This is a genomic window from Shewanella sp. 30m-14 (assembly GCF_052977125.1).
Genome location: NZ_JBRILW010000015.1, coordinates 1 through 57671, shown reverse-complemented (window position 1 = coordinate 57671; position 57671 = coordinate 1). Strand labels below are relative to the sequence as shown.

Here is a 57671-nt window from a genome sequence, read left to right as displayed (position 1 = left end):
GAGATGTTGCGGCTTAAGGTAAAGCGCCAATGTCTCGAAACCGAATTAAACAAGGATTGAGGTGAATCATGTCATTTAACATTGCACTGAGCGGTATTTCGTCAGCCCAAAAAGATCTAAATACAACGGCAAACAATATTGCAAACGTTAACACCACTGGCTTTAAGGAATCTCGCGCAGAATTTGCCGATGTTTACGCGAACTCTATTTTTTCCAACAGTAAAACTGCAGTGGGTGGTGGTGTCACAACGAGTCAAGTTGCTCAGCAATTCCATCAGGGCAGTATGGCATTCACTAATAACTCGCTTGATATGGCGATTAACGGCGGTGGCTTCTTTGTGACCTCATCTGAAGCGGGATCACAAGATCATTCATTTACCCGTGCAGGCGCTTTCAAGTTTGACTCTAATAACTATATCGTTGACTCAGCAGGTAACTTCTTACAGACCTTCCCTGTAGATAAAGATGGTAACTCGACGTCGGTGAGTTTAACCACCACTAAACCGGTACAGATCCCTGATACCGCAGGTAGTCCGGTTAAGACTGATAACGTCGGCATTCAGATGAACCTAAATGCGGGCGAGGCGACACTCGATCCAGCAGCGTTCGATCCAGACGACCCAGATACATTTAATAACTCAACCTCAGTGACCATGTATGATTCACTGGGTGAGCCACACATTTTAACCTCATACTTTGTACGTCCTCCTAATGCCGCTCACACCGGTGAGAGTAACTGGGTAGCGTTTTATGCAGTCGACGGCAAACCTGTCGATTTAGATCCTGCCGCGGGTGAGTATAAGACTGATACCAACGGTGACGGTACGGCTGATGGCACTGCTAATGCTGAAAACGCAGGGGGTTGGAAAGGCGCGGCTATTTCATTTAACGATACTGGCGCATATACCGGCAGCAACCCAGCAGTTATTAAAACAGAAGCCTTAGGTGTTGGTGGTGCAGATGTATTAGGCGCTGGCGCTGATGGTAGCCAGACCTTAACGCTAAACTTTAATAACCCAACTCAGTATGCATCGCCATTTGAGGTGACAGAGTTAACTCAAGATGGTACTACGGTAGGGCGTTTAACTAACGTTGAAGTAGGCGCTGACGGCCTAATTAACGCCAGTTACAGCAATGGTTCAACAGTACCACTTGCACGTGTTGCCTTAGTGAGCTTTGCTAACGAGCAAGGGCTAACGCAAGCGGGTAATACCTCTTGGAAGGCGAGTTTAGACTCAGGCCCGGCACTTGCCGGAGAGGCAAACAGTGGTACTTTTGGTAGTGTTCGTTCATCGGCACTTGAACAGTCAAACGTAGACTTGACGACCGAACTCGTTGATTTGATCTCTGCTCAGCGTAACTTCCAGGCCAACTCAAGAACGCTTGAAGTGAACAACACGCTACAACAGACAGTTCTGCAAATCCGCTAAGCTTTAAAAAGCTAAGAAGGTGCTCGCAGGCTCACTGCGAGGTCCCTTCTTGGCTTTAGGACCGAGGAAAAGCACAAGAGCCGAACGCTTCGCTCACGGAAGACGGAACGTTCGCAGGCTCACTCACAGAATGGTATAAGCTAAGAAGTTACTAGGGCGTTCGCAGGCTCACTTCGAGGACGCTTCGCTTCTAGGTCATAGGAAAAGCGCAAGAAAAGTCAAAAGCTTGCATTGGTTTTATTTATGCAATTGCTTTGATCTTTATGCTTTCCTAGAACCTAGAACCTAGAACCTAGAACCTTCTTTTTTCGTAGGTCGGCATTTATGCCGTCAGTTTAATCTTTTAAGCTTTTCCGTAAGCGAAGCGTTCCGTAGTGACCTTCAATTCAATCAAACAGTCACGTGCCGTCATGCCGCAGGCCGTTCGTCTTTGCATGCCTGTCTCAGCTTTTCTCATCTTAGCTTTAACCTAGAAGGAGTGTAGCGACGCTCTCGCAGTGGCATTCAATTAAAGTCAATAGTCACGTCCTAGCAGCGTAGCGTCCTTCTTTGTATATCTTGGCACGATGTTTGCTATTAATTTCGTTAGACGGAAGTTTGACGGAGTGTAAAGTGGACAAATTGCTCTATGTCGCGATGAGCGGCGCAAAACAGAATATGAATTCGTTGGCGGTCAGTGCCAACAATTTAGCAAACGCAAATACAGATGGCTTTAAAGCCTCTCTTGCTCAAGCTCGCTCTATGCAGGCTTTTGGCGAAGGTCTACCTACGCGCGTGTTCTCGATGACAGAAAGTCCGTCAGCTAATTTTTCTAGCGGTCCAATAAAAACCACTGGGCGTGATTTAGACATTGCCGTCAAAGGTGATGGCTGGATTGCTGTGCAAGCTGAAAATGGCGGTGAAGCGTATACCCGTTCAGGCAGCTTGCGTTTCGATAACTCTGGTGTGCTGCGTAATGATAGAGGCACGGCAGTGATGGGCGACAATGGCCCGATTGTATTGCCGCTACCCATTGAAAAGGTCGAAATCTCCCAAGATGGCATTGTATCTGTTCGTCCGTCGGGTGCCACAGCCGAGGTGATTGAAGAGGTTGCTCGCATCAAGTTGGTCAACCCGGGTAATCAAAATTTAATGCGCGGTGAAGACGGCTTGTTCCGTTTAATGTCGGGTGAGAATGCGCAGGCCGATCCAAGCGTCGGTCTGCTAAGCGGCGCAGTGGAAGGCAGTAACGTTAATGCCGTCCATGAGATGGTATCTATGATTGACCTACAGCGTCAGTTTGAGATGCAAGTGAAAATGATGAAAACAGCAGAAGAGAACGATCGCGCGTCCTCTTCCTTAATGCGCATAAGCTAGGAGAGACACTATGCATCCCGCTTTATGGATAAGTAAGACTGGTTTAGACGCTCAACAAACCGATATTTCAGTTATTTCTAATAACGTGGCTAACGCCAGTACCGTCGGGTTTAAAAAGAGCCGTGCTGTATTTGAAGACTTGCTGTACCAAAACGTCAGTCAAGCTGGCGGCATTAGCGCATCGAATACTAAATTGCCCAATGGTTTGAGTATTGGCGCCGGTACTAAAGTGGTCGCAACTCAAGAGATGTTTACTCAGGGCAACATGTTGACCACTGATAACTCGCTCGACTTGATGATTGAAGGCCCAGGTTTTTTTGAAGTGCAGATGCCAGATGGCACCGCAGCTTATACCCGCAATGGTCAGTTTAGTTTAGATGAAACAGGCCAAATCGTAACGCCGGGTTCAGGTTATGTGATCCAGCCTGCTATCACCATTCCAGAAGGCGCCACTAGCATTACCGTCTCGGCAGAAGGCGAAGTCTCTGTTAAGACGCCAGGTAATGCCGAAAACCAAGTGGTAGGTCAATTAGCCATATCCGATTTTATTAATCCGTCGGGACTCGACCCAATGGGACAAAACCTGTACGTAGAAACTGGGGCAAGTGGCACACCTATTCAAGGTACGGCTTCACTCGATGGTATGGGCGCAATCCGTCAGGGGGCGCTTGAAACCTCAAACGTGAACGTGACCGAAGAGCTGGTAAACCTGATTGAAAGTCAGCGTATTTATGAGATGAACTCAAAGGTGATCTCTGCGGTTGACCAGATGTTGTCTTACGTTAACCAGAATCTTTAAGATATTTTAAGAGGCTTTGACTATGAAGCGTTTGTGGGCTGTTTTCTTTATGGCGGCTTTATCGGCTTGTAATTCGACCAATGGCAAGCCAATTGCTGATGATCCTTATTACGCGCCAGTTTATCCTGAAGCGCCGCCAACCAAAATCGCTGCAACCGGCTCTATGTATCAAGATAGTCAGGCATCGAGCCTTTACTCTGATATTAAAGCGTTAAAAGTGGGTGACATCATTACCGTGTTATTGATGGAGCAGACTCAGGCTAAAAAGAGCGCCAATAACGAGATCTCTAAAGGCACAGATCTGTCGCTTGACCCCATTTATGCTGGCGGCGGCAATGTGACCATTGGCGGCAATCCCATCGATTTACGCTACAAAGACAGCATGAATACCAAGCGCGAATCTGACGCAGACCAAAGCAACAGCTTATCTGGCAGTATTTCAGCTAACGTGATGCAGGTGCTTAATAACGGTAACCTGGTTATTCGTGGTGAAAAGTGGATAAGCATCAATAACGGTGACGAGTTTGTTCGCATTACCGGTATTGTTCGCGCGCAAGATATTCGACCTGACAATACGATTGACTCACAACGCGTGGCTAATGCTCGTATTCAGTACAGCGGAACGGGTACGTTCGCCGAAGTACAAAAAGTGGGGTGGTTAGCCTCGTTCTTTATGGGCAGCTGGTGGCCGTTTTAGGCTCTATATTGGCGCCTATTGCTAAGGATTTAGGATGATGAAATTAAAATTAGCATTGCTATGTGTCATGTTGGTATTGACGGCTCCCGTTCATGCCCAGCGTATCAAAGACATTGCAAACGTACAGGGTGTGCGTAGTAACCAGTTAATCGGCTACGGTTTAGTGGTGGGTTTACCGGGTACGGGGGAAAAGACCCGTTATACCGAGCAAACCTTTAAAACCATGTTGAAGAATTTTGGCATTAACTTGCCTGATAACTTTAGACCCAAGATTAAAAACATCGCGGTTGTTGCCGTCAGTGCTGACATGCCGCCGTTTATCAAGCCGGGTCAAACCCTAGATGTTACGGTTTCAAGTTTAGGTGAGGCAAAGAGTTTACGTGGTGGCATGTTACTGCAAACCTTCTTAAGAGGGGTTGACGGTAATGTGTATGCCATTGCTCAAGGCAGCATGGTTGTCAGTGGTTTTAGCGCCGAAGGGATGGATGGCTCTAAAGTTGTTCAAAACACACCAACAGTTGGACGTATACCCAATGGCGCGATTATTGAGCGTACTGTAGCAACGCCATTTTCTACCGGCGATCATTTAACCTTTAACTTGCGCCGTGCGGACTTCTCAACTGCAAAACGTTTAGCCGATGCGATTAACGATCTGTTAGGCCCTGGCATGGCAAGGCCACTTGACGCAGCATCAGTGCAAGTCAGTGCACCACGAGATGTATCACAGCGGGTATCTTTTTTGGCAACGCTTGAGAATATTGAAGTTGAGCCCGCCGCAGAATCAGCCAAGGTGATTGTTAACTCTCGCACCGGTACGATTGTCGTGGGTCAAAACGTCAAATTATTGCCAGCGGCGGTGACTCATGGTGGTTTAACAGTGACGATTGCTGAAGCAACTCAGGTTTCACAGCCAAATCCCTTTGGAAATGGACAAACGGTTGTCACCACCGACAGTACCGTTGATGTGGCTGAAGAAGACAGCCGCATGTTTATGTTTAATCCGGGAACCACGCTAGATGAGCTCGTTAGAGCGGTTAATTTAGTGGGAGCAGCTCCGTCAGATGTGCTTGCGATACTCGAAGCGTTAAAGATGGCAGGCGCTTTGCATGGTGAATTGATAATAATCTAAATATTGTCAGTTTTATTGGAATGGTGTCATGGAAAAGCTGTCGAACGCATCGCAATTTCTGGATCTTGGAGGCCTAGACTCATTAAGATCTAGAGCCCAAAAAGATGAAACCAGTGCGTTAAAGGAAGTCGCCCAGCAATTTGAAGGGATCTTCGTGCAAATGCTGATGCAAAGCATGCGTGATGCTAATGCTGTGTTTGAATCCGATAGCCCAATGAACAGCCAATACACCAAGTTTTATGAGCAGATGCACGATCAGCAAATGTCGCTCAATCTTTCTGGTGAGGGCATGCTCGGCTTAGCCGATTTAATGGTGCAGCAACTGGATCCCGCTAATAGCCCTATGACACCTGCATCTGTATTGCGTGGTGATATCAATGGTGGCTCTAAAGCGGCAGCGCTGACAATGGATAAGCCCGACATGTTACAAATGCCAAACTCTCGGGTTTCGGGGCTTGATAGTTCGGTGACTCAAATGTCACCGTTTGCAGTAATGACTCCCGCTTCATTAAGCCAAACTATGCAGAGCTCTAGTTTACAGAGCTCTAATTTAAAAAGCCCAACCATACACAGTCAAGCAACGCCAGCACCACACGCATTAACCAGTAGCGCCCAGACTCAAACATTAGATTCAGTATTGAGTGGCAAAGTGTTGCCGTCAGCGGCAGTCAATAGTGATAAGTCTCAAGCCAACTTTACCAGCCAAGATGAATTTGTTGCCCGTTTATATCCCCATGCACAAAAAGCCGCTGAGGCATTGGGCACTACGCCAGAAGTATTGATTGCTCAGTCAGCGCTAGAAACAGGTTGGGGGCAGAAAATGGTTAAAGGTCATCAAGGGCAGCAAAGCAATAATCTGTTTAACATTAAGGCTGACAACCGCTGGCAAGGCGATAAAGCCTCCGTTAGTACTCTGGAGTACGAGCAGGGCATCGCCGTTAAGCAGCAGGCGAATTTTAGGGTGTATGACGATATAGGCCAAAGCTTTAATGATTTTGTGTCGTTTGTATCTAATGGCGAGCGCTATCAAGACGCCATGAAACAAGCGGCAAACCCACAAGCGTTTATTCGTTCTTTACAAGACGCTGGGTACGCCACCGATCCTAAATATGCCGACAAGGTTATTCAGGTGATGAAAACCATTACTCGAGACTTTAACGATGTCTTGCAAGGGGTTAAGCAATGAAGAAAAGACTTGTTCAATCTCTTGAAGTCGGGAGCCAGTACTCATGTCTTTAGATTTAATGAATATTGCTCGTACAGGTGTACTGGCTTCGCAGTCGCAACTGGCTATTACCAGTAATAACATCGCCAATGCCAATACTGCAGGCTACAACCGTCAGGTAGTGTCACAGTCGACACTGGATTCACAGCGTGTGGGCAATGATTTTTATGGCGCAGGCACTTATGTGTCAGACGTTAAGCGTGTCTACAACGATTATGCGGCGCGCGAGCTTCGCATTGGCTCTACTGCGGTCAGTGAATCACAAACCACCTTTAGCAAGATGAGTGAGCTTGACCAACTGTTTTCGCAAATAGGCAAAGCGGTACCGCAAGGGCTAAATGATTTCTTCGCGAGCATGAATGCCTTGGCCGATATCCCTGGTGATATGGGTCTGCGTGGTTCGTTGTTAACCAGTGCTAATCAGTTAGCTAATAGTGTTAATCAGATGCAAGGTCATCTTGATGGGCAAATGACCCAAACCAACGACCAGATCTCTGCCGTGACCGACCGGATCAATGAGATCAGTAATGAACTGGGCAGTATCAACCGTGAGCTGATGAAGTCTCAAGGTCAAGATATGCAGTTATTAGACAAGCAAGATGCGTTGATCCTTGAGCTCAGTGAGTATGCCTCTGTCAACGTAGTACCACTAGAGTCTGGAGCCAAGAGCATTATGCTCGGCGGTTCGATGATGTTGGTCTCGGGAGAAATGTCGATGCAAATGGGAACCGCCCAAGGCGACCCTTACCCAAATGAGCTGCAAATTACGGCGCAATCGGGTAGCAAGAGCATGATTATTGATGCGAGCAAACTCGGTGGTCAGTTAGGCGCCCTAGTTAATTATCGCGATGAAACATTAATTCCATCGCAAATGGAGCTGGGTCAATTTGCTTTAGGAGTGAGCGATGCGTTTAACCAAGCCCAGGCTCAAGGGTTTGACTTAAATGGCCAAGTGGGTGGCAATATCTTTACTGATATTAACGACCCATCTATGCAACTCGGTCGCGTTGGCGCACTTTCAAGCAATACCGGTAATGCAAATTTAAGCGTTAATATTGATGATGTTGGCAGCCTAAGCGGCAGTAGCTATGAGCTTAAGTTCACCGCACCTTCAAGCTATGAATTAAAAGATGCCGCCAGCGGCAATATTACGCCGCTCACACTCAATGGCACCAAGCTTGAGGGCGCGAACGGCTTTAGTATCAATATCGATGTAGGGGCATTGGCTTCGGGGGACACCTTTGAGATCCGCCCAACATCGAGTGCTGCAGTGTCCTTATCGGTTGAAATGACCGATCCCAAAGGTATTGCCGCCGCAGGTTCAAAGATTACCGCCGATGCGGCCAATACCGGCAACAGTCAAGTGAGCGTGATCAGCATTGATGATAGAAGTGCGGCAAACTTTCCTGTAACGGGCTCTGAATTAACATTTGAAATTGACCCATCAGCCGTACCACCAAGCTTTGAAGTGTTTGATGTTAATGGTACATCACTTGGCGCGGCAGCGGCGTATACGCCACCGACAATCAGTGCTCATGGTTTTACTTTTGAGATTGATTCTACCGCATCGAGTACCGAGAAGTTTAGCTTTGATTTGTCATTTGCCGAAGGTGACAACAGCAATATGGTCAACATGGCTAAGCTCAGCGAGGCCAAGTTGATGAATGGTGGTAAAACCACGCTAACCGATGTGTTTGAGAACACAACCTTAGATGTAGGTAGTAAAACCAAGTCAGCTGAAATGTCTATGGGCTCATCTGAAGCGATTTATAACCAGGCTTACACTCGAATCCAAAGTGTATCAGGGGTAAACCTTGATGAAGAAGCGGCCAATCTCATGCGTTTTCAGCAGTCGTATCAAGCATCGGCACGGATCATGACCACCGCCAATGAGATATTTAACACACTATTTAGCTCATTGCGCTAGCACTGAACGCTTAAATATTTGAGACAGGATTAGGAAATCAGATTATGCGAATTTCAACTGCGCAAATGTTTCATCAAAACATAAATAGTGTGACCCAAAAGCAGTCGCAAACAAGCCAAATCATCGAGCAGTTATCGACAGGGAAGCGAGTGAACACTGCTGGTGACGATCCCGTGGCTTCTGTGGGGATCGGAAATCTAAATCAACAAAATGCAGTGGTCGATCAGTTTCTGAAAAATATTGATTACGCTAAAAACCGCTTGTCAGTGTCAGAGAGCAAGCTTGGCAGTGCAGCAACAATTACCAGTAGTGTAAGAGAGCAAGTCCTTAGGGCGGTGAACGGCACCTTGACCGATTCCGATCGGCAAACTGTTGCCGATGAGATACGCGGCAGCTTAGAAGAACTCATGTCAATTGCTAATAGCAAAGACGAGTCAGGTAATTACCTGTTCAGTGGATTTAATACTGATAGTCAACCTTTTGAGTTTGATGCCAGTGGTAGTGTGGTTTATCACGGTGATAGTGGGGTGCGTGACAGTATTGTTGCGTCTGGCGCGACGATTGGGGCCAATATTCCTGGTGATACTGCTTTTATGAATGCAGCGAATGGGTTAGGCGACTACAGCGTCAATTATTTGGCCACGCAAACTGGTGAGTTTAGTGTTGAAAGCGCAAAAGTGACAGATCCCGCAACCCATGTGCCAGATACCTATACATTCAACATGGTGGGGAATGATTTAGAAGTCAGAGATTCGACAAATGCCGTTGTAACCACGGTTACCGCATTTGACCCCAACACACCAGTATCGTTTAACGGCATCGAAGTTAAACTTGATGGTAAGCCGGCGCCAGGGGACTCATTTACCATGGAACACGCACCAGAGGTGAGTTTGCTCGATACCATCAATAGCGCAATTGCACTGATTGAAGATCCAAATAAAGTGAATACACCTGCAGGGCAATCAGAGTTGGCACAAATGTTGAATAATATCGACAGTGGTATGAATCAATTAGATGTTGCACGAGGCGTAGCGGGTAATAGCTTAAAAAGCTTAGACAGTTATGCAGCAACCCATGAAGAAGAGAAAATTGTAAATAACTCGGCTTTATCGATGTTAGAAGATTTAGATTACGCCGAGGCGATAACGCAACTAGAGCAGCAACAGCAGGCTTTGAATGCGGCATCAAGTGTATTTACTAAGGTTGGCACTGTATCACTGTTTGATTATATCTAACCGTGTATGCCAGCTGGATAATAAGAATTCAAATTAACCGAAATTAGCCAAGCCTAAAGTCTTGGCGGTAACTTTAGATAAGGGAAATCATAATGGCTATTACCGTTAATACCAACGTTACATCTATGAAAGCGCAGAAGAACCTTAATACTTCAAGCCAAGGGCTTTCTACATCAATGGAGCGTTTATCAAGTGGTCTTCGCATTAACAGTGCTAAAGATGATGCTGCTGGTTTAGCGATTTCTAACCGCTTGAACTCGCAGGTTCGTGGTCTTGAAGTCGGCATGCGTAACGCTAACGATGCAATTTCTATTGCACAAATTTCCGAAGGCGCGATGCAAGAGCAGACAAACATGCTGCAGCGTATGCGTGACTTGGCAATTCAATCTGAGAACGGTGCAAACAGTGCCGATGACTTAACAGCCATCAAAGAAGAGATGGATCAGCTAGTAACTGAAATTACAGCCATTGGTGACAGTACCGCTTTTGGTAATACAAAGCTGCTTGCGGGTGAGTTCTCTGCGGGTAAGAAGTTCCAAGTTGGTCACCAAGATGGTGAAGACGTAACGGTAACGGTTAAGACAACTAACGCGACAACGCTTTCTGTCGCGGCACTTAACGTGACAACATCTGCAGGCCGTGACGTGGCAATTGGCCAACTTGACGCGGCAATCAAAAACATTGATACCCAACGTGCGGAACTTGGTGCGGTGCAAAACCGTCTTTCACACAATATTAGTAACAGTGCTAATACTCAGGCTAACGTAGCCGACGCTAAGAGCCGAATTGTTGACGTTGACTTTGCCAAAGAAACTGCAGAGATGACTAAAAACCAAGTACTACAGCAAACGGGCAGTGCTATGCTTGCTCAAGCGAATCAGTTACCACAAGTGGCATTATCATTACTGGGCTAATTTAACGTCGGTTATGCTTAACCCTAATTAACTGGGTAATTGCGCATTAAAGATCCATATTGACTGTTTGCACAGTGAATATGGATTTTCTTTTTGTAGCTAAAAGTCGACGCTTGTATCGTTCTTACTTTGCTGTATTTATTGGTTTTTTTAAATTAAATTATTTTTTTCAAAAAAAGCACTAAAGAATAAAAAATCACTGCCGTTAAAGTTACTGTAACCCAATAGACCCGCCTGGCGTAAATAGACAGGCAAGTTTTAAAGCCAGGTATTAAAGAGGAAACAGATTATGGCTATTACAGTAAATACAAACGTGACTTCAATGAAAGCACAAAAGAACTTGAATGCTTCTAGCCAAGGTTTGGCAACTTCAATGGAGCGTCTTTCAAGTGGTCTACGCATTAACGGTGCGAAGGACGATGCAGCGGGTCTAGCTATTTCTAACCGTCTAGATTCACAGGTACGTGGTCTAGAAGTGGGCATGCGTAACGCAAACGATGCTATCTCGATTGCGCAAATCTCTGAAGGTGCAATGCAGGAGCAAACAAACATGCTTCAGCGTATGCGTGACCTAGCAATCCAATCTGAAAACGGTGCAAACAGTGCTGACGATTTAACAGCGATTAAAGCTGAAATGGATGAGCTTGCAACAGAGATTACCTCAATTGGTGATACAACTGCATTTGGTAACACTAAGTTAATGGATGGCGGTTTCTCTACCGGTAAGAAGTTCCAAGTTGGTCACCAAGATGGTGAAGATGTCACGATTACCGTTAAAAAGACCGATGCGACAACACTTTCGGTTGGAACATTAGATGTAACAACTTCAGCGGGTCGTGATGCTGCCATTGGTAAGCTTGATGCGGCAATCAAGAACATCGATGGTCAACGTGCTGAATTGGGTGCGGTTCAAAACCGTTTATCACACAACATCAGTAACAGTGCCAATACTCAAGCTAACGTTGCAGATGCTAAGAGCCGTATTGTTGATGTGGATTTTGCCAAAGAAACTGCTGCGATGACTAAGAACCAGGTGCTACAGCAAACAGGTTCTGCGATGCTCGCACAAGCAAACCAGTTACCACAAGTTGCACTATCTCTTCTTTAATAGGGGCTCTCAATAAGAGAGCAGAACGTTAAAGTAGTAGCCTAAAAGGGAGATTCGTAATGAGTCTCCCTTTGTTGTTTACATTTCAAGGCGTTTAGTACGTCGTTAAATACAGTCTTATGGAGGTGAAGTATGACAATGGATGTAAGTTTCGCTAGTTCCACAAACCCTACAGCTGTAAAATTGGATACGAATAATAGCACTGCAGCTACAGGTTCAGAGCCGTTGCTAAGCTCTGCTTTGAAAAGCAAAGCTGAAGGCGCAATCAGTGGCATATCCTCAACGGAAGAGGCCAAAGAGCAAACGCTAGCGCTTCATGATGTTGCAAATGAGCTTACCGATATGATGTCGTTGATGCGAAAAGGTTTAGCCTTTAAAGTTGATGAACACTCAGGTCAGAATATTGTTAGTGTTATGGATGTAGACTCTGGGGATGTTATTCGCCAGATCCCAAATGAAGAAGCACTTGAGTTAGCGCAAAAGCTAGCAGAAGTGGCTGGATTCTTGCTTAAGACTGAAGCGTAACAGACGCGTCAACAATCAAATTATTTTGTCTAGGGGGCAAAAATGGCATTAACAGCAACCGGTATTGGCTCCGGCTTAGATATCAACACCATTGTTGGGGTGTTAGTTGATGCCGAAAAAGTACCCAAAGAAGCAATTTTTGATAAAACTGAAAAAACGATTGAAGCTAAGGTTTCGGCGATCGGAACACTTAAGAGTCAGTTGTCCACCTTCCAAGATGCTCTTGAAAAGCTGTCAGATCCCGCATCACTAAATATACGCAAAGTGTCTACGGGTGACAGTAGTTACTTCAGCGCTGTTGCTGACAAGAATGCTCAATCTGGTAGTTATCAAATTCAAGTAGAGCAATTAGCGACTTTCCATAAAGTTGCAGGTACTAACGTTGCAGATGCAAGCGCCGCTTTAGGTCAGGGTAAGTTAGATCTTTCTGTTAATGGTAAGGCTTTCTCTATTGAGGTTGAAGCGGGTGACTCGTTAGAGGCTATCGCAAAAAAAGTCAATGATTCTGCTGATAACTCTGGTGTTACGGCAACCATCATTAAGAGTGATGGTGGTAGTCGTTTGGTATTTAGCTCAGATGAGTCAGGTACTGACAACCAAGTGACAGTGAGTGCGACTGATACTGTTGGAACCGGCTTGAACGATATGTTCGGTGCAGGTAATTTGACCGAGTTGCAAGCTGCACAAAATGCGATAGTACACATCGATGGTCAAAAAGTGACCTCGCAAAGCAATGATGTTGAAAATGCGATTGCTGGAGTCACACTCTCTTTGACCGATGCCGATGTCGCTAAGACATCAACATTAAAGATTGAGCAGGATAATGAGGCTGTTAAGGATAACGTTAAAGGTTTTGTTGACGCTTATAACACCTTAATTGACTCAATAAACAAATTATCGAGTTATGACGTAGAAAAAGAAGAAGCGGCGGCGCTACAAGGCGATTCAATGATCCGCTCGATTGAGTCGCAGCTGCGTAATATGATCAGTAACAGGGTCGATGTCGACGGTGAAACCATTGCGCTTTACGATATTGGTATTGAAACCGACCGATATGGCAATATGTCGATTGATGATGCAAAGCTTGATAAAGCCCTTGCTGAAGATATGGGGTCTATCGAGGGCTTATTTGCCACCCCTGATACGGGGATCGCGACCAGCTTAGATAAGGTGGTTGACGGTTACGTTAAATCTGGTGGTTTAATCGATAGTCGAAATAATGCGTTAACGAGCGATAAACAACGTTTAGACGATCAGCGTGAGGCCTTTACTCGTAAGATGGATCTGCTTGAGGCTCGTCTATTTAAGCAGTTTAACGCGATGGACCTGATTGTTGGACAGTTAAACCAGCAGAGTGCGGGTTTGGCTGACAGGTTGAATTCATTACCTGGTGTTGTTAGCCAATAATTATTTAACTTTAGTTAGCTTAGGAGTTTAGTTTGCAGTCATTATCCGAGTTAAATGAAGCGTTGGAAAAAGTGCTTGCCACACTTAATCAAGTGCCTGCTGAAGACAACTCCACCGATGAGTTGGTATCATATTTGCAGGAGTTGGTTGGGAAGCGTCAACTTTTACTCACTAGTATATTTGCTAACGCAACTGATGCAGATGAATCTGAATTGAGAAAGCAATTATTGATAACTCAATCTTTTGAAGCGCAAGCTAAAGTGATTCTGGAGCATAGACAATCACTGCTGTATGCGGGACGTAAAAGTAAACGACAGCTAAATGTTTACAAAGCTATAGATGCTAATAGGTAGGTTTTAATGAGAAGTTCTCTTCAATCATATCGTAAGGTTTCGCTAGAGAGCGAAATAGCAGTGGCGTCACCACATCGCATTATTCAGATGATGTTTGACGGTGCGCTGCAACGTATTGCGCAGAGTCGTTATGCGATTGAACACAATGATCTTGCTAACAAAGGTATATTCATTGGCAAGGCCATCGGTATTATTACAGGCTTACATAATAGCTTGAACATGGACGCGGGTGGGGATGTCGCAAAAAATCTTAATGAGTTATATGATTTTATGTTACGCCGCATTTCAGAAGCAAACCTCAATAATGATGTTAAAGCACTCGATGACGTCAGTGGTATCATTAGAACGATTAAAGAAGGGTGGGATGCTATTCCGGCTGATAAACACCATATAGATTCCCATGCTAATGCAATGTAAGTGTTAGAGATGATAGGGAGGTAATTACGCCTCCTTTTTGTCACCTGTCAATAATATGTCTAACTACTGATTATAAAGTAGAGTTTTTAACCTAAAACTTAGTCTGTTCCTCATAAAATCCATCAGGGGCTTGCTAATAACGGGCTGATAATACACTATTCTATTCGGTAGATATTTGAGAATGAATTTTAGATAACTACCGGCCAGATAATGGCTTGTAAAAATTGGCTTGAGAAAAGCAACGAACACTAATAATTAATGCGCTGAAATATTTAAGCCTAACGGCCTTCGGAATGATGCAAACAGATCAACGAATTCTACTTATCGGTAACCAGTCTGAGCGAATTAATCGCTTGTCGTGTGTATTTGAGTTTTTAGGTGAGCAAGTCGAGCTGATCGATTTTGATAAACTTGAAATGCATACTAAGCAAACGCGTTTTCGTGCGATTGTTTTACCGTCTGAAAATCAATCGAAAGAACTGACTCAGTCTTTGGCTAGTGCGCTTCCATGGCAGCCTATTTTATTGCTCGGTGAAAGAGGCGACGTGAAAGCGTCGAATATTCTTGGAAGCATCGAGGAGCCATTAAACTATCCGCAATTAACTGAATTACTTCATTTCTGTCAGGTCTATGGACAAGTTAAACGTCCAGAGATCCCAACAAGTGCCAATCAGACTAAATTATTTAGAAGTTTGGTCGGTCGCAGTGAAGGCATTGCTAATGTCCGTCACCTTATTAACCAGGTTGCAAGCTCTGAAGCTACAGTTCTAGTTCTTGGGCAATCGGGTACGGGTAAAGAGGTTGTAGCCCGTAATATTCATTATATCTCCGATCGCCGTGATGGCCCGTTTATTCCGGTCAACTGTGGTGCTATCCCTGCCGAGTTATTAGAAAGTGAACTTTTTGGTCACGAAAAAGGCTCATTTACAGGCGCGATTAGTGCCCGTAAAGGCCGTTTCGAACTGGCTGAAAAAGGCACGTTATTTCTAGACGAGATTGGTGATATGCCCCTGCAGATGCAGGTAAAACTGCTACGCGTTTTGCAAGAACGGATGTTTGAACGTGTTGGTGGCAGTAAGTCTATCTCTGCTGATGTTCGCGTTGTCGCTGCCACTCATAGAAACTTAGAAACTATGATTGAAGAGGGCGGATTTAGAGAAGATCTGTATTACAGATTGAATGTTTTCCCTATTGAAATGCCAGCTTTGTGTGAGCGCAAAGAAGATATCCCACTATTACTGCAAGAGTTGGTGAGTCGCGTTTATAACGAAGGCCGTGGTCGAGTTCGTTTTACTCAACGAGCTATTGAGTCATTGAAAGAGCACTCATGGTCTGGCAACGTACGTGAACTTTCTAATCTGGTTGAGCGGTTAACCATTCTCTATCCGGGTGGATTAGTCGATGTAAATGACTTACCGATTAAGTATCGTCATATTGATGTGCCAGAGTATTGCGTAGAGATCAGTGAAGAGCAGCTTGAGCGCGATGCCTTAGCGTCAATTTTTAATGATGAAGAGCCAATCGACATTCCAGAAACCCGTTTTCCAAGTGAATTACCCCCGGAAGGTGTTAATCTGAAAGATCTTTTGGCTGAGCTTGAAATTGATATGATCAGGCAAGCGCTAGATCAGCAAGACAACGTGGTTGCCCGCGCAGCAGAAATGCTCGGTATTCGTCGTACTACGCTAGTTGAGAAAATGCGTAAATACGGTATGGGTAAAGATTGATAAAAGCCGGTTCAAGCTAAGACGAACGCTTCGCTCACGGAAGACGGAACGTTCGCAGGCTCACTTCGAGGACGGACTTCGTCCTGCTAGAGCGCTTCGCTTCTAGGAAAAATACAAGCAAAGACTGTTTAAGCTGAGATGATTCAAGCTAAGATGGTTTGAATCAAAGTGAACTTTCGATATTTACCTACTTTCTTGAATAAGCCAGAAGATGAGTCTTCTGGCTTTTTTATGGCTCATCGCGGTTTTTCGGCTTTGTATATCAATTATTGCCGTCGTTTTAATCTTTTCCGTAAGCGAAGCGTTCCGTAGTGGCATTCAATTTAATCAAGCTGCCACGTGCTGTGAGGCCTGAGGCTGTTCGTCTCTGCATGCCCGTCTCAGCTTTAACCTAGAACCTAGAACCTAGAAGTCACGCTCTCGCAGTGGCATTCAATTAAAGTCAATAGTCACGTCCTCGCAGCGCAGCGTCCTTCTTAGCTTTAAACAACTGGCACACTTCCTGCTTCACCCCATTCAAATGCAGTTTTTTTGACGGGGCCACCATGTCCGCTATTCCAAAACCACAAATCGATACAGCTAATGCGACTGATGCCGTTGGCAAAGCACATGTTGTTGATGTCAATGCTGTAAAGCGTCCACAGCTGGTTGATGTGCAGCAGGCCGCGAATATGTCAAATCGCTTGGATCATATTCTGCAGGCGATGCCTTCAGGCGTGGTGATTATAAATGGCGATGGTATGGTCACCGATGCAAATCCCGTCGCGATAGAACTGCTCGGTAGCCCGCTTGAAGGTTTACGTTGGCTACAAATAATAAATCGCGCTTTTTCACCCCAAGATGATGATGGCCATGAGGTTTCTTTACGAAACGGTCGTAGAGTTAAGCTTGCTATTACTCCGCTAACACCAGAGCCTGGGCAGTTAATTGTGTTAACGGATCTAACTGAAACGCGATTGCTGCAAAAAAACCTGTCCCATCTACAACGGTTATCAGCGTTAGGTAAAATGGTGGCAACTCTTGCTCACCAAGTCAGAACGCCGTTAAGTGCAGCACTGCTGTATGCCTCTAATCTTGCAAGCACCAAGATATCTGATGATGCTAGAAAGCGCTTTCAAGGTAAGCTTGTCGATAGACTTAATGAGTTAGAGCATCAGGTCAACGATATGCTGTTAATGGCAAAAGGACGTCAGCAAGAACTTGATAATATTATTGTTATTGAAGAAGTGGTTGATAACGTGTTGAGTAATTGCCAGCCAATCGCAGAGCAAAAGGCTTGTAAGTTGGTTTTTAATAATGAATCAAAGCAAAAAATTAGAGCCAATGATGCCGCTTTGTGTTCAGCAATCAATAATCTAGTGATGAACAGTATCGAAGCGGGCGCAAACCAAATCACGTTACATGCATTTGATACTAATACGGCTCTACACCTTGATGTCATCGACAATGGCAAGGGGCTGGATGCGGCTATGCAACAAAAGGTATTAGAACCTTTTTTTACTACCAAATCTCAAGGTACAGGTTTAGGTTTAGCCGTGGTGCAGTCGGTAGTGAGTAACCATGGTGGAAAGATGCAGTTTAGTTGCCACCCGGGCAATGGCTGCACAGCTTCATTGAAGTTTCCATTGCTGACAACCATCAAAAATGAGCAAGTACTAGGAGAGAGCCAGCATGTCTGAAGGTAAGTTGTTACTGGTAGAAGATGACGCATCACTGCGCGAAGCGTTACTCGATACCTTGATGCTAGCTCATTATGATTGCGTCGATGTTGGCAGTGCCGAAGAAGCCATTTTGACCTTAAAAAGCCAACGCTTTGATATGGTTATTAGTGACGTGCAGATGGAAGGCGTCGGTGGGATAGGTCTGCTTAATTACTTACAGCAGCACCATCCTAAAGTTCCAGTATTGTTAATGACGGCTTATGCAACTATCGATAATGCTGTTAATGCAATGAAGTTGGGTGCGGTGGATTATTTATCAAAGCCGTTTTCTGCCGAAGTATTAGTTAATCAAGTTTCTCGCTATATGCCGGCAAAGGCTGCTGAAGGCACACCGATTGTGGCTGATGAAAAGAGCTTGGCGTTATTGGCTCTGGCGCAGCGCGTAGCGGCCTCTGATGCATCTGTGATGATTATGGGACCAAGTGGCTGTGGTAAAGAGGTGTTGGCTCGATATATTCATCAAAATAGTCAACGCGCCGAGCAGCCATTCGTGGCGATTAACTGCGCAGCAATCCCTGAAAATATGCTCGAGGCTACCCTGTTCGGCTACGAGAAAGGAGCGTTTACTGGCGCCTATCAAGCGTGTCCAGGTAAGTTTGAGCAAGCACAAGGTGGCACCTTATTACTCGATGAGATCTCTGAGATGGAGGTGGGGCTGCAGGCAAAACTGTTGCGTGTACTACAAGAGCGCGAAGTTGAACGTTTAGGCGGGCGTAAAACGATAAAGCTTGATGTTCGGGTGCTTGCTACTTCTAATCGTGATTTAAAAGCCATGGCAACATCGGGCGAGTTTAGAGAAGATCTGTATTATCGTATCAACGTATTCCCGCTGACCTGGCCTTCACTTAATCAACGTCCAGCCGATATTTTGCCCTTGGCAAGGCATCTACTGCAACGTCATGCATTGATTGCTAATTACAGTGAGTTACCCGAATTAAGCGAATGCGCATCACGACGTTTATTGACTCATCGCTGGCCTGGCAATGTGCGAGAGCTTGATAACGTAATTCAAAGAGCCTTGATTCTATGCACTGCAAAAGAAATAACGGCAGCAGACATTATTATCGATTCAGTAGAATTAGATTTTAACCCTGAAAGCACACCTTTAGTTGTTAATAAACCCGCAGAGCTTGAAGGTTTAGGTGATGAGCTTAAAGCACAAGAACATGTGATTATTTTAGAAACCTTGACTCAATGTAATGGCAGTCGAAAGTTAGTTGCTGAAAAACTTGGCATCAGTGCCAGAACGCTGCGCTATAAGATGGCAAAAATGCGCGACTCAGGAATTCAAATACCTGCTTAAAAGCTAAGACGAACGCTTCGCTCACGGAAGACGGAACGTTCGCAGGATCTCTCACAGAACGCTGCGCTGACGGTACAAGCTGAGAAGGTACAAGCTGAGATGAGAGCACATAAAATAATTTTTTGTAGGTTGGGCTTCAGCCCATCAATCAAGGAGGCACACACAAGGTTTGTCGGGATAAATCCCGACCTACGTTAAAAAAGGGCTAGGAAGAGACGGTACAAGCTTTTCCGGCTTTTTCGTCTCAGCTCTATTCGGCTCTAAATCGTTTATGCTTTAATCGGCTTTTCCGTAAGCGAAGCGTTCCGTAGTGACATTCAATTAAATCAAACAGTCACGTGCCGTTAGGCCGCAGGCCGTTCGTCTATTGTTTTCCCGTCTCTGTTTTTAACGTCTTGGCTTTTTCTCGTTCCCTAGAAGTCACGAAGTGGCGCTCTCGAAGTGACGCAGTCACGTCCTCGCAGCGTAGCGTCCTTCTTGGCACTTCCCCTTCTTTTTACAAACTGGCAAGCTATTTGCTTTATCTCGCTATATCAACATTTTCGTCAAGAAAACGACATGGGAGCTAAGTATGCAAATTGGTGCGAATTCATTACTGCAAGAGATGCAGTCACTTAATGGTCAAATTGGTACTTCAAGCATTCAAACGGGCATTGCGCGCCAGGTTCAAAATACTTCAGGTAGTGATTTTGGTCAGCTGCTGTCGCAAGCTGTTGGAAATGTAAGCGAACTTCAATCAAATGCTGCTAATCTCGCCACTCGGCTCGATATGGGAGATACCACCGTCACTTTATCTGATACCGTGATCGCTAGAGAAAAATCAAGCGTTGCTTTTGAAGCAACCGTGCAAGTGCGCAATAAGCTCGTAGAAGCTTATAAAGAAATTATGAGTATGCCTGTTTAGGCCGTTATTACGTAGAAACAGGGTGCAATAGTGAGTACAGAAATGGTCGTAGGTACAGGTTCTGGTTTAGCAACCAACCCGCAAACATCAGGTGTTCAAGAAGAACATAAGCCTGGCTTAATGGGGTCCTTAGGTGGCGTCGATATGTTACGCCAAGTGACGATGATTTTGGCGCTTGCTATCTGTCTAGCCTTAGCTGTTTTTGTGATGATCTGGGCTCAAGAACCCGAATATCGCCCCCTAGGGCAGATGAGTACCGCTGAAATGGTGCAGGTACTTGATGTTTTAGACAAAAATCAGGTGAAATATGAGATCCAGGGTGACGTGGTTAAAGTGCCCGAGGATAAGTATCAAGATGTAAAGATGATCTTAAGTCGTGAAGGCTTAGATAGTGCTGCGAATAAAGATGATTTCTTATCTAAAGATAGTGGCTTTGGCGTCAGTCAGCGTATGGAGCAAGCGCGCTTAAAGCACAGCCAAGAACAAAATCTTGCCCGTACCATCGAAGAATTAAAAAGCGTGACCCGCGCAAAAGTGATTCTAGCCTTACCGAAAGAAAACGTATTTGCTAGAAACCGTTCAAAACCTAGTGCAACGGTTGTAGTGAGTACAAGGCGCAGTGGTTTAGCTCAAGAAGAAGTCGACTCCATTGTCGATATCGTGGCTTCTGCGGTGCATAACCTTGAGCCCAATAAAGTCACCGTGACCGATGCTAACGGCCGCTTACTTAATTCTGGCAGTCAAGACGGCGTATCAGCTATTGCTCGACGTGAGCTTGAAATTGTTCAGCAGAAAGAATCAGAATATCGCAATAAAGTTGAGTCGATTCTGATGCCAATCTTAGGTCCTGAGAACTTCACATCTCAAGTTGATGTCAGCATGGATTTCACCGCGGTTGAACAAACTGCCAAGCGCTATAATCCAGACTTACCAGCATTAAGAAGCGAGATGGTTGTAGAGAACAATTCCAATGGCGGCATTAGTGGCGGGATCCCTGGCGCCTTATCAAATCAACCTCCAATGGCATCAGATATTCCTCAGGAAGTTAATGCAACAGAATCGGTAAAGCAAACATCGGGTAGTAGCCACAAAGAGGCGACACGTAATTTCGAACTCGATACCACTATTAGCCATACTCGTCAGCAAATTGGCACACTACGTCGTGTCAGTGTTTCCGTGGCTGTTGATTTTAAAAATGCGCCAATGGCAGAAGATGGCAGTGTTAACCGGGTGCCGCGGACTGAGCAAGAACTTGCCAATATCCGCCGCTTACTAGAAGGTGCTGTCGGTTTTAATACCCAGCGCGGTGATGTGATTGAAGTGGTTACCGTGCCATTTATGGATCAGCTTATCGAGGCTGCTCCAGCGCCTCAATTGTGGGAGCAACCTTGGTTTTGGCGTGTGATAAAGCTCGTACTGGGAGCATTAGTGGTTTTGGTATTGATCCTTGCTGTAGTGCGCCCAATGCTGAAAAAATTAGTATACCCAGATAGCGTCAACATGCCGGATGAGCCATCGGTAGGTGGTGAATTAGCAGAAATTGAAGATCAATACGCTGCAGATACCTTAGGCATGTTGCAGCGCCCTGAAGCGGAATACAGTTATGCCGATGACGGTTCTATTATGATCCCGAACCTGCACAAAGACGATGATATGATCAAAGCGATCCGCGCACTGGTGGCTAATGAGCCTGAACTATCGACACAAGTTGTGAAAAACTGGTTACTTGAAGATGACAAATGATATTAGTGTAGAAGCGAAAACGGCGCCTGGCTTTAAGCCCAGTGACTTAAGTGGTATCGAGAAGACCGCCATTTTACTGCTAAGCCTGAGTGAAAGTGATGCAGCATCGATTTTAAAGCATCTAGAGCCAAAGCAAGTGCAAAAGGTCGGTATGGCAATGGCAGCGATGCAAGACTTTGGTCAAGAGAAGGTCATTGGTGTTCACAAGCTATTTTTAGATGATATTCAAAAGTATTCATCGATTGGATTTAATAGCGAAGAGTTTGTGCGTAAGGCGTTAACAGCAGCATTAGGTGAAGACAAAGCGGGTAACCTAATCGAACAGATTATTATGGGCAGTGGTGCCAAAGGTCTTGATTCACTTAAGTGGATGGACGCGCGTCAAGTTGCCACCATTATCCAAAATGAGCACCCGCAAATTCAAACTATTGTTTTATCTTATCTTGAGCCTGATCAAGCGGCTGAGATTTTCGCCCAGTTCCCAGAAAATACCCGTTTAGATTTGATGATGCGTATTGCTAACCTTGAAGAGGTTCAGCCGGCTGCACTGCAAGAGCTTAACGACATCATGGAGAAACAGTTTGCCGGTCAAGGCGGGGCGCAAGCCGCTAAGATGGGCGGCTTGAAGGCGGCAGCCAATATCATGAATTACCTCGATACTGGGGTTGAAAGTCACTTGATGGAAACAATGCGCGAATCTGATGAAGAGATGGCGCAGCAGATCCAAGACTTGATGTTTGTGTTTGAAAACCTAAGCGATGTCGATGATATCGGCATTCAAGTATTGCTACGAGAAGTACAGCAAGACGTATTGATGAAGGCACTTAAAGGTGCAGATGAACAGCTGAAAGATAAGCTACTCAGTAATATGTCTAAACGCGCAGCCGAGCTACTTAGAGATGACCTAGAAGCAATGGGCCCAATCAGGATCAGTGAAGTTGAAGTCGCTCAGAAAGAGATCTTATCTATTGCTCGTCGTTTGAGTGATAGCGGAGAGATCATGCTTGGCGGCGGAGGCGGTGAAGAGTTTCTATAATGACAGAACCTAAAGAGCCTCAAGGCGCCAGTGTGAATACGACTGACGAATTTTCCCATTGGGAACTGCCTGAAGTTAGGCAAGAAATTAATCCCTCCTCGCTGAATATGTTTGGTCGTAACAGCTTGCAAATACAGGTTGACGATCCCATTGAGTCAGAAGTTATTTTGCCGCCAACCTTAAGTGAGATTGAAGATATTCGTGCTCATGCAGAGCAAGAAGGCTTTAGTGAGGGGATGGATAAAGGCTTTAGTGAAGGCCTTGAAAAAGGGCGTTTACAAGGATTAGAGCAGGGCCATGGTGAAGGCTATTCTCAAGGCCAGCAACAAGGCTACGAAGAAGGGCTAAAAACGGCAGCCGAACAACTGCAACGTTTTGAAAGTCTACTGAGTCAGTTCGAAGCGCCATTAGCATTATTAGATACTGAAATTGAAAAAGAACTGCTCGCCACCTCGATGACGCTCGCCAAGGCCGTAATAGGCCATGAGCTTAAGACTTACCCTGAGCATATTTTATCGGCACTACGCCAAGGTGTTGATTCTTTGCCGATAAAAGAGCAAAGAGTCAATATTCGTGTCACTCCAAGCGATGAAGCCTTAATTGGCGAGTTATACACTCAAGCCCAGTTAGAACGAAACCGCTGGGAAATAGAAGCCGATCCAAGTCTAAGCCCTGGTGACTGTATTATTGACAGTGTTCGAAGTCATATTGATATGACGGTAGAAACCCGTATTGGCCATGTTTTTGCTGACCTTGATAAGCACCAACAAGATCTTTTACAGATGAAAGAGCAGCAAGAAGAAGCGTTACTTAAAGCAAGGCAACATAAAGCTGAGCAACACGCCGACTATCATGCCTCAATGACGTCAGAGCTTAACCGCGCGACTCACGAGCAAGTACTTGATGCGTCACAGGAACAAGCCTTAGGTGAGCAGGCTGCAGTGATAGATAATCAGGCCGCGGTGCTAGACAATCAGACTCAAGCTGCAGAACTCCAAAGCCAAATAACAGAACACAGCGAGCAAGTGCCTGCTGGAAGCCACTAAAGCAACTGAAGCAACCGAAGCCACTAAAGTAACTGAAGCAACTGAAGCAATTAAGGTGAACATGCCGACCCGTCAGCACCAATTACGCAATAAGCTGGCTCAACACCAGCAAAAAATCCATCCATTTTTGGTTGAAGCGAGTGGCCAGCTGGTGCGAGTGGTTGGTTTAACCTTAGAAGCCACTGGGTGCCGCGCTGCAGTTGGCAGCCTATGCGCTATCGAAACCATGGCGGGTAGCCTCATTGCCGAGGTCATAGGTTTTGACGATCAATTACTGTACCTCATGCCCATCGAAGAGTTGCGTGGCGTGCTGCCGGGAGCCAAAGTGACTCCACTTGGTGAGCAATCGGGATTAAACGTCGGCCTATCTCTTCTCGGGCGGGTACTCGATGGCAGCGGTCAGCCCATCGACGGCTTAGGTAACTTGAAAACAGATCAAAGAGCCTCTAGCCATGTTGCCGCAATTAACCCACTTACAAGGCGTGCCATTAGTGAGCCACTCGATGTTGGCGTAAGAGCCATTAACGCCATGTTGACCGTGGGTAAAGGCCAGCGTATGGGCTTGTTTGCGGGCTCAGGGGTCGGTAAAAGTGTGCTGCTTGGAATGATGACCCGCGGGACAACGGCAGACATTATCATCGTGGGGTTAGTGGGCGAACGTGGCCGCGAAGTAAAAGAGTTTATTGAAGAGATTTTAGGCCCAGAGGGACGTGCACGATCTGTTGTCGTGGCAGCACCTGCCGATACGTCACCGCTTATGCGTCTTCGCGCTTGTGAAACCTCTACTCGCATCGCCGAGTATTTTCGCGATTTGGGCTATAACGTATTGTTACTAATGGATAGCTTAACTCGCTATGCGCAAGCACAACGTGAAATCGCCCTTGCTGTGGGTGAGCCGCCGGCAACCAAAGGCTATCCGCCATCGGTATTTGCCAAACTGCCTAAATTGGTTGAGCGAGCCGGTAATGGTGGCGGTCAACAAGGCTCAATTACTGCGTTTTATACCGTATTAACTGAAGGCGATGATTTGCAAGATCCTATTGCCGATGCGTCAAGAGCCATTCTCGATGGTCATATCGTATTGTCACGCAGCCTAGCCGACTCAGGACATTATCCGGCTATCGATATCGAAGCATCAATTAGCCGTGTCGCACCTATGGTTATCAGTCCAGAGCACTTAGAGGCGATGCGAAAAGTTAAACAGGTTTACTCTCTGTATCAGCAAAACAAAGATTTGATCTCCATTGGTGCCTATAGCCAAGGTAGCGATCCACGCATCGATAATGCGATTCGCTTACAACCCGCGATGAATGCGTTTTTAAGGCAAACCATGAAAGACTCGATAACGTTTGATAGTAGCACCTTAATGCTGAGCCAATTGGGGGCGCAATGTCAGGCTTAACTTTTAAGCAGACCTCAATCATTAAGACCTTAGCCATTCAGGTGTTAGCCACTCAGACGTTAGCTCATCAGTGCTCAGGCAATAACAGAGTAGACTATCATGACTAAACCCGATCCACTGCATATGGTGCTTAAGCTGACGCAAGATGCCGAAGAGCAGGCTTCACTGCAGCTTCGCTCGGCGCAACTTGAGCTGCAAAGACGTCAAAGTCAGCTTGAAGCGCTGCAAAATTATCGTCTCGACTATATGAAACAGATGGAGCAGCAACAGGGGCAAAGCATTAGCGCCAGCCATTATCACCAATTTCATCAATTCGTACGTCAAATTGATGCGGCAATCGTGCAGCAGGTCAATACGGTGAAAGATGCCGATACTCAAAGGCAACACCGCCAAGCATATTGGCAAGAGAAACAGCAAAAGCGTAAAGCGGTGGAGTTGTTACTCGCCAATAAAGCAGAAAAAGCCAAGCTTGCTGAATTACGCAGCGAACAAAAAATGGTAGATGAATTTGCATCGCAGCAGTTTTACCGTAAGCGGCAGCGTTAATTCTCAGCAGTTACCCACCTAAATAATCCCATTTATCCCTGATACAGAGCTAGTGTTAAAGCGCTCGTAATTAAGAGCTCCTAATTAGAGAGCTCAGTATTCATTTTTTGACAGCATTCATTTCACTGTTGATAGAGCAATATTGGCTCTTTTAGGTTATTCCTTCATTGATCTATATCCCTGCAATAACGAGCGATTAAAGGCTGCGTTTGCTTTTGGCACTATTATTGCTTTCTATTGTGTTGACTGCCCCAATTCAGCCGATATTTTGACATATTCCCTCGTAGGTCGGTTTGATGAGTTAACCCTAACGGAGACGTAATGCAGCAGATGAACAACATTTTACTCAGTGGCTCAGAACATAGTAAAAAGGCCACTGAAAATAACAATAAATCTTTGGAGCCATCTCTTAAACCTAGGGCTAACTCTGAAGGTGATTCTGAAGTTGGTAGCTTTTCGGCTGCGCTGGAAAAAGCGGGTAAACAGACTGACACTAAGGCAGAGTCAGCTTCTTCAGCAGTTGATAAGCAATCATCAAGTGCGAGTTCAAGTTTAGAAATTACAGCAGAAAGCAACATTCAGGCACAAGCCAAGGCTGAGAGTGCTACTGATGATGTCAGCCAGGTGTTTGCCCAGATCAATCTTGCAAATAATTTTGGTAGTGAAGTTCAGCTTGCCGCCAACGGCGAAAGCTTGCCGCTACAAGTGGCATCAGAAGCGACTTCAGAAGAGACATTAGCAAGTGAGCTTGAAGCGAGCGAACTTGCAGGCGATATCTTAACGGCGTTGAGTCAAGAGTCAGGCTTGTCAGAGCAAGAGCTAACTCAGCTTTCTGCCGCAGAGTTACACAAGCTGTTGCAGCAAAGCCAAATTTTAGATGCTAATGGCGAATTAACAGCGGAGTTTGCTGTTACGGCTAATGTTAATCTCGACTTGGGGGCTAATTCGCAGCCAAAACAGCAAGAGGTTGGGCTAGTCGGTCAAGCGGGAGTGACTGATAAAGCCGGTCTTGCCAATATTGCAACGGACCCTGAGGCGCTTCACTCTGCTCTAAAAAGCGCTGACGCGAATACGAAAAATGAGCCTCGCGACATTTTCGGTAAAGAGCTTGCCGGGTTATCTCAATTACAGTCTCAGTCTCAATCCCAATTACAGAAAGCCAGTGGTGAGCAGCTAAAAAATGCCGATGCCAGCAGCCAAACGATGACTAATCAGTTGGCTGCAACCGAACAACTTAAAACGGCTGAATTGTCGGTGCGAATGATGTCATCGCAAACGGGACAAGAGGCAAGTTTAACCGGTGCTGACGCAGCTCAGGATCTTAAAGCGTTAACGGGTTTGCAGGGGCAATCATTACAGCTGCAAGCAGGAGCGCAGCGTCAAGAAATACCACAGCTGCAATTGTCATTGAAACAAGGTGCTGAACAAACACCGCCAATGCAACAGATGATCCAGCGTTTCTCACCGATGATGAATCAGCAGCTGATCACCATGGTTAGCAACGGGGTACAACATGCTGAAATTCGCCTAGATCCACCAGAGCTTGGCCATATGATGGTGCGCATTCAAGTCCAAGGTGATACCACTCAAGTTCAATTTCAAGTAAGTCAGCATCAAACTCGTGATCTTGTTGAGCAAGCAATGCCAAGGCTGCGTGAGATGCTGGCAGAGCAAGGGATGCAGTTAACCGATGGCCAAGTGTCTCAAGGGGGCGGTGGAAATACCGACGGTGAACAAGGAAACGGCCGCAAAAATGACAGTGGTATGGCCGAAACGGATGAAATTTCAGCAGAAGAGTTGCTCGCAAGGTCAAATCTATCAACAAGTTCGGCATCAGGTATAGATTATTACGCATAAGCAGGTAATCTATAGCGGCTTAAGAATATTGATAAGAGTGATGACGTCGCTCTGCACTCCAGTTAGGGAAGAAAAATGGCAGAAGAAGCAACATTAGAACTAGAAGATAGCGCTGAGCCTCGCAGTAAAAAGAAGCTCATTTTATTCGGCGCAATTGCTATGGTGCTAATGACCATTATCGCTATTACAGCATGGATGTTATTGCGCTCAGATGATGTTGCAGAGGTTGCAGGTACGGGCGATACCGCTGTTGAATCTGCCTCAAGAAGCGGAGAAGCGTTTTATGCGGCTATGCCCAGACCATTTTTGTTCAATTTACCAGATAATGGCCGAACCCGCTTAGTCGAAATTAAAGTGCAATTAATGGTTCGTGGTAATGACGATGACACTTTGATTAAAAAGCATATTCCGTTAATTGAAGATGCACTGCTTACCACATTTAGTGGTGCTGATATCCAGAAGCTCAGCTCTCCTGCTGGTAAGGATGAATTACGTCTGTTAGCGCTGCGAAATGTACAAAATACCCTGCAGCCCGTAACTGGCCGCACAGTGGTAGAAAAAGTCCTATTTACCGGTTTTGTCATGCAATAAGTTGTGTGAAAAAAGTAATTATTTTATATAAGCAAAGGCGATATCGTGAGTGATTTATTAAGCCAAGACGAAATTGATGCACTGCTCCACGGAGTCGATGATGTCGATGACGATATTATTGACGACAATGAGCTCGATGCACGTTCATATGATTTCTCGTCGCAAGACAGAATTGTACGTGGTCGTATGCCAACGCTCGAGATCGTCAATGAGCGTTTTGCTCGGCACTTGCGGATCAGCATGTTTAATATGATGCGTCGTGCGGCAGAAGTGTCGATTAACGGCGTGCAAATGCTTAAGTTTGGTGAGTATGTCCATACCCTGTTCGTGCCAACCAGTTTAAATATGGTGCGTTTTAGCCCTTTAAAAGGTACCGCGTTAATCACCATGGAAGCCCGTCTCGTTTTTATTCTGGTAGACAACTTCTTTGGTGGTGATGGCCGTTTTCATGCCAAGATTGAAGGCCGCGAATTTACCCCTACCGAGCGTCGTATCGTACAACTGCTGCTAAAGATTATCTTTGAAGATTATAAAGACGCCTGGGCGCCAGTCATGGATGTGCAGTTTGATTATCTTGACTCTGAAGTCAATCCGGCAATGGCCAATATTGTGAGCCCTACTGAAGTGGTTGTGGTGAGTTCATTTCATATTGAGGTTGACGGTGGCGGCGGTGATTTTCATATCACAATGCCGTACTCGATGATTGAGCCTATTCGAGAACTGCTCGATGCGGGTGTGCAAAGTGATACGCAAGATACCGATATGCGTTGGTCGCAGGCACTGCGTGATGAAATCATGGATGTTGATGTGGGGATCGATGCGACCATTGTTGAGCATAAACTCACTCTAAGAGAAGTTCTGGCGTTTAAAGCGGGTGACGTTATCCCGGTTGAACTGCCCGAGCACATCATCTTGAAAGTCGAAGATTTACCGACTTATCGTTGTAAGATGGGAAGAACAAAAGAAAATTTAGCATTAAAAATTTGCGAAAAAATTCCAAGACCAGAAACGGTTAAGACAGAATTACAGCTAGTGACCCACAAAGGCCGTGGGCGCGAACGTTCAGATATATAAGGTGAAGGGTAAATGAGTACAGATACAGATGATTGGGCGTCAGCAATGGCTGAGCAAGCGATTGAAGAAGCTAAAGCTGTTGAATTCGATGAGTTTAACAACGATAGTGCGCCGTTAAGTGAAGAAGAAGCATCTAAGCTCGACGCGATTATGGATATCCCGGTCACTATTTCGATGGAAGTCGGTCGTAGTTTTATCAATATTCGTAATTTACTGCAGTTAAATCAGGGTTCAGTCGTCGAGCTCGACAGGGTCGCGGGTGAGCCTCTCGATGTGATGGTTAACGGTACCTTGATTGCCCATGGTGAGGTGGTAGTCGTCAACGATAAGTTCGGTATTCGTCTAACGGATGTCATTAGCCAAACAGAGCGAATTAAAAAGCTGAAGTAAAAGGGACGTTTAATGAGCTTTCAACTGGTATTAGCCGGAGTGAGTAGTGCGGCAGCTCAAGCTGAAACACCTGCTTCACCAACGAGCATCGCTACGCTTTCAAGCATGGTAGGTGGTTTGATCCTTGTATTGCTATTAATTTTCTTCTTAGCTTATTTGGTCAGACGTTTTAACTTAGTCCCCAGTAGCCAAGGGGTGTTAAAAACAATCGCTGTGACGCCTCTAGGGCAAAAAGAGAAACTGGTATTGGTTGAGGTTGCAGGTCAACAATATCTACTTGGAGTTACACAACAGCAAGTGAGTCTCATTGATAAATTAGCGCAGCCTGTTGAAATATCTGGCGAGTCATTTGCCAGCCGACTTCGTCAAGCTAAGTCATCATGATGAAGTGGATTTTACTTCTGGCCGGATTAGCGCTGACTCTTATAGCACCCACTGCACTTGCTGAAAACGGTATATTGCCAGCCGTGACGGTCTCAACGGGGGCCGATGGTTCAACGCAATACTCTGTGACCATGCAGATTTTGCTATTAATGACCGCGCTAAGTTTCATTCCTGCGATGGTCATCATGTTGACTTCGTTTACCCGTATTATTGTGGTGCTGTCGATTTTACGTCAAGCGATTGGTTTACAACAGACCCCGTCTAATCAGGTGTTGATTGGCATCAGTATGTTCATGACATTCTTTATTATGTCGCCAGTATTCGACAAGATATACGTTCAAGCGGTTAAGCCTTATATCGAGCAAGGTATGCCGCTGCAAGATGCCTTTACAACCGGGCAAGGGCCACTTAAAGATTTTATGTTGGCCCAGACTCGAAACTCGGATCTAAACACATTTATTGAAATCTCGGGTTATCAAGGCATTGTTGAGCCAGAAGATGCTCCAATGACCGTCATTATTCCGGCATTTATTACCAGTGAGCTAAAGACGGCCTTCCAGATCGGCTTCATGTTGTTTGTGCCGTTTTTGGTGCTCGATTTGGTGGTAGCCAGTATCTTAATGGCCATGGGTATGATGATGTTGTCACCTATGATTGTATCATTGCCATTTAAGATCATGTTATTTGTACTCGTTGACGGTTGGAGCCTAGTGATGGGCACCTTAGCCAACAGTTTTGGATTGTAGGTAAGCCATGAGTCCAGAGTCACTAATTGATATCTTTCGAGAAGCACTGGCCGTGATTGTGATTATCGTGTCGATGATTATTGTGCCTGGTCTTATCATAGGTTTAGTCGTGGCTGTCTTTCAGGCGGCAACGTCCATTAACGAGCAAACCTTAAGTTTTCTACCTCGTTTACTGACCACGTTATTAGCACTCATGTTAATGGGGCATATGCTGGTTCAGATGATGATGGATTTCTTTTTCCAGATGGTGGATATGATCCCCCAAGTCATAGGTTAACTATTTACAGGTGCTTATGAACATCGATTGTTATTTCCCGATGGTGAAAAAGAGCGGCTCACAGGTAATGATTAATCTGTATAGCAAGTTCTTAATGAATACGCGGAATTAATTATGGAGATCTTGCTCGATACCATCATGAACGGCATCGCAGGTTACATGTGGCCTTTAACGCGAATTTCCAGCATGTTTATGGTGATGGTCGTCTTTGGTGCAACGACGACTCCCACTAGAGTAAGGTTATTACTCTCTGTTGCCGTTACGGTTGCTGTCGCTCCAGTACTGCCTACTATGCCCACAATCGATCTATTTTCATTGAGTGCAGCCTTTATCACCGCACAGCAAATTGTTATTGGCGTCGCGATGGGGTTTGCCACACAATTGCTAATGCAGACCTTTGTCCTTACCGGTCAGATCATCGGTATGCAGACCAGTCTAGGTTTCGCCTCTATGGTCGATCCTAGCTCGGGACAACAAACCCCAGTTATTAGTAACTTCTTCTTACTGCTCACCACCATGATTTTCTTAGCGGTAGATGGTCACCTGTTATTGATAAAAATGGTGATCGCCAGCTTTGATTCTATCCCGGTGTCTATGCAAGGGTTAAGTCTGGCGAGTTACCGCCTATTTACCGAATTTGTGGGCTATATGTTTGGTGCAGCCTTGACGATGTCGCTATCCGCTATTGTGGCGCTGCTCACCATTAACTTGTCATTTGGTGTAATGACGCGCGCCTCACCACAGTTAAATATCTTCTCTATCGGCTTTCCTGTCACCATGATTGCAGGCTTGTTTATTCTTTGGCTAACTTTGTCACCCATCATGACGCATTTTGATGAAGTGTGGCGTGAAGTTCAGCTACTACTTTGTAATGTACTTGAGCTGCAATGCCGCGCCGATGGTGGGCTGTAATCATGCTTTATGGCGAATGGCTATCAGCAATAGTGTTCACGTTACAAGGTGGAGGGCGGCTATAAATGGCTGAAAACGATAGTAGCCAAGAAAAAACAGAGGAGGCCACCTCCAGAAAGTTGCAACAGGCCAAAGACAAAGGGCAGGTTGCACGCTCAAAAGATCTAGGAACTTCTGCCGTACTGATCGCGGCTTCGGTAGGCTTGTTAATGACTGGCCCCGATATCGCACAGGCGATGCATAACATCATGACGAAGTTATTTACGCAGAGTCGTGACGAGATTTTTGATACCAATCAGATGATGAATGTTTGGGGGATGGTAGGCACTGAACTTGCAGTCCCGTTGATGGGTTTTATTGCGTTTTTAGCCTTAATCGCATTTGCAGGTAATGTCGCCCTTGGTGGCATGTCATTTTCGGTTAAAGCTTTTATGCCCAAGGCCAGCAAAATGAGCCCTATGGCTGGGTTTAAGCGGATGTTTGGCGTGCAAGCCTTGGTTGAACTTACTAAAGGTATTGCTAAGTTCTCTGTGGTCGCCATTACTGCCTATCTATTATTGACCCTCTATTTAGATGATATTTTGATGCTGTCGCAAGATCACTTGCCAGGCAATATTTACCATGCTCTGGACATAGTGGTATGGATATTTATTTTACTTTGCGCATCCACTTTCCTGATCGTCATTATTGATGTGCCATTTCAGATTTGGAATCATGCCAAACAGTTAAAGATGACCAAGCAAGAAGTGAAAGACGAATACAAGGACACCGAAGGAAAGCCAGAGGTGAAAGGACGCATTCGTCAGTTACAACACGAGATGTCTCAAAGGCGGATGATGGGGGAAGTGCCCAATGCCGACGTTATTGTTGTTAACCCTGAGCATTACGCCGTGGCGGTTAAATACGATGCGACACGTTCTACGGCCCCCTTTGTGGTGGCAAAAGGCGTGGATGAAGTGGCGTTTAAAATCAGAGAAATTGCTAGAGAGCACGACGTGGCAATAGTCTCAGCTCCGCCACTGGCACGTGCTATTTTTCATACTACTAAAATTGACCAAGAGATCCCTGAAGGGTTATTCACTGCAGTGGCTCAGGTGCTTGCTTATGTATTCCAATTACGACAATACCAAAAGGGCAAGGGCAGGCGTCCTAATCCTGTTCCAATTAAACAGCCGATCCCAGATGAATTAAAACATTAAAGTCCTTTTTATGCCCAAAAATCAACCACTCGCAACGTCAGATATTCTTTGCTAGTCGCTTTCAGGTTATAGTCGCGACAATTCTTATAAAAATAATTGGTACAGTATTTGCTGTATTGGCGTTAGACGTCAAAGATCGGACTCAGGGTGAATGGAACTTAAAGCAAGTCTAGGCCAATTAAAACAGATAAAGCCTGCGCATTTAAAAGGTATTGGTACGCCGTTATTGGTTTTAGCCGCTCTGGCTATGATCATTTTACCTATGCCCGCGTTCCTGCTCGATATCCTTTTTACCTTCAATATCGCACTGGCACTCGTGGTACTCCTCGTTGCCATTTACAGCGACAGACCGCTAGATTTTGCTGCATTCCCTACCGTTTTGCTGGTGGCAACCCTACTCAGGCTTGCACTGAACGTTGCCTCAACGCGTGTGGTCCTGCTTGAAGGCCATAATGGTGGTGACGCGGCAGGTAAGGTGATTGAGGCCTTTGGCTCTGTGGTGATTGGTGGCAACTATGCCGTTGGTCTAGTCGTGTTTTTAATCCTTATTATTATCAACTTTGCCGTTGTGACAAAAGGCGCGGGGCGAATATCTGAGGTAAGTGCTCGCTTTACCCTAGACGCCATGCCAGGTAAGCAGATGGCGATTGATGCCGACTTAAACGCTGGCTTATTAACGCAAGAAGAAGCGCGTTCTCGCCGCGCTGAAGTGACCCGTGAAGCCGACTTTTACGGTGCCATGGACGGTGCATCAAAATTTGTAAAAGGTGATGCGGTCGCCGGTATATTAATTCTTGTGATTAACATTGTGGGCGGTTTTATTATTGGTATCGCTCAGCATGATTTATCTTTCTCTGCGGCAGTTGAAATTTATACCCTATTAACGATTGGTGATGGCCTAGTGGCGCAGATCCCCGGTCTACTCTTATCTATTGCCGCGGCTTTGATGGTAACGCGTCAAAATGAATCCGGTGATATGGGCGAAATGGTTATGGGGCAGATGTTTGACAGTCCCAAGGCGCTAGCCATCGCTTCAGGCGTGATGTTCGTGATGGGCATTGTGCCAGGTATGCCACATTTGGTGTTCTTATCATGTGCAGCGGCAGCTGGCGCGGGCGCTTACTTCATTAAGAAAAAGCAACAAACAGACCGAGAGCGCGCACTGGAGCTGGCAAAAACAGGTCCTGTTGAGCCTCGCGACTCGCAGCCAAAAGAGCTGAGTTGGGATGATGTACAGCATGTTGACACCATTGGCCTAGAAGTGGGTTACCGCTTAATTCCATTAGTGGATAAAGGTCAGGGCGGCGAGCTGCTTGGACGCATTAAAGGCGTGCGTAAGAAGCTCTCACAAGAGCTAGGCTTTCTGGTGCCAGCGGTTCACATTCGCGATAACCTCGATTTATCCCCCAATGCTTACCGGATCTCATTAATGGGCGTGGCATCGGGTGAAGCTGAAATTCGTCATGACTGTGAGCTAGCGATTAATCCTGGGCAAGTATATGGCAAGCTAGATGGTATCGAAACGAAAGACCCCGCTTTTGGTCTGGATGCGGTGTGGATCGCTCCCGAAATGCGTGAGCACGCACAAACCTTAGGTTACACGGTAGTGGACGCCTCAACGGTAGTGGCCACTCACATCAGCCAACTATTATCGAATAACGCCGCCAAACTGCTTGGCTATGAAGAAGTTCAGCAACTACTTGAAATGCTTGGTAAGCATTCGCCTAAGTTGGTTGATGGCTTTATTCCAGATGTGATGCCACTGGGCAGCGTCGTTAAAGTGATGCAGAACTTGCTCAATGAAGGTGTGTCTATTCGTGACATGAAGACCATCGTACAGACGTTACTTGAATATGGACCAAAGAGCAGCGACACCGAAGTATTAACTGCTGCGGTTCGAATAGCCCTAAAACGTATGATAGTGCAAGAGATCAGCGGACCTGAGCTTGAAATCCCTGTCATTACTTTGGCGCCAGAGTTGGAACAAATGTTGCATCAGTCTATGCAGGCAACGGGAGGCGATGGTCCGAATATCGAGCCAAGCCTTGCAGAGCGTATGCAGAAGTCGTTAGTGGACGCCACGCAGCGTCAAGAAATGGTTGGTCAGCCTGCAATTTTATTGACGTCAGGCATGCTACGTTCAACGTTATCGCGATTTGTTAAGCATACGATCCCTAATTTACGGGTGATTTCATATCAAGAAGTCCCCGACGAGAAGCAAATACGCATCGTCTCGGCAGTGGGTCAGTAGAGGTCGAATAATTGAAGATTAAAAGGTTTTTAGCAAAAGATATGCGCTCGGCCCTAGCCCAAGTTAAAGAAACCTTGGGGTCAGATGCTGTCATCATGTCAAACAAGAAAGTGACCGGTGGCATTGAGATTGTTGCGGCAGTCGATTATGACGAGCCTAAGCCAAAAATTGTAGAGGCTAAACCTTCTGCTGCTATGTTTACCGATCTTGCAGAAGAGAGGGTGACCTTAGGTGGCGCGCAGTCGAATATGAGAGCGGCCAACGTAAAAGCTGAAAGTCGCGCTCAATCAACGCCAGCGCCAGATTCTTTGCAGGCATTATTAGAGCGTCAGCAAAGTCGTATTAGCCAACAAACGCCGTCAACGCGCAGTGACAATCTTGATATGCCTGAATGGGCTAAAGGACTGCAAGCACAAGTGAAGCCGTCTGAACCTGCGAAAGCAGAGTTTACGCCTCATCGAGCGCCAGACAGTTTTAATGGCAGCAAACAGAACAACAGTGCCGAATTTGACGCGATGAAAGAAGAGTTAGCGTCAATTCGTAATTTATTGACGCATCAAGTGAGTAGCTTGATGGTCGAACAGAAAAAGCGGGTCGATCCTGTAGGAGCAATGCTTGAGAGCAAGCTGCTAGAGGCTGAGTTCTCTCCCGCGATAGCAAAGAAGCTATCGAGCCTTAGTGAACATTACTCTCCAGCAGAGTTAGTGGCCTCTTTGCCGCGTAGCTTAGCCAACTTACTCGATAACCAAGGCGATGATATTGTACGCCAAGGTGGCGTGGTTGCATTTGTTGGCCCAACGGGTGTGGGTAAGACAACGACAGTGGCTAAATTAGCGGCGCGTTTTGCGGCTTATCACGGCTCAGATCAAGTTGCGCTCATTACTACTGACCATTATCGCATTGGAGCCTTTGAGCAATTGGCAACTTATGGCAAAATAATGGGGTGCCCTGTAAAACAGGCTCATGATTTTAATGAGTTAGAACAAATACTCTATCAATTTAGAAATCGTAAGCTCGTTTTGATTGATACAGCGGGGATGGGACAAAGAGATCAGCGTTTATTCCAGCAACTCGACAGTTTAGCCGCAAATAGCAGATTACCAATACGCAGTTATCTGGTAATGTCTGCCACGGGACAGCGTCGAGTATTAGAAGATGCAGTAAAACAGTTTACACGTATTCCACTTTCGGGTGCAGTACTAACAAAATTAGATGAATCAATATCGTTAGCGCCTGCGTTAAGCGTCTTGATTCAAAGTGGGTTGCCTTTAAGTTATGTAACGGACGGACAAAGAGTTCCTGAAGATATGCAGGTGGCTGATACATTATCGTTAGCCAATCGCGCATTAGCTGCATTAGATAACAAACCTATAGAACCATTACATAATATTGAAGGGTCGCAAGAAATGACCTATGCATTTGAGTGAAGCCATGACTCCGGATCAAGCAAGCGGTTTACGTATGATGAATCAGCCAAATAATGAAAAAGTAAAAGTAATCGCCGTATCAGGTGGTAAAGGTGGCGTGGGCAAAACCAGCGTCTCTATTAACACCGCGGTTGCGTTAGCCGAAAAGGGCAAACGTGTACTGGTATTGGACGCGGATTTAGGTCTAGCGAACGTCGATGTGATGTTAGGTTTGCGTGCTGAGCGAAATTTATCTCATGTTTTGTCGGGAGAGGCCGAATTAGATGATGTGATCCTTCGAGGACCGAAAGGGATTGGAATTATTCCAGCCACCTCAGGTACTCAGGCAATGGTGGAACTGACTCAAGCACAGCATGCTGGCCTTATTCGCGCTTTTAGCGAAATGAGAACTCAGTTTGATATCTTGATTGTTGATACCGCTGCCGGTATTTCAGATATGGTATTGAGCTTTTCTCGAGCGTCACAAGACGTATTAATTGTGGTTTGTGATGAACCGACCTCAATTACCGATGCCTATGCGCTGATCAAAATCTTAAGTCGTGAGCACGGTGTGTTCCGCTTTAAGATTGTAGCGAATATGGTGCGTAGCTTACGAGAAGGCATGGAGCTTTTCGCCAAGCTAAGCAAGGTAACCGACAGGTTCCTTGATGTCGCGTTAGAGCTGGTCGCCACGGTACCGTTTGATGAAAATTTACGTAAGTCGGTACGTAAGCAAAAATTGATTGTTGAGGCTTTTCCTAAGTCACCAGCAGCCATTGCTTATCAAGGGCTGGCAAATAAAATTATGAGCTGGCCAGTACCGTCTCAACCTGGTGGTCACTTAGAGTTTTTCGTTGAGCGTTTAGTTCAACGTCCTGATTATCAAGAGGATAAATCGGGTGAATAAAGCGGCTGCGTATACTCGTTTTGATAATAAGACGTCTATCGTTGAACAGTATGCACCGCTTGTAAAAAGAATAGCCCATCATCTTTTGGCTCGTTTGCCCGCATCAGTTCAGCTAGATGATCTGTTGCAGGCCGGCATGATGGGGCTACTCGAAGCGTCATCAAACTTTGATGGTAGTAAAGGCGCCAAGTTCGAAACCTTTGCCGGAATTCGAATTCGTGGCTCAATGTTAGATGAAATTAGACGCGGCGATTGGGTACCACGTTCGGTACACCGCAATCAGCGCCGCGTGGCTCAAGTGATTGATGAACTTGAACAAGAGTTAGGACGTGATGCTCAAGATAGCGAAATCGCCGAGCGGTTAGAGATGCCACTCGATGAGTATTACAGCATTTTAAACGACGTATCAGTGGGCAAAGTCGTTGGTATAGAAGATTTAGGCGTGGCCGTTGAAGGTTTGAATCAAGCTGACGACCACGAAGATGATGCTTACGAGTCGCTCGCGGAAATACAGTTTCATTCTGCGCTCGTTGCAGCGATTAAATTACTACCAGAAAGAGATGCGCTGGTGTTGTCGCTATATTACGATGAAGCATTGAATTTAAAAGAGATTGGGGCCATTCTTGAGGTCAGTGAGTCTAGAGTTAGCCAGATCCATAGTCAGGCGATGCTCAGGCTCAAGGGTAAACTCAAGCATTGGACACAAGAATAAAATCATAATAATTGATACCACATTACTTGCGCATTTTAGGCGCGCTCCGCGGAGGAAACTTTGGACAAGAATATGAAGATTCTTGTTGTTGATGATTTTTCAACAATGAGACGTATCATTAAGAACTTGTTACGTGACTTGGGATTTAACAATACTCAAGAAGCAGATGACGGTTCTACAGCTTTACCTATGTTACAAAAAGGCGATTTTGATTTCGTTGTAACTGACTGGAACATGCCTGGCATGCAAGGTATTGACCTATTAAAGGCCATTCGTGCCGATGATAATTTGAAACACCTTCCTGTATTAATGGTGACCGCTGAAGCTAAGCGTGAGCAGATTATTGCTGCCGCTCAAGCAGGCGTTAACGGCTATGTCGTTAAGCCATTTACCGCAGCCACACTAAAAGAAAAGCTCGATAAAATTTTTGAACGCCTCGGCTAAGCAGGGATGAGCAATGCAGCAACAATTGTCAGGGCTGATTACTCTTGAACAAGCAGAGAGTCTAGTTGCACTTCTTAGTCAGGGAGAGCAGGAAAAAGCGGATGAATTGGTTAGAGAAATTTCTGCGCCCATTCAAAAAGATCTTTTTGATGAAGTCGGGCGCTTAACCCGTCAACTTCACAGTGCTATTTCTGACTTTCAATTTGATAGTCGTTTAATTGAATTAGCCAATACTGAGATCCCAGATGCAAAAGAGCGTTTGACTTATGTCATCGATATGACAGAGCAAGCGGCAAATAAAACCATGGATGCTGTGGAAGAGTGCTTACCTCTTGCAAGTGCATTAAGTGAAAATATTCAAGCTGTTAAGCCCGCTTGGGACAAGCTAATGCGTCGCGAGTTGCCGCTAAATGAATTTAAAACACTCTGCCACGATATCCAACAATTTGTAGAAAGAAGCGAGTCGGATGCAAGCCGAGTAAAAGAACTTCTTAATCAAATTTTATTGGCACAAGATTTTCAAGACTTAACCGGACAGATGATCCGTCGAGTGATTGAACTCGTTAGAGAAGTTGAGAATAGCTTAGTGTCGATGTTGACAGTATTTGGTGAGCAACCTGCAAACGCGGTTGACGACAAGCCAAAGCTAAATGTTGAAGCTGAAGGTCCTATTATGAATGCAGAGCACCGCCAGGACGTGGTGACAGGTCAAGATGAAGTTGACGATCTGCTTTCGAGTTTAGGTTTTTAAGGGAGTCAGAGAATGTCCTTTGATGTTGATGAAGAGATACTGCAGGACTTTTTGATCGAAGCTGGTGAAATATTAGAGCTTCTACAAGAGCAATTAGTTGCGTTAGAAAATAATCCTGATGATACCGATTTATTGAATGCTATTTTCCGCGGTTTTCATACGGTGAAAGGTGGCGCAGGGTTCCTAGGTTTAGCACCTATGGTCGATGTCTGCCACGAAGCAGAAAATACCTTCGATTTACTGCGCACAGGAAAACGTGAAGTCTCTGCTAATTTGATGGATGTCATTTTACAGGCTGTAGACTCAATCAACTCAATGTTTGCTGAAACTCAAGCAGGGCAAACTCAATCCCCAGCAGAACCAGCGCTATTAGCTCAGCTTAAAACGTTAAGCGCGGGTGAATTGCTAGCATCTGAAATGGCCGAGACAGCGGCTCAAGCCTCAGCAGCCCTAGAACCTACTGTCACCGCTGTTGCAGACTCTGTTTCTGTGGTTGAAGGTGTAGATTTCGTTGCACAAGCTCCAGGATCTGAAACGATTGCACAAGTGTCGGCAACAGGCGGCAGTATCGATGATATTGATGATATCGAATTTGAAGCCTTGCTTGATGCACTCCATGGTTCGGGTAACGGTCCTGGTCAGTCAGCTGAATCTACTGCTGCACCATCCTTATCATCATCTGATGACATTTCTGATGATGAATTTGAATCTTTACTTGATGAGTTACATGGCTCTGGTCAGTTTAAAGTTCAGTCGGCAGCGCCTGCGGTTATTGAGACAAGCGGCTTTAATGTCGATTCAGATGAAATTACTGATGACGAATTTGAACGCTTACTTGATGAGCTGCATGGTTCTGGTACAGGTCCAGGTAAAGGGACCAATATTGCTGAAAATAGTGTTGTTAAAAATAGTGTTGCTGAAATTGACCATGGCGCGTCACAGCAGCATAAAGCGAGTCAATCTGAGCCAGTTGTACAGGCAATAACGACCTCGCAGCAGGTATCAGCTGTTAAGCCAGAAGCTAGACAAGAGCTTAAACAAGAGCCTAAACCTGCAGCTAAAGTCGCCCCAAAGCCAGCTGGCAATAATGCGCCCCAAGCGGAAACAACAGTACGAGTTGATACCTCAAGGCTTGATCAGATCATGAATATGGTCGGAGAGCTGGTATTAGTCCGTAATCGATTATTGAGTCTTGGCGTGGCACGTGAAGATGAAGAGATGTCAAAGGCCTTAGCTAACCTTGACCTGGTCACTGCCGATCTACAAGGCGCGGTGATGAAAACTCGCATGCAGCCGATTAAGAAAGTCTTTGGGCGTTTTCCTCGAGTGGTTCGTGACTTAGCTCGAAGCCTAAATAAAGAGATTGATCTTGTTATGATCGGTGAAGATACCGATCTGGATAAAAACCTTGTTGAAGCGTTAGCCGATCCCTTAGTCCATTTAGTCAGAAACTCGGTCGATCATGGTATTGAAATGCCTGATGCTCGTGAGGCGAATGGCAAGGCACGCACAGGTACAATTACATTATCTGCTAGCCAAGAAGGCGATCACATCCTGCTTAAAATTGAGGATGATGGTGCAGGTATGGATCCAGAAAAGCTCAAAGGCATTGCTATTAGCCGCGGCGTGCTCGATGAAGATACCGCTGCACGCATGAGCGATGAAGAAGCTTATAACCTTATTTTTGCCCCAGGATTTTCAACTAAAGTTGAGATCTCTGATATTTCGGGTCGTGGCGTGGGAATGGACGTGGTTAAGACCCGTATTACCCAGCTGAACGGTTCGATTTATATTGGTTCACAACTGGGTAAAGGCACACGTCTTGAAATCAAGGTGCCATTGACGTTAGCGATTATGCCGACCCTGATGGTTGAAGTCGCCAAGCAAGTCTTTGCTTTACCTTTGTCGAGCGTGAATGAAATATTCCACTTAGATTTGACTAAGACCAATGTGGTTGACGGTCAGTTGACGGTGATTGTTCGTGATAAAGCTGTACCGCTGTTTTACCTTGAGCAATGGTTATCTCGCAAGGCATTGAGCTTTAGGCACGGTGACAAACAGCATGGCCATGTGGTTATTGTCCAACTAGGTACGATGCAAATTGGTTTTGTGGTTGATTCACTCATTGGCCAAGAAGAAGTGGTGATAAAGCCACTAGGCACATTGCTGCATGGTACGCCGGGCATGGCTGGTGCGACCATTACCTCTGATGGTGGTATAGCGCTGATCTTAGATGTACCGGGCCTACTAAAGCATTACGCACGTAACAGGAGCTAACACGGGTTAGCATAGGGAATAACAGGCATTGCCTTGTTATTCCCTTTTTTACATACAGCATTGAGCGAGCCAGTGGTGCGGTATAGGGATTTAAATGGGCATTAAAGTTTTAGTCGTTGATGATTCGAGTTTTTTCAGACGACGTGTTAGCGAAATAGTGAGTCAAGACTCTGAGCTTGAGGTGGTGGGTACCGCGTGTAATGGTGCTGAGGCCGTGAAGATGGCTGCAGAGTTGAATCCGAATGTGATCACCATGGACATCGAAATGCCTGTTATGGATGGGATCACTGCGGTAAAGCAGATCATGGCGAGCAAGCCAATTCCTATCTTAATGTTTTCATCACTGACCCATGATGGCGCTAAAGCCACATTGGAAGCATTAGACGCGGGTGCTTTAGACTTTTTACCAAAACGCTTTGAAGATATCGCCAGTAATAAAGATGACGCGATAGCGCTATTGCAGCAACGAATTCGTGCGTTAGGTCGTCGACGTCTATTTAGGCCGATTGCTCGTCCATTGTCTGGCAATGACAGAGTTCAGCCTAGCGGTGTTAGTGCTACTAGTAGTATTAGTAATGAGAGAGCCGCGGATAGGATCCGTAGTTCATCGAGCCTTTCTCGCTCAGCCGTTACAGCTACAACCGCTGCAAGCACACTTGAAAGGCCCGCCAGTCGAGCAAGTGTTATCACTCGTGGTAGTGGCAAAAAATATAAAGCATTACTTATCGGTACCTCTACAGGGGGGCCAGTTGCACTGCAAAAGGTGTTAACTCAATTACCTGCGAATTATCCGCACCCCATTTTGCTTATTCAGCATATGCCAGCGGCTTTTACGCCAACGTTCGCAACCAGACTTAATAGCTTGTGTAAGATTGAAGTTAAAGAAGCTGAAAGTGGCGATCAGCTAAGGCCTGGCTGCGCATACTTAGCGCCTGGCGGCATGCAAATGATGCTAGAGCGCGGTGGGGCTTACGGCAGAATTAAGGTGATAGCGGGTAAAGCCGATATGAATTATAAGCCTTGTGTCGATATTACCTTCGCATCAGCGTCTAAAGTAATTGGCGGCGATGTGCTTGCTGTTGTCTTAACCGGTATGGGTGCAGATGGTCGCGAAGGGGCCAGAATGCTTAAAGGTATTGGCGCTACAGTGTGGGCTCAGGATGAGGCTAGCTGTGTGGTTTATGGTATGCCGCAAGCGGTAACTGCGGCAGGTATCGCCACGAAGTCTATTGCGTTAGAGCATATGGCTGAATCGATTATTAAAGAGACCATTAATGGCTAAAGCGGCTTTGAGGCAACGTGCCGAAAGAAAAAGTGCCGTAAGAAAAAGCATCATAGCGCAACGGGGCGAAGTGAATACGCTGTCATTGCTATTGATGTTTTTGCTAAGTATTGCCTCTTTTACGTTTGGTTCACTCTACTTTGAATCTCAGCATAAAAACAAACTGTTAACCAATGAAGTACAGAAGCTGCAAAGCAGCCAAATCTTATTGATGGTCCCCGATGAACAGGCTGAAGTGATGTCTAACTGGATGGCTGAAAATCCACATTTTGTACAGTCTTTTGTCGATAAGGCACTGCAAGGTGAGTCAACGGTTTTACCCATAGGGCCAGGAGTTACGCAAGCAACACAAGTTAAGCAACTTACGCAAGCAACAAAAGTTAAGCCAGAGACACCAGCTCAGCCAACAAGTCATCTTGATGAGACTCGTTCAGTAAATAAGACGTTAAAACATAAAGCAGAGACAAGTGATAAGCCGCTTGCAATACAGCAAGACGTTAACAGGGCGCTAAACACTGAGCTTGTTAAGCATAACGATATGAGTCGTCAGGCGAGCGCTGTGACAGTGTTAGAAAGCGATGATGGAGTGAAACTCATTAGTTTGCCCCATGGCGGAATTAGAGTCACAACCAGAGAGCCAGAAGATTAAGTGGTGTGAGCTTTGACAAGGGCAATCATTCATTTGATTACAGCACAATCTTCATTGAGCGATAGAGTGCAAAAGTTGAGCGGAGTAATAACGTTGAGCCATAGCACTGATCACTAACACTGATCACTAACATTAAGCACTAACACTGAGCAGTACAGCTGATTAACAAGCGCTAAAACAAAATCTTATAACCGGGGATTATCCTTTGAAAATCTGGACCATAGCAAACCAAAAAGGTGGGGTGGGGAAAACAACAACTGTTGCCAGTCTAGCGGGTGCGTTTGTGAAACGTGGTCTGAAGGTGTTGATGGTTGATACCGATCCCCATGCATCCCTTGGGTACTATCTTGGTATTGATAGTGAGCAATTACCCTGTTCTTTATACGATCTGTTTTTAGCGAATAAGCGATTAACGAGTGATGTCGTACAGGCTCATATTGTACCGACCAATGTCGTGGGATTAGATTTAATGCCCTCAACGATGGCGTTAGCGACGATAGACCGGAGTTTAGGTCATCAAGAAGGCATGGGGCTCATCTTAACCAAGGCCTTAAAGTTAATCGAAGATAGGTACGATGTAGTATTGATAGATTGCCCGCCAGTACTGGGGGTGTTAATGGTTAATGCGTTAGCCGCAAGTGAGCATATTATTGTGCCGGTGCAAACTGAGTTCTTAGCACTAAAAGGTCTAGACCGTATGGTGAAAACCATGTTGTTAATGGGGCGCTCAAAAAAAATCCAATACAGCTACACGATAGTGCCAACCATGTATGACAAACGCACTCGCGCGGCCTCAGCTGCATTGTTACAACTTAATGAAGATTATAACCAAGAGTTATGGCAGGACGTGATCCCTGTTGATACCAAATTTAGAGATGCCAGTTTGAGCCATTTACCTGCTTCCCATTACGCCCCTAATAGCCGTGGCGTAAAAGCGTACGATAGATTACTCGATTATTTACTTGCGAAGGGCTTATCACATGTCAAAATCAGTTGATGATGCAGTATGTGATTATTTCTCGTTGCTGCTTAATGAGCCGCAAACAAAGTGCGCAGTAGCGAGTAGGGTAACAGAAGGCGATTACGCACAAAGCAAAACCCTAGAATGCACAAAATTAGCAAGCCGAGAGGCAGATGAGCGCCTAAGTCGACAAGCATTAGAGCAATTGTTCGCTCGCTCACCTCAAGAAAGTGCCAACAAAGTTGAGCCGCAATACTCGACAGCGACGTTAGCCAGTGCTGACACTCTTACCGATATTTGGCCTGCTGTCGGCATAGCTTCAATTAGCCATGATTCAAATTTTAGTCATCATACAAAAATTGAACCTGAGTCTGAGTTGCTCGCTGACTCAGCAGTTATCAGTGATAGCGCCCAGCCGCAGGATCTAACGCCTCAAACTACAGAGCAATTAATCAATGAGCCTTTAGTGTCTACTCAAACACTATTGGAGCAGCTAGATGAAGAGTTTCAGGTGTTATTTTTTAAAGTAGCGGGTTTGACGCTAGCAGTACCTTTAGTGAGTTTAGGGGGCATTGTGAGTGTTGATAAGATCACTCGTCTCATGGGACGGCCGTCTTGGTATATGGGAGTGCAACAGCATCGAGAAGCACAACTTAATGTTGTCGATACTTGTGCTTGGGTGATGCCTGAAAAATATGATGAGCAATTAAGCGAGAATGTGACCTATCAATATGTTGTTCTACTAGAAAATAGCGATTGGGGCCTTGCGTGTGAGTCATTAGTTGACACAATATCGATTAAAAAATCTGACATTAATTGGCGTAGCCAAGCAGGTAAACGGCCATGGCTTGCTGGTGTGGTAAAAGAGCGTATGTGCGGCATTTTAAATGTTGAGGCCTTGGTACAGATGTTGGGTTCAGGCTTAGGCTGTCAAGACTGGGTAGTCAAGACAGCATAACCATATAAAGTTCGGATGATTTTTATTTACTCATCGCCCCATAGTATTAACGACTTAGAGTTGCGCAGGGGGGCTAAGGTAAAGCTGTTCAGGTAAAGTTGCTCAGATAAAGATGCCACACTATTGATGCCAGTGTATCTATGACCTAGTAAAGATGCTTGGGTAAAGAAGCCAAGATACAGAAGGCAAGGTAAAGAATAGTGCTGAGCAGTCGATACAGGGCAATAGGGAAAGATTGTTGGCAGTCTTGCATTAGACTGCGATGCTTGCACCATAGTAAAAATGAGCACCTATTTTAGATAATAGATTTATTAATGGGAATTCAATGGCTATATGCGGCATAGAAACAAGTAACTATCTATTTTAGTTATCAATATTATGCGTACTAGCACATTATTAGCATTTAACAGTGGTTAGCCAATCGGTTTGGTTGGTATAAATATTAAAGAATAGATTAGACAAATAGCTGCAGAGCTATAGATTGAGGCGATTATGACAAGTTCAAACAGTGTAGCCGTAGCAGCGGGAACCGAAGATGCAGTGTTACAGTGGGTAACATTCAAGCTCGATAATGAAACCTATGGTATCAATGTAATGCAGGTACAAGAAGTATTGCGTTATACCGAGATAGCGCCTGTACCTGGTGCGCCTCACTATGTATTAGGTATTATTAACTTACGTGGCAATGTTGTCACCGTTATCGATACCCGTTCACGTTTTGGTTTAGCGTCAGCTGACGTAAATGATTCAACGCGTATCGTTATTATTGAGGCTGAAAAGCAGGTTATCGGTATTTTAGTCGATAGCGTTGCTGAGGTTGTTTACCTGCGCCGCTCTGAGATTGATAACGCACCGAATGTAGGAACTGAAGAGAGCGCCAAGTTTATTCAAGGCGTGAGTAACCGCGAGAGTGAATTATTGATTTTGGTTGATCTAGATAAGTTACTATCTGATGAAGAGTGGATGGAACTAACGCAGATTTAAAGTCGGGGCGAGAACGGACTTCGTCCTGCTAGGGCGTTCGCAGGCTCACTTCGAGGACGCTTCGCTGCTAGGTCCTAGGAAATGCAAAAGCAAATGCAAAAGCTTGTATCGATTAAGTGTAAAGTTTCTTTTGCCAAACCTAGAACCTTCTTTTAAAGTAGGTCGGCATTTATGCCGTCGTTTCTATAGATGGCATCAGTATTTGATGGGCTAAATCCGAACCTACAAAACATAACTTGCTGAGTCTAGAAGTGACTCAGTCTGTTCGTTTTAATTTTTTGATATTCCTAGGATCTCGCTCCTTCATAGTTTTAATCTAGAAGGAGCAACGCGACGCCTTTCTTCGTGTTTCCGTAAGCGAAGCGTTCCTTAGTGACATTCAGTTAATACAAATAGTCACGTGCCGTAAGACCGCAGGCCGTTCGTCTTAGCCTTACTGTTTATTGATTTTCCTAGAACCTGATTTTCCTAGGACCTAAGTCCTTCTTCGCTTTAACCTAGAAGGAGCAAGGCGACGCCCTCGAAGTGACGCAATCACGCTCTAGCAGCGTCCTTCTTAGATATTTAAAAAATGAGTTATTAATGATTTTTGAAGAAATTTTAATCGCAGCAGCGTTACTATTCATCGTTGTCTGCCTTGCGTTGGTGTTTTATTTACAAAAACAGACTGGCGAGCTACGAGCAAAAGTTGATGCGTTAACTTTGTTAGTAAAAGAAGGCGATAAGCAAAGAGAAGCCGTTAAGCGCGAACTACAAGAGCTTAGAAGTGGCACCATTGGTGTTGGGCGTCGAATGCTAGAGCTTGAGAAAAAGCTAACACAACAAGATGAAAAACTGGAAGAGAGTAGCCAACAAGATCCGCAAGCTAGACTATATTCTCGTGCAATGAAGATGGTTGCCCTAGGCGCAGGCGTTGCAGAACTGATTGAAGAGTGTGAGCTACCAAAAGCCGAAGCCGAACTGTTGATCCGACTGCATGGAAAGTAGCAGGACGTTCGCAGGCTCACTGCGAGGACGCTTCGCTTACGGATAACGGAACGTTCGCAGGCTCACTCACAGAACGCTGCGCTGACGGTACAAGCGAAGAAGAATCTAGGGCGCTGCGCTTCTAGGTGCTAGAGCTGACTTCGTCCTGCTATACAATCAAAGGCTGAGACGAACGCTGGGCTTACGGATAACGGAACGTTCGCAGGCTCACTCACAGAACGCTGCGATGACGGTTTAAGCTAAGACTATACAGGCTGAGATGAAACCTCCTGGGGCTGTGAGAGCCAAGATGAGAGCACATAAAATAATTTTTTGTAGGTTGGGCTTCAGCCCATCAATCTGGGAGGCAAACACAAAATTTGTCGGGATAAATCCCGACCTACATTTAAAAGGGTTAGTACTGGCTAAGATGCTACAGACTAAGACGGTACAGGCTGAGTCTTCTGACTTATTTATCTCCTTCACTTTTTCGGCTTTGTATTCCAATTACCGCAGTGTTTTTTTTGTTTTCCGTAAGCGAAGCGTTCCATAGTGACATCAAATCAAACAGTCATGTGCCGCAGGCCGTTCATCTTTGTTTTTTCGTCTTTCTTTGCTTTCCATCTTAGCTTTCACCTAGGACCTTTCTTTGCCTTTCCTCGGACCTAGGACCTTCTTTAAACCTCTTCCATTATCTTATGATGTAAATTGTCCCATTTTTCTGGAAACTTGCCGTCTAGCACATATACAAACGCAATTAGCTCTGCGATAAGTAAGTAAAGCTCGGCTGGGATCTCATCACCAACCTCTAATCGCTGTAAGAAATCACACAGATGTTCATCTTGATGAATATGAACCCCTGCTTGTTGGGCTATGGCGATAATCTCTTCTGCGAGTTTATCTTCACCTTTTGCAGTGACTTTTGGCGCACTACCCGCCTGGTAATTTAGCGCTACAGCTTTTGTTGGTTTGTTAGACTCTTTCATTGTAGTGTTCAACTAGTATTTCCCTGGTCATAGGTTCACTGAAGGCTAAATCTTGCATTGTGAGTTTATACATGAACTTTCACTAAGTAATGCTCGCCAGGCAAAATGCTGGCAGGTACATTTTCTTGTTTAGTCGTTACTGAAACTTGACTAAAGCCGACAGCTTCGATTTTGTGCGTAAGTGCTGGCGTTAGCAGTTTTATTTTAGCTATCAGGGTGTCACTACTGCTGCAGAAGTTTAGCTTAAGGGATCCGTTTATTGGCTTTTCATGATTTCTATTTGCTTGTGCTGCTTGTGCTGCTTGTGCACTAATTAATAATGGGCCACTGGCTAAGTTAAACTTTAATTGTAGTTTCCACGTGCAGCTGTGTTTATTAGCACTATCTTTATCTGGAACGTTTTGCTTAGTATTGTTTTCTTTTTGCACATGCACTTCTAATTGCTCTTGATAATGATTGATAGAGTAGGGCAGAGCAAAATAGTAATGAGTGGCCACTTCAGTTTTAGTTGATGCCTGCTGATAAAGACTTAAATTATTAAAAATGTTTGCCAGCGACTCGTTAACCAGTGCTGCCTCGAGTAATTTCATTATTGCCTCAGGGAGCGCTAGGTGACTTTGTAGCTTTGCTAGCTTTTGCATGAGTTCGGGTGAAATACTTTGCGATGAGGCTCTTGCTAATAGCAATTGAAGCAGTAAACCCATAGTGCTGAAGTGACTCGAAAGTGACGTATTAAGCCATTCGTTGGGAGAGACTGAGGGGCTAAAGAGTTGAGCTGTGATTAGCTTTAGCCGTTGAGGCTGACTCAACTCGGTTAACGTTTCAGGCATCATCATAGGGAGCGACTTGAGAAGCACGCTGGCAAGACTTTGTTTTGTATTAAGTGTGGCAGCGGCCAATTTTGGGAGCCCACCGGCTTTTATCAGTGCACCAGCTAAGAAGCCTTCACGAGTGGCTGCATTTGAGATTTGAGTAGAAGCTTGAGCTGTTTTGTCCGTTATTTCAGTTTTGTTTAAGCCCGTTACATCGCTATCAGCAAGCTTCACTTCGATGCTTTCTAATGCTTTGAATAATTTTCTATATTGAAAGTTCATATCGGCTTTTTGAGCTGATTTTGAGTCCGGTTTTTGTACTATTGGCTGACTTGCTATTTCGTTCTGTTTTTCGTCTGATGCCTGCTCAGGGATCAGGTTAACTTCAGTTTGTAACTTAATCGGGACTAACTGCAGGAACAACTGATCATTGGTACTTTTAATCGATGCCACATAGTGCCCACAACTGAGAGAGCCAAGGCTTGCTAACTCGATCCTTGGACCTTTATCAAATATTAGCTCACTGTCATGTATTTCTGCGTTCGGTAGTTGATAGCCATCTTTACGTTTAGCTAATAGTTGTAATTTTTTTTCTTGGCCATTGGCATTGCTAATTATGGTTAGCAGAGCTTGCGGTAAAGGGAGTCTAAGTGTCTGGCCTAAGGCTAAAAGTATGCTCTGTTTTATAGTGCCGTTGATTTGCACTATATTTAACATGAAGTTTGAATATTGGTTAAGGCGCGGTAATTGGGTCTCTTGCGTAGGTTTTAGGCTAAAGCTCTTACCTGCAAGCATAACGCTCAGCCCACTTTGATGACTTGTTCCGAGTTGAGGACCTAATCCTGGTTGAGGAGTCAGCAGCGACACCGGTACCAAAGAGCTAACAGGCTTTGCCGTTGACAAACCTTTGCCTTGTTGATGATTTGCAGCTGTAAAGAGTTCCGTTACCGTATTCAAAGTATGCTCTTGTTAAGTGTTACAAGGGTTTAAACGACTGCTTAGATATGTTTGTACACAAATTTATGTTTGATCTTATAGGCTTACTCAGTATCCTTATCCACCTTAAATGTAAAAATAAAGATTTTCGACTACTTTTATAAATTTTTGGAACCATAAACGGTCTTGTTACGTATATCGACACTAAGGCTACAGCACTTTAGCTTGAATTTTGCTTTAACAGATGTACGATGCAAAGTGACATAGATTGATACTGTTTTTATTGAATTAAAACAAATTGCTAGCGATAGTTAGTCGAAAACTTAATATGAATTTTTATCTTATGTATTAAGGCGTGAGTCTAAATGCGTGAAAGTAATGACGAGTACATGGACTCCTTTTCAAAGAGACAATTATGAAGTTTAAATGGATTGTGCTTTCTCTGGCGATATTTGGAATGCCTTCAATTGAAGCTGCAGAAAATGCCACTGATCCCACTATGGATAGTGACCAGCAAATAACGGTAACCTATAACGACCCAAGAGATCCCATAGAGGGCTTTAACAGGGCGATGTGGGACTTTAACTATCTGTTTATGGATAGATACTTTTATCGCCCCGTCGCACATGGCTACAATGACTATGTCCCGCGACCGCTGAAAAGTGGCATTAATAATTTCGTACTTAACCTTGAAGAGCCATCGAGTCTGATAAATAACACGTTACAAGGTAAGTGGGGCTGGGCTGCAAATGCTGGTGGACGTTTTACGGTTAACACCACATTAGGGCTACTCGGGACAATTGATGTAGCCGACATGATGGGCATGCCACGTAAACAAGACGACTTCAGTGAAGTGCTTGGTTATTACGGTGTGCCAAATGGTCCTTATTTCATGGCGCCATTTTTCGGTCCATATGTTACTCGTGAAATCGCCTCAGATTGGGTTGATGATCTATACTTTCCCCTGTCTGAGCTAACGTTTTGGCAATCAGTACTAAAATGGGGTCTTAAAAACTTGCATACCCGAGCATCTGCAATCGATCAGGAACGATTGGTTGATAACGCTCTAGATCCATATACCTTTGTTAAAGATGCTTATTTTCAGCATTTGGATTATAAGGTATATGACGGCGATGTACCTCAAAGTGACGATGATGACGAGTTGCTTGACGAATATATGCAAGAACTAGAATAACATTGGTAGAGTGGGGAATAACAACTAAAAGCTCTACTTAACACGCAAACAAAAAGTGTTGTTTGCGTTGTTGTCAATTAAGGGCAGTTTATGGCGCTAAAAGAGCTTACGATACTTTTTGTTGAAGACGATCCAGTTTTTCGTAAACTGGTCACATCTTATCTAGATAGCCGCGGTGCAGAAGTAATAGAAGCTGATAATGGTGAGCAAGGACTCACTCGCTTTAAAGAACAACAGTTTGATATTGTCATTGCAGATTTAAGTATGCCCAAACTCGGTGGTTTAGATATGCTTAAAGCGATGAATAAACATAGGCCTGGCACTCCTTCGATCATCATATCGGGTAACCAAGCAATGTCTGATGTTATTGACGCATTAAGACATGGTGCCAGTGACTACCTCGTTAAACCTGTCTCTGATTTATATCTAATCGAAAATTCCATTCGCGAATGTCTGAATAACTCATTTGAAGAGTCATTGAATTTTGATGAGCAAGAATCCTTATCCTATCTTGAATTAAATGAAAATTTGGCGTTATTGGAGCAAAGTAGCGAAGCCGCTAAAAGCGTACAACAACAGCTTTTCCCGCCGAGTCGGGTTGAGTATAGCGATGTTGTGATTGACTATAGCTTGTTTAATACCAACGAGGTGAGTGCCCACTTTATCGATACCGCCATGATAGATGAAAACCATGTCATGATGTATATGGCCCACTTTCATCCTCATGACAACCGAGCAGCGTTTGCTTCAGTGTTACTAAAGAGCTTTGTAAATCATAAACTCAAGTTGTATAGCAACGGTATGTCACCTGTCATCACCGAACCTTTTAATATGCTGGTCTATCTTAACGATCGTATGGCTAAGTCTCGACTTGGCATTGTGGTTGATATGGCGTATGTCGTGGTCGAACTCACTCAATATCGAGCCGCTATTGCGACAGCGGGAAGTGAATTTAGGTGTTATCTAAAAAACAATGAGGGGTTGTCACCGATAGCGCTTGCAGATTCTCTACAGCTTGGCATGACAAATTGGAGCAAGCCTAGTGTTCAATTTAGAACCCTGCTGTTTGGAGAGCAATTATGTATCTCTACTCAAGTAAGCAAACACAAGCAACAACTGTTAGATAATCAGTTCTATGGATTGATCCATGACCCAAGCACACAGCCCGGCGGATATATTCAACTGTCATTAAAATAGGGGCGATCGCAGAAAAGAGCGCAAGCGGAGAAGCGGAACGGTTTACAGCCTACGGTGTACGGAACGTTCGCAGGCTCACTTACGGAACGCTGCACTGACGGTTTTAAGCTAAGAAGATCGGCCTTTGGCCTGCTAGTACAGCCTACGGCTGGCTAGAGCGTTGCTTTGCTCCTGCTAGATTACATACAATCTGAAAGCTGAGACGTAAAACGGATTACAGTGTCCTTTGTGTGCATGGTTTTGGTTTTTAACTAGTGATTTAAAGGCTTTTTTACCATGAAGCGCTCCGAGTCCCAATAACATCCGTGTTTAACGGCCAGTTCGCTATCCCTAGCTCTCGCTTATTAGCACATGGCTTCGCCATATTCGCCGTGGTGAATAGCTTTTGGCTTTTGATTGCAGCGTGAAGCACATTTCTCTGTGGTGCATAGCTTTAATTTTTGATTACAGCATGAAGAGCGTTCTCACCACGAAGCGCTTCGCTTTCACGGAGGACACGGAGAAGTGCAAAAGAGCAAAATATCTGTTGATTGACTTGCTGTTTTTGATCTTGCGGTTGATTTTCTTCGTGTTGCGTAGCGCTCCGAGTCCCAATAGCATCCGTGTTTAACGGCCAGTTCGCTATCCCTAGCTCTCGCTTATTAGCACATGGCTTCGCCATATTCGCCGTGGTGAATAGCTTTTGGCTTTTGATTGTAGCGTGAAGCACATTTCTCTGTGGTGAATAGCTTTGGCTTTTGATTGCAGAGCTAAGCGCATTTCTCTGTGGTGAAAAGCCAAAAGTACATTACAGGCCGTGTTTGTAGCTTGTCTGACCTTCCACGCCTCTGCTTAAACCAGCTTTAAATCTTAAAAACAAAAATGCCAGAAGATGACTCTTCTGGCATTTTTCTGTTTCAAGCTTTTCCGGCTTTAGTCTCAGATTCGACCGTCTTAGCGCTAACCGTCTTAGCCTAAACCGGATCTCTTATCTTCTAATCGCTTCATGCTCTGCAGTAACAGCAATCTCTTCTTCTAGAGCTTGCTCTTCAGTATGCGGGCCATCCTCAGCACCGTGCATCCAGTCAACTAGCTTATCAGCCATGAAGTACAGGATAATACCTGAAATTGCAGAGGTAATTGCGATGCCAGCAAAGATAGCCATAGCATTTGCAAGCTGCTCTTCTTTTTCGCCAGCATGTCCAATAAATGAACCTACCACGCCGCCAACCTTGTTAGCGATAGCAATGAACAAGAACCATGCACCCATCATTAATGAGGCGATACGCAGTGGAGCAAGTTTAGTCACCATAGATAGGCCGATTGGAGATAGACATAACTCACCCATAGTATGGAAGAAGTATGCACCTACTAACCACCACATGCTTGACTTAGCGTTAGCGTCGCCGCCCATCTCTAATACAGCACCGATCATAAATAGGAAACCAATACCGAGTAGCACAAGACCTAATGCAAATTTAACCGGTGAGTTTGGCTCGTTTTTACCTAAGCGGATCCAGATAGAGGCGATTACTGGCGCAAAAATAACAATGAACATGGCGTTAAGAGATTGGAACCATGTAGTTGGAACTTCCCAACCGCCAATCATGCGATCGGTAAAGTCATTTGTGAACAGGTTCATCAAACCACCGGCTTGCTCAAAACCAGCCCAGAAGATGATAGTGAATAAACCCATAACCATGATCACTTTAATGCGATCGCGCTCAATCTTAGTCAATGGCTCTTTACGTACATCACCTGCAGCTTCGGCTCTTTCTTTTTCAAGCTTAGCCGCTGGCTTGCGACCAATGTCACCAAGTAATCTTTGTGCAAATACGAATTGAATGATCAGTGACAGCACCATACCAACACCGGCGCACAAGAAGCCCATCTGGAAGTTACCATCGTAAGCAGCAACAACCGAGCCTACAATAATACCTGAAAGGAATGCACCTACGTTGATACCCATATAGAAGATGGTGAATGCACCGTCACGGCGATGATCGCCTTCTTCATACAGGTCGCCAACCATAGTTGAAATGTTTGGCTTAAACAGACCGTTACCCAAGATTAACGTACCAAGACCAAAATAAAAGGCCAAGGTTTCAGAACCAGGGATCCAGTTGTGTGGCAGCGCCAAGATAAATTGACCAGCGGCCATTAAGGCACCACCAATCATGATAGATCTACGTTGGCCCAGGTAATTATCGGCTAACCAACCACCTATCAGAGGGGTCAAATATACAAGACCGGTGAACGTACCATAAAGCGAAATAGCCTCGCCCTGTGTCCAACCAAGACCGTGTCCGCCTTCAGATTGTACTTTATCAACTAGATACAACACCAAAATGGCGCGCATTGCGTAATAACTGAATCGTTCCCATAGTTCTGTTGTAAACAACAGGAACAGTCCCTTAGGATGCCCGAGCATCGTCCCCTGAGGTTTTGCTACGCTCATGTATTCTTCCACCTTCGCTTGTGATTGCCTGCAACTCAAATATCGCTACAGAAATTTGTTTTACTTAAATTATTACAGCTTCTAATTAACGTAATTAGCCAAGAGGTGTTAAGTCTGTGGTGTTTTTGTTAATCAAAAAGCTGTTTTATTGTTGGCTTGTATTCTAGTTTTTGTCATTTGGCGCTGAAAATAGCGTCAAATGCGATAAAGCCTACCTTATATACCCTTTATGGACGGCTAAAGTCAATTTTGAAAACGTAACTGCCGACTTAATAACCACTAGAGTACGATTGACTGAATCAGTGGCTTAATCAGTGATCAAACAGACATTAGAAATGAGGCTTAGGCTTTACTTTGATTCGTCTCGGCTTTCAATTTAGCTTACAAATTTGCTAGTATCCATGCGGCGAATAGGGTGCCACTGATTGTAAAGTGCGCTCGTTAGATTACATGAGAGAACGAAATGAAGGCTTGGTATCTACTATATTGCAAATCTCGGGGCGAAGCTCGAGCTCAGCAAAACTTGGCGCTTCAGCAAATTGAAACTTATCTGCCTAGTTACCCAGAAGAAAAGATACAAAAAGGGCAAACAAGTATACGACGCGTATCGCTATTTCCCAGTTATCTATTTATCAACTTTGACCCGCAAGTTACCAGCGTGGCCAAAATTCATAACACACGTGGCGTGATAAGAATCGTTGGTTGTAAAGAACTAATGACACCGATAGATGACAGCATTATTCATGCAATCAAAATGCGCGAACATAAGCTGCTATCAACAATATCCCCGCAAGAAGATGAAGCCATAACGCTGCCAAAGATAGAGGTAGGGGATAAAGTCCGTTTTACTCAAGGTCCATTTACTGAGTTAGAAGGGATTTTCGATGAATCAAATGGTGAGAAGCGCTGCTTCGTACTGTTTGATTTGATGGGTAAACAGCAACGAGTAGCCGTTGAAAGAGATGCGATAAAACCGATTAAATAAATTACCTAGCCCGTTTAAGCTTAATAAATCAAAAGTAGGTATTTTACTATTAAATTTGTAGGATATTTGCCATAGCGACAATCGCGACGCTAGATTTTTTATGCGCTTTTATGGCGGTAACTATAGGTGTTAACTTTAGGTGTTAGTTTTAGCGGTTAGCTTTAAGTGTTAGTTTTAGGTGTTGATAGTGGGAATAACAAGATTGAATACTTAGTTCAGTTTAGTTATTAGCTCAGTTATTAGCTCAGTGTATTAAGAGTATGGCCTAGGTAGACTGTAGTCTAGCCATAGATAAAATGTAGTGGCTGAGCGAGGGCTGTACCATTGAGTCTTTAACGGGTAAGCGGCTAATTTAGTGCATTAGCATTAACTGAGTTCAGAACTAAGTGATTAAACCATTAAGCGCAAAAAATAACTAAAACCTAACGACAGAGTTTACAAGTGCATAAAGATTCAGCAACTAACGCAAGTGATTGCTTAGAGTTACTGCTCAAGTAAGCTCGTTAGTGTATAATTCTGCGCTTCTCAAATTTTTACCTTTGTAATGCATTGGTGAAAAAAGCTGTAACTTTGAGGAGCAGTCTCTATAGCATGAGGATGGCTCGTCTTTTTACGAGTAACTGGTTATGAGTAACCGATTAACTAATGAATTAGTAACTGATTAGTTACTAATTATAGTGGCTGATTGTCGCGATTAGTAACTTGTAAGGCTAGCTGTCATGTTAGTGATGTTTTAAGACTAACTCTCATGTTAGTGAAGTCGTTAGTATAGAACAAATTGCTTTACTCTGTTTTTAAGGCCAAGTTTGCAGAAACTATGACTATGTTAGAGCAAAGAGAAAGAGAAAGAGAAAGAGAAAGACAGAAATAAGTTGATTTAAGATAGAGGCACGAGCTGAACCTACCTTAAGTTAATTTGAAAGTAACACAAAATTAGACATATCCGCCAAGCGGATGGGCACGTTGGAAGCCGCAATCCATGGGCGGTAGCGTGTCTGAGAACTGAGAAGGTTCTAGGCTCTAGGTTCTAGGGCGTTCGCAAGCTCACTGCTAGGAAAGCCAAAGACCAAAATCAACAGCAAACAACATTTAGCTTTAGATGCTAATGATTTCCCTCGAACCTAGAACCTTCTTTAAAAGTAGGTCGGCATTTATGCCGTCGCTTCTATAGATGGTATAAGTATTTGATGGGCTA

At 44.9% G+C, this 57671-nt stretch carries 52 protein-coding genes; 48 read left to right on the top strand and 4 right to left on the bottom strand.

All coding sequences use genetic code 11. The annotated features are described in order from the left end of the window. Positions 1 to 68: 68 nt before the first annotated feature. From flgE to ACVBIU_RS12360, 43 genes are all read left to right on the top strand, one after another. Entirely contained in the window at positions 69 to 1430 is a 1362-nt protein-coding gene (gene flgE / locus ACVBIU_RS12570) for a flagellar hook protein FlgE (RefSeq protein ID WP_447161428.1), read from the top strand. Between the two features lie 612 nt (positions 1431 to 2042). Next, complete coding sequence (gene flgF, locus ACVBIU_RS12565) at positions 2043 to 2786, top strand: flagellar basal-body rod protein FlgF (RefSeq protein ID WP_447161427.1); 744 nt, start codon at positions 2043 to 2045, stop codon at positions 2784 to 2786. A 10-nt stretch (positions 2787 to 2796) separates the two neighbouring features. Then, positions 2797 to 3585, top strand: coding sequence for a flagellar basal-body rod protein FlgG (flgG, locus tag ACVBIU_RS12560; protein ID WP_447161426.1), 789 nt, complete (start codon positions 2797 to 2799; stop codon positions 3583 to 3585). 22 nt (positions 3586 to 3607) lie between these two features. Continuing rightward, positions 3608 to 4282 carry a flagellar basal body L-ring protein FlgH gene (flgH, locus tag ACVBIU_RS12555; RefSeq protein ID WP_447163920.1) on the top strand — a complete coding sequence of 225 codons (675 nt, stop codon included), beginning with the start codon at positions 3608 to 3610 and terminating at the stop codon, positions 4280 to 4282. A gap of 37 nt (positions 4283 to 4319) precedes the next feature. Beyond that, complete coding sequence (locus ACVBIU_RS12550; RefSeq protein ID WP_447161466.1) at positions 4320 to 5411, top strand: flagellar basal body P-ring protein FlgI; 1092 nt, start codon at positions 4320 to 4322, stop codon at positions 5409 to 5411. Positions 5412 to 5439: 28 nt separating this feature from the next. Continuing rightward, positions 5440 to 6597 carry a flagellar assembly peptidoglycan hydrolase FlgJ gene (gene flgJ / locus ACVBIU_RS12545; protein ID WP_447163921.1) on the top strand — a complete coding sequence of 386 codons (1158 nt, stop codon included), beginning with the start codon at positions 5440 to 5442 and terminating at the stop codon, positions 6595 to 6597. A gap of 43 nt (positions 6598 to 6640) precedes the next feature. Continuing rightward, entirely contained in the window at positions 6641 to 8563 is a 1923-nt protein-coding gene (flgK, locus tag ACVBIU_RS12540) for a flagellar hook-associated protein FlgK (RefSeq protein WP_447163922.1), read from the top strand. Between the two features lie 44 nt (positions 8564 to 8607). After that, positions 8608 to 9798 carry a flagellar hook-associated protein FlgL gene (gene flgL / locus ACVBIU_RS12535; RefSeq protein ID WP_447161422.1) on the top strand — a complete coding sequence of 397 codons (1191 nt, stop codon included), beginning with the start codon at positions 8608 to 8610 and terminating at the stop codon, positions 9796 to 9798. Positions 9799 to 9890: 92 nt separating this feature from the next. After that, positions 9891 to 10712, top strand: a complete 822-nt coding sequence (locus ACVBIU_RS12530; protein WP_447161421.1) for a flagellin N-terminal helical domain-containing protein — start codon at positions 9891 to 9893, stop codon at positions 10710 to 10712. Positions 10713 to 11001: 289 nt separating this feature from the next. Continuing rightward, positions 11002 to 11820 (top strand): flagellin N-terminal helical domain-containing protein, encoded by an 819-nt coding sequence (locus ACVBIU_RS12525; RefSeq protein ID WP_447161420.1) that lies wholly within the window; start codon positions 11002 to 11004, stop codon positions 11818 to 11820. 132 nt (positions 11821 to 11952) lie between these two features. Then, the gene (locus ACVBIU_RS12520; protein ID WP_447163923.1) at positions 11953 to 12345 is read left to right on the top strand and encodes a flagellar protein FlaG; all 393 of its coding nucleotides are present in this window, start codon (positions 11953 to 11955) and stop codon (positions 12343 to 12345) included. A 42-nt stretch (positions 12346 to 12387) separates the two neighbouring features. Further along, positions 12388 to 13752: a flagellar filament capping protein FliD gene (fliD, locus tag ACVBIU_RS12515; protein ID WP_447161419.1), complete on the top strand. Its 1365-nt coding sequence runs from the start codon at positions 12388 to 12390 to the stop codon at positions 13750 to 13752. Positions 13753 to 13784: 32 nt separating this feature from the next. After that, a complete protein-coding gene (locus ACVBIU_RS12510; RefSeq protein WP_447161418.1) occupies positions 13785 to 14105 on the top strand; it encodes a hypothetical protein in 321 nt (106 codons plus the stop codon). A gap of 6 nt (positions 14106 to 14111) precedes the next feature. After that, positions 14112 to 14522, top strand: a complete 411-nt coding sequence (gene fliS / locus ACVBIU_RS12505; RefSeq protein ID WP_447161417.1) for a flagellar export chaperone FliS — start codon at positions 14112 to 14114, stop codon at positions 14520 to 14522. Between the two features lie 293 nt (positions 14523 to 14815). Then, positions 14816 to 16249 (top strand): sigma-54 dependent transcriptional regulator, encoded by a 1434-nt coding sequence (locus ACVBIU_RS12500; RefSeq protein ID WP_447161416.1) that lies wholly within the window; start codon positions 14816 to 14818, stop codon positions 16247 to 16249. A 545-nt stretch (positions 16250 to 16794) separates the two neighbouring features. Beyond that, the gene (locus ACVBIU_RS12495; protein WP_447161415.1) at positions 16795 to 17928 is read left to right on the top strand and encodes a sensor histidine kinase; all 1134 of its coding nucleotides are present in this window, start codon (positions 16795 to 16797) and stop codon (positions 17926 to 17928) included. Next, a complete protein-coding gene (locus ACVBIU_RS12490; protein ID WP_447161414.1) occupies positions 17921 to 19273 on the top strand; it encodes a sigma-54-dependent transcriptional regulator in 1353 nt (450 codons plus the stop codon). Before ACVBIU_RS12495 ends, ACVBIU_RS12490 begins: the two co-directional genes overlap by 8 nt. Positions 19274 to 19844: 571 nt before the next feature. Further along, the gene (fliE, locus tag ACVBIU_RS12485) at positions 19845 to 20177 is read left to right on the top strand and encodes a flagellar hook-basal body complex protein FliE (protein WP_439267775.1); all 333 of its coding nucleotides are present in this window, start codon (positions 19845 to 19847) and stop codon (positions 20175 to 20177) included. 42 nt (positions 20178 to 20219) lie between these two features. Next, on the top strand, positions 20220 to 21920 hold the full coding sequence (fliF, locus tag ACVBIU_RS12480; protein WP_447163939.1) for a flagellar basal-body MS-ring/collar protein FliF: 1701 nt from the start codon (positions 20220 to 20222) through the stop codon (positions 21918 to 21920). Then, on the top strand, positions 21910 to 22956 hold the full coding sequence (gene fliG / locus ACVBIU_RS12475) for a flagellar motor switch protein FliG (protein WP_447163924.1): 1047 nt from the start codon (positions 21910 to 21912) through the stop codon (positions 22954 to 22956). Before fliF ends, fliG begins: the two co-directional genes overlap by 11 nt. Beyond that, positions 22956 to 24002 carry a flagellar assembly protein FliH gene (fliH, locus tag ACVBIU_RS12470; RefSeq protein WP_447163925.1) on the top strand — a complete coding sequence of 349 codons (1047 nt, stop codon included), beginning with the start codon at positions 22956 to 22958 and terminating at the stop codon, positions 24000 to 24002. Before fliG ends, fliH begins: the two co-directional genes overlap by 1 nt. Positions 24003 to 24063: 61 nt before the next feature. Then, the gene (gene fliI / locus ACVBIU_RS12465; RefSeq protein ID WP_447161411.1) at positions 24064 to 25404 is read left to right on the top strand and encodes a flagellar protein export ATPase FliI; all 1341 of its coding nucleotides are present in this window, start codon (positions 24064 to 24066) and stop codon (positions 25402 to 25404) included. A gap of 99 nt (positions 25405 to 25503) precedes the next feature. Then, complete coding sequence (gene fliJ / locus ACVBIU_RS12460; RefSeq protein WP_447163926.1) at positions 25504 to 25950, top strand: flagellar export protein FliJ; 447 nt, start codon at positions 25504 to 25506, stop codon at positions 25948 to 25950. A 321-nt stretch (positions 25951 to 26271) separates the two neighbouring features. Continuing rightward, positions 26272 to 27807: a flagellar hook-length control protein FliK gene (locus ACVBIU_RS12455; protein WP_447163927.1), complete on the top strand. Its 1536-nt coding sequence runs from the start codon at positions 26272 to 26274 to the stop codon at positions 27805 to 27807. A 75-nt stretch (positions 27808 to 27882) separates the two neighbouring features. Further along, positions 27883 to 28398 carry a flagellar basal body-associated protein FliL gene (gene fliL, locus ACVBIU_RS12450; protein ID WP_447161408.1) on the top strand — a complete coding sequence of 172 codons (516 nt, stop codon included), beginning with the start codon at positions 27883 to 27885 and terminating at the stop codon, positions 28396 to 28398. Between the two features lie 45 nt (positions 28399 to 28443). Next, complete coding sequence (fliM, locus tag ACVBIU_RS12445) at positions 28444 to 29472, top strand: flagellar motor switch protein FliM (protein WP_447161407.1); 1029 nt, start codon at positions 28444 to 28446, stop codon at positions 29470 to 29472. A 12-nt stretch (positions 29473 to 29484) separates the two neighbouring features. Beyond that, positions 29485 to 29862, top strand: coding sequence for a flagellar motor switch protein FliN (gene fliN / locus ACVBIU_RS12440; protein ID WP_447161406.1), 378 nt, complete (start codon positions 29485 to 29487; stop codon positions 29860 to 29862). Positions 29863 to 29874: 12 nt separating this feature from the next. Continuing rightward, positions 29875 to 30246 carry a flagellar biosynthetic protein FliO gene (gene fliO / locus ACVBIU_RS12435; protein ID WP_447161405.1) on the top strand — a complete coding sequence of 124 codons (372 nt, stop codon included), beginning with the start codon at positions 29875 to 29877 and terminating at the stop codon, positions 30244 to 30246. Next, entirely contained in the window at positions 30243 to 30992 is a 750-nt protein-coding gene (gene fliP, locus ACVBIU_RS12430) for a flagellar type III secretion system pore protein FliP (protein WP_447161404.1), read from the top strand. Before fliO ends, fliP begins: the two co-directional genes overlap by 4 nt. Positions 30993 to 30999: 7 nt before the next feature. Then, positions 31000 to 31269: a flagellar biosynthesis protein FliQ gene (gene fliQ, locus ACVBIU_RS12425; protein ID WP_447161403.1), complete on the top strand. Its 270-nt coding sequence runs from the start codon at positions 31000 to 31002 to the stop codon at positions 31267 to 31269. 114 nt (positions 31270 to 31383) lie between these two features. Then, a complete protein-coding gene (gene fliR / locus ACVBIU_RS12420; protein WP_447161402.1) occupies positions 31384 to 32181 on the top strand; it encodes a flagellar biosynthetic protein FliR in 798 nt (265 codons plus the stop codon). A 65-nt stretch (positions 32182 to 32246) separates the two neighbouring features. Further along, positions 32247 to 33380, top strand: coding sequence for a flagellar biosynthesis protein FlhB (gene flhB / locus ACVBIU_RS12415; protein WP_447161401.1), 1134 nt, complete (start codon positions 32247 to 32249; stop codon positions 33378 to 33380). A gap of 151 nt (positions 33381 to 33531) precedes the next feature. Next, positions 33532 to 35631, top strand: a complete 2100-nt coding sequence (gene flhA, locus ACVBIU_RS12410; RefSeq protein WP_447161400.1) for a flagellar biosynthesis protein FlhA — start codon at positions 33532 to 33534, stop codon at positions 35629 to 35631. Positions 35632 to 35642: 11 nt separating this feature from the next. After that, a complete protein-coding gene (flhF, locus tag ACVBIU_RS12405; RefSeq protein ID WP_447163928.1) occupies positions 35643 to 37058 on the top strand; it encodes a flagellar biosynthesis protein FlhF in 1416 nt (471 codons plus the stop codon). Between the two features lie 4 nt (positions 37059 to 37062). After that, positions 37063 to 37944 (top strand): MinD/ParA family protein, encoded by an 882-nt coding sequence (locus tag ACVBIU_RS12400; protein WP_447161398.1) that lies wholly within the window; start codon positions 37063 to 37065, stop codon positions 37942 to 37944. Further along, entirely contained in the window at positions 37937 to 38656 is a 720-nt protein-coding gene (locus ACVBIU_RS12395; protein WP_447163929.1) for an RNA polymerase sigma factor FliA, read from the top strand. The genes ACVBIU_RS12400 and ACVBIU_RS12395 overlap by 8 nt, the downstream gene beginning before the upstream one ends. Positions 38657 to 38716: 60 nt before the next feature. After that, positions 38717 to 39100 carry a chemotaxis response regulator CheY gene (cheY, locus tag ACVBIU_RS12390; RefSeq protein ID WP_012276572.1) on the top strand — a complete coding sequence of 128 codons (384 nt, stop codon included), beginning with the start codon at positions 38717 to 38719 and terminating at the stop codon, positions 39098 to 39100. A 13-nt stretch (positions 39101 to 39113) separates the two neighbouring features. Then, positions 39114 to 39851, top strand: coding sequence for a protein phosphatase CheZ (locus tag ACVBIU_RS12385; protein ID WP_447161396.1), 738 nt, complete (start codon positions 39114 to 39116; stop codon positions 39849 to 39851). A gap of 12 nt (positions 39852 to 39863) precedes the next feature. Continuing rightward, a complete protein-coding gene (locus ACVBIU_RS12380; RefSeq protein WP_447163930.1) occupies positions 39864 to 42128 on the top strand; it encodes a chemotaxis protein CheA in 2265 nt (754 codons plus the stop codon). Between the two features lie 94 nt (positions 42129 to 42222). Continuing rightward, positions 42223 to 43410 carry a protein-glutamate methylesterase/protein-glutamine glutaminase gene (locus tag ACVBIU_RS12375; RefSeq protein ID WP_447163931.1) on the top strand — a complete coding sequence of 396 codons (1188 nt, stop codon included), beginning with the start codon at positions 42223 to 42225 and terminating at the stop codon, positions 43408 to 43410. Beyond that, the gene (locus tag ACVBIU_RS12370; protein WP_447163932.1) at positions 43403 to 44059 is read left to right on the top strand and encodes a hypothetical protein; all 657 of its coding nucleotides are present in this window, start codon (positions 43403 to 43405) and stop codon (positions 44057 to 44059) included. The genes ACVBIU_RS12375 and ACVBIU_RS12370 overlap by 8 nt, the downstream gene beginning before the upstream one ends. A 205-nt stretch (positions 44060 to 44264) precedes the next feature. After that, positions 44265 to 45056 (top strand): ParA family protein, encoded by a 792-nt coding sequence (locus ACVBIU_RS12365; protein ID WP_447161392.1) that lies wholly within the window; start codon positions 44265 to 44267, stop codon positions 45054 to 45056. Further along, positions 45040 to 45978 carry a chemotaxis protein CheW gene (locus ACVBIU_RS12360; RefSeq protein WP_447163933.1) on the top strand — a complete coding sequence of 313 codons (939 nt, stop codon included), beginning with the start codon at positions 45040 to 45042 and terminating at the stop codon, positions 45976 to 45978. The genes ACVBIU_RS12365 and ACVBIU_RS12360 overlap by 17 nt, the downstream gene beginning before the upstream one ends. A gap of 26 nt (positions 45979 to 46004) precedes the next feature. Here ACVBIU_RS12360 and ACVBIU_RS12355 read toward each other — a convergent pair whose 3' ends face one another. Further along, entirely contained in the window at positions 46005 to 46253 is a 249-nt protein-coding gene (locus tag ACVBIU_RS12355; protein ID WP_447161390.1) for a hypothetical protein, read from the bottom strand. A 217-nt stretch (positions 46254 to 46470) separates the two neighbouring features. On the opposite strand from ACVBIU_RS12355, the gene ACVBIU_RS12350 reads away from it, so the two are divergent. Continuing rightward, positions 46471 to 46962 (top strand): chemotaxis protein CheW, encoded by a 492-nt coding sequence (locus ACVBIU_RS12350; protein WP_447161389.1) that lies wholly within the window; start codon positions 46471 to 46473, stop codon positions 46960 to 46962. A 582-nt stretch (positions 46963 to 47544) separates the two neighbouring features. Next, the gene (locus ACVBIU_RS12345) at positions 47545 to 47949 is read left to right on the top strand and encodes a DUF2802 domain-containing protein (RefSeq protein WP_447161388.1); all 405 of its coding nucleotides are present in this window, start codon (positions 47545 to 47547) and stop codon (positions 47947 to 47949) included. Positions 47950 to 48605: 656 nt separating this feature from the next. On the opposite strand, the gene ACVBIU_RS12340 is transcribed toward ACVBIU_RS12345, so the two are convergent. Both ACVBIU_RS12340 and ACVBIU_RS12335 read right to left on the bottom strand, forming a co-directional pair. After that, positions 48606 to 48914 carry an EscU/YscU/HrcU family type III secretion system export apparatus switch protein gene (locus ACVBIU_RS12340; protein ID WP_447163940.1) on the bottom strand — a complete coding sequence of 103 codons (309 nt, stop codon included), beginning with the start codon at positions 48912 to 48914 and terminating at the stop codon, positions 48606 to 48608. Positions 48915 to 48979: 65 nt separating this feature from the next. Beyond that, the gene (locus ACVBIU_RS12335) at positions 48980 to 50683 is read right to left on the bottom strand and encodes a hypothetical protein (RefSeq protein WP_447163934.1); all 1704 of its coding nucleotides are present in this window, start codon (positions 50681 to 50683) and stop codon (positions 48980 to 48982) included. 394 nt (positions 50684 to 51077) lie between these two features. On the opposite strand from ACVBIU_RS12335, the gene ACVBIU_RS12330 reads away from it, so the two are divergent. Both ACVBIU_RS12330 and ACVBIU_RS12325 read left to right on the top strand, forming a co-directional pair. Further along, the gene (locus ACVBIU_RS12330; protein ID WP_447161386.1) at positions 51078 to 51857 is read left to right on the top strand and encodes an MlaA family lipoprotein; all 780 of its coding nucleotides are present in this window, start codon (positions 51078 to 51080) and stop codon (positions 51855 to 51857) included. Between the two features lie 90 nt (positions 51858 to 51947). After that, entirely contained in the window at positions 51948 to 53054 is a 1107-nt protein-coding gene (locus ACVBIU_RS12325) for a response regulator (RefSeq protein WP_447163935.1), read from the top strand. A gap of 967 nt (positions 53055 to 54021) precedes the next feature. Here ACVBIU_RS12325 and ACVBIU_RS12320 read toward each other — a convergent pair. Further along, on the bottom strand, positions 54022 to 55491 hold the full coding sequence (locus ACVBIU_RS12320; RefSeq protein WP_447161384.1) for a peptide MFS transporter: 1470 nt from the start codon (positions 55489 to 55491) through the stop codon (positions 54022 to 54024). Positions 55492 to 55954: 463 nt separating this feature from the next. On the opposite strand from ACVBIU_RS12320, the gene rfaH reads away from it, so the two are divergent. Further along, positions 55955 to 56476: a transcription/translation regulatory transformer protein RfaH gene (rfaH, locus tag ACVBIU_RS12315; RefSeq protein WP_447163936.1), complete on the top strand. Its 522-nt coding sequence runs from the start codon at positions 55955 to 55957 to the stop codon at positions 56474 to 56476. Positions 56477 to 57671 lie beyond the last annotated feature (1195 nt).

Bases quoted from the DNA above. Each gene is read 5' to 3' on its own strand.
- ACVBIU_RS12350 (WP_447161389.1), top strand. From the start codon at position 46,471: ATGACAAGTTCAAACAGTGTAGCCGTAGCAGCGGGAACCGAAGATGCA.
- flgL (WP_447161422.1), top strand. From the start codon at position 8,608: ATGCGAATTTCAACTGCGCAAATGTTTCATCAAAACATAAATAGTGTG.
- ACVBIU_RS12375 (WP_447163931.1), top strand. From the start codon at position 42,223: ATGGGCATTAAAGTTTTAGTCGTTGATGATTCGAGTTTTTTCAGACGA.
- flgE (WP_447161428.1), top strand. From the start codon at position 69: ATGTCATTTAACATTGCACTGAGCGGTATTTCGTCAGCCCAAAAAGAT.
- ACVBIU_RS12500 (WP_447161416.1), top strand. From the start codon at position 14,816: ATGATGCAAACAGATCAACGAATTCTACTTATCGGTAACCAGTCTGAG.
- fliD (WP_447161419.1), top strand. From the start codon at position 12,388: ATGGCATTAACAGCAACCGGTATTGGCTCCGGCTTAGATATCAACACC.
- fliJ (WP_447163926.1), top strand. From the start codon at position 25,504: ATGACTAAACCCGATCCACTGCATATGGTGCTTAAGCTGACGCAAGAT.
- fliQ (WP_447161403.1), top strand. From the start codon at position 31,000: ATGAGTCCAGAGTCACTAATTGATATCTTTCGAGAAGCACTGGCCGTG.
- fliF (WP_447163939.1), top strand. From the start codon at position 20,220: ATGGTCGTAGGTACAGGTTCTGGTTTAGCAACCAACCCGCAAACATCA.
- ACVBIU_RS12495 (WP_447161415.1), top strand. From the start codon at position 16,795: ATGTCCGCTATTCCAAAACCACAAATCGATACAGCTAATGCGACTGAT.
- ACVBIU_RS12370 (WP_447163932.1), top strand. From the start codon at position 43,403: ATGGCTAAAGCGGCTTTGAGGCAACGTGCCGAAAGAAAAAGTGCCGTA.
- ACVBIU_RS12530 (WP_447161421.1), top strand. From the start codon at position 9,891: ATGGCTATTACCGTTAATACCAACGTTACATCTATGAAAGCGCAGAAG.
- ACVBIU_RS12330 (WP_447161386.1), top strand. From the start codon at position 51,078: ATGAAGTTTAAATGGATTGTGCTTTCTCTGGCGATATTTGGAATGCCT.
- fliE (WP_439267775.1), top strand. From the start codon at position 19,845: ATGCAAATTGGTGCGAATTCATTACTGCAAGAGATGCAGTCACTTAAT.
- ACVBIU_RS12355 (WP_447161390.1), bottom strand. From the start codon at position 46,253: ATGGTGCAAGCATCGCAGTCTAATGCAAGACTGCCAACAATCTTTCCC.
- fliL (WP_447161408.1), top strand. From the start codon at position 27,883: ATGGCAGAAGAAGCAACATTAGAACTAGAAGATAGCGCTGAGCCTCGC.
- ACVBIU_RS12520 (WP_447163923.1), top strand. From the start codon at position 11,953: ATGACAATGGATGTAAGTTTCGCTAGTTCCACAAACCCTACAGCTGTA.
- ACVBIU_RS12385 (WP_447161396.1), top strand. From the start codon at position 39,114: ATGCAGCAACAATTGTCAGGGCTGATTACTCTTGAACAAGCAGAGAGT.
- rfaH (WP_447163936.1), top strand. From the start codon at position 55,955: ATGAAGGCTTGGTATCTACTATATTGCAAATCTCGGGGCGAAGCTCGA.
- ACVBIU_RS12525 (WP_447161420.1), top strand. From the start codon at position 11,002: ATGGCTATTACAGTAAATACAAACGTGACTTCAATGAAAGCACAAAAG.
- ACVBIU_RS12455 (WP_447163927.1), top strand. From the start codon at position 26,272: ATGCAGCAGATGAACAACATTTTACTCAGTGGCTCAGAACATAGTAAA.
- ACVBIU_RS12325 (WP_447163935.1), top strand. From the start codon at position 51,948: ATGGCGCTAAAAGAGCTTACGATACTTTTTGTTGAAGACGATCCAGTT.
- fliP (WP_447161404.1), top strand. From the start codon at position 30,243: ATGATGAAGTGGATTTTACTTCTGGCCGGATTAGCGCTGACTCTTATA.
- ACVBIU_RS12380 (WP_447163930.1), top strand. From the start codon at position 39,864: ATGTCCTTTGATGTTGATGAAGAGATACTGCAGGACTTTTTGATCGAA.
- flhA (WP_447161400.1), top strand. From the start codon at position 33,532: ATGGAACTTAAAGCAAGTCTAGGCCAATTAAAACAGATAAAGCCTGCG.
- fliG (WP_447163924.1), top strand. From the start codon at position 21,910: ATGACAAATGATATTAGTGTAGAAGCGAAAACGGCGCCTGGCTTTAAG.
- fliH (WP_447163925.1), top strand. From the start codon at position 22,956: ATGACAGAACCTAAAGAGCCTCAAGGCGCCAGTGTGAATACGACTGAC.
- flgG (WP_447161426.1), top strand. From the start codon at position 2,797: ATGCATCCCGCTTTATGGATAAGTAAGACTGGTTTAGACGCTCAACAA.
- flgH (WP_447163920.1), top strand. From the start codon at position 3,608: ATGAAGCGTTTGTGGGCTGTTTTCTTTATGGCGGCTTTATCGGCTTGT.
- fliR (WP_447161402.1), top strand. From the start codon at position 31,384: ATGGAGATCTTGCTCGATACCATCATGAACGGCATCGCAGGTTACATG.
- ACVBIU_RS12345 (WP_447161388.1), top strand. From the start codon at position 47,545: ATGATTTTTGAAGAAATTTTAATCGCAGCAGCGTTACTATTCATCGTT.
- fliO (WP_447161405.1), top strand. From the start codon at position 29,875: ATGAGCTTTCAACTGGTATTAGCCGGAGTGAGTAGTGCGGCAGCTCAA.
- ACVBIU_RS12490 (WP_447161414.1), top strand. From the start codon at position 17,921: ATGTCTGAAGGTAAGTTGTTACTGGTAGAAGATGACGCATCACTGCGC.
- fliN (WP_447161406.1), top strand. From the start codon at position 29,485: ATGAGTACAGATACAGATGATTGGGCGTCAGCAATGGCTGAGCAAGCG.
- ACVBIU_RS12320 (WP_447161384.1), bottom strand. From the start codon at position 55,491: ATGAGCGTAGCAAAACCTCAGGGGACGATGCTCGGGCATCCTAAGGGA.
- ACVBIU_RS12360 (WP_447163933.1), top strand. From the start codon at position 45,040: ATGTCAAAATCAGTTGATGATGCAGTATGTGATTATTTCTCGTTGCTG.
- ACVBIU_RS12550 (WP_447161466.1), top strand. From the start codon at position 4,320: ATGAAATTAAAATTAGCATTGCTATGTGTCATGTTGGTATTGACGGCT.
- flgK (WP_447163922.1), top strand. From the start codon at position 6,641: ATGTCTTTAGATTTAATGAATATTGCTCGTACAGGTGTACTGGCTTCG.
- fliS (WP_447161417.1), top strand. From the start codon at position 14,112: ATGAGAAGTTCTCTTCAATCATATCGTAAGGTTTCGCTAGAGAGCGAA.
- flhB (WP_447161401.1), top strand. From the start codon at position 32,247: ATGGCTGAAAACGATAGTAGCCAAGAAAAAACAGAGGAGGCCACCTCC.
- flgJ (WP_447163921.1), top strand. From the start codon at position 5,440: ATGGAAAAGCTGTCGAACGCATCGCAATTTCTGGATCTTGGAGGCCTA.
- ACVBIU_RS12400 (WP_447161398.1), top strand. From the start codon at position 37,063: ATGACTCCGGATCAAGCAAGCGGTTTACGTATGATGAATCAGCCAAAT.
- ACVBIU_RS12340 (WP_447163940.1), bottom strand. From the start codon at position 48,914: ATGAAAGAGTCTAACAAACCAACAAAAGCTGTAGCGCTAAATTACCAG.
- fliI (WP_447161411.1), top strand. From the start codon at position 24,064: ATGCCGACCCGTCAGCACCAATTACGCAATAAGCTGGCTCAACACCAG.